The sequence below is a fragment of the Pantoea pleuroti genome (assembly GCF_014156615.1).
Classification (GTDB): Bacteria; Pseudomonadota; Gammaproteobacteria; order Enterobacterales; family Enterobacteriaceae; genus Pantoea; species Pantoea agglomerans.
The window spans coordinates 164,294-217,340 of record NZ_SBFD01000001.1; the positions used below are offsets into that span (position 1 = coordinate 164,294).

The window sequence follows — 53,047 nt, forward strand, 5'->3', positions numbered from 1 at the left end:
GGGCAAGATCCGCGGCAGGATGGTGATCGACTTTACCGGTCAGCCTGCTGAATAATCCGTGCCAATAATCGCACAAGCCCGCGCCGTGCGGTCTTTTTTATGCCTGTAAGGCCAGTTCTCTCCCTCTGAATGAGTAAGAGCACATTCGGTTAAAGCATTAATAAGCGCGGCTTTATGTTTCATGATGTGATTTTCACTTGAACTTTACCGGTAACATTATAGTTTATGGGGTGAAGTCTGATTACACACATCTGAAGGAGGGTTATTTATGGCTAAGCATCACTTACTCAAATCCATTGAAATTGCAGCGATTGTGTTATTTGTCCTGATACTGGCGTATCTGGCTGTTACCGGTCTTCTGTCATCAACTGGCGTGGATCACGCCTGGCCTTATCCCAGTAAGTAACTGAGTGCCGCACCAGGGAAATTATAAATAATATAAATAGATAACCGATCCTGATACAGGACATAAAAAACCCCGCAATTGCGAGGTTAATCAGAGGTTATACCAGGCTCACCGAAAGCAGAATCAGCTCTCCGGTTTCCAGCGACAGGCTTTTCTTGGTTTCGAACATAAAGGCTTCCAGCGCCTCCTCGACATCGTCGCCCTCGATAAAGGCGTGAGTCGTGACATGATTTTCACCTTCAGGCTTAATCACGTAAGAAACAAACCACTTCTTCTTTTGCATGATGCTTATCCTCTTACGAATAGGTAAATGCCGCGCACCGGCAATACTGAGCTTTTCCGCCAGCAGTTCAGCGGAACATGTACGGGTTCTGTCCGACAAAGACTAATCAAGCGGGGCCGGATGCAGCAGGTCGATCACGTCATCAATTTCATTGCTGGCCGCATGGCGATCAAGGGCAACCGCATAGTAGCGTCCCTTGCAGTAGTGCTTTGTTACCGCCACCCGATGGCCGGTATCGCTGTCAGCTTCACCGCCGGTCAGGGTCTGCAGGTGGGGCGGGATAACCAGCTCACTTTCGAGTTGTTCTGCTTCAATGATCACTGCGCCACCGTCACTGGATAGCAGCAGATGCTGAATGCTCATGTTCTCTCCTCTGAGTCAGATTGCTAACCGGGAAAGTGTAGTTCACCTCGGCGGGTGTGCTGACTTCCGCTCAGGAGAAGCCATGTGAAGCGGCAATAAAAAAAGCCCCGTCAGGGGCTTTTAGGAAAGGGATGGCCTGCGTTAAAAACTCAGCTGGTCTGATCGGCCAGCTTCGGCTTCAGCACGCGCTTACCAATCTGAATGCCGGGCTTCTCAACATACTTATAGAGTAAAGAGGCCAGCGCATAGGTCAGCGGGATGGCAGAAACGCAGACGATCAGAAAACGCATCATGTCGCTCTTAAACTCAATGTCGGTGTGATTGAGCAGCAGTGCGATCATCGGGAGCACAATCAGCAGATGCAGCAGGTAGACCGAGAACGACACGTCGCCCAGCCAGGTGCTGAGACGGTTGTTCAGCAGCTTACGTGGCAGAGCAATCAGCGTTGCCATCAGGCTGCCCTGCGGGTATTGCCACAGAATTGCCGTCATACCGACGATCATCAGCGCTTCCATAATCACCTGCAGCTTAATCGCGCCCAGGCCCATCGCCACGCTGGCGACCGGGCCGAGCAGCGCAAAGGCGACGTAAAGCAGGGATTTACGGCGAATCGCCTCGGCCAGCAGCATGCCCGACAGGAACATATTCAGCTTTATCAGGATCATTGAAGGCATCTCAAACGCCTCATAATAATCTGCCAGCACATACCGGCCAGCGCAGCAGAGCGCCATGATGCCAATCAGCGATGCTGCATAACCAAAGCGCAGCGTCACCAGCATGATGAACGGGAACAGCAGATAGAACTGCATCTCCAGCCCGATACTCCAGTCAGGCAGCACGGTATTAAAACCATATTCGGGCAGCAGGCCGAACAGGAAACTGAAGTGGGTCAGGATGTTTGCCAGCGACTGGTCGGTATAACGCGATGATTCAGTGGCGGTGCCGGAATAGAAATGAGCAATGGTGTCACGCATCTCGCCAAACCACGGGCCATAAATCAAAGCGATGATTAACAGCAGATAGTAGAGCGGGGCGATGCGGAAGAAGCGCCGGATCCAGAACTTCTTAATGGTCTCTGTGCTCTGCCACGGCTCTTTCTGCTGACGCTCGACGTAGTTTTTCGCCATCAGATAACCCGATAACAGAATAAACAGATCGACCCCGATGCCAGGGGATGAAATAAGCGTGATATGGCAATGAACCAGTAAGCTGATATGGCCAACTAATACCCAGAGAGAAGCGATGCCGCGTAATCCCTCCAGCTCCGTAGACCAACCTCGTGTTGCAGACATAACTATTCCTCGTTTTTATCCGACCTTCGGCGCTCACTAAGCCTCAAGGCAACAGATATGTAAACGGGCCTTTACAAAAGTAAGAAGATTCCGAGCACAGGCAGGAGGGAAAAATCAACCGAAACAGGGTGGGAAAGCACAGGAAGTTAAGGGCGTGCAGTGGCACACCCTTAATCAATATCACTGATTGAGATGGCCGATCAGGCCAGTTTTAACAGGATCATACCGGCCAGCAGCAGGGTCAGGCCGGCCCAGCCTTTGCGGTTCAGCCGCTGGCCAAACAACACCCATCCGGCCGCGACAGTGGCGATAATCCCAAAACCGCCCCAGACCGCATAGGCGATCGAGAGATCGATACCTTTGACCGCCTGAGCGAGTGCGCTGAACGCGAGCAGGACACAACAAAGTGAAAGCAGACCGTACAGCGGTTTCTTAAACCCATCAGAATATTTAAGGAATATGTTGGCGGCAATCTCCAGCACGATAGCCAGCGCCAGCCAGGACGCATGAACAAGATCAGCGATGAGCATGATTAACCTCCGCTGATGATTGGGTGCCGGTTTTGATCAACACAATTCCGACGATCAGCGTCACCAGCCCACAGATTTTCAGCGCTGACAACGTTTCACCAAACAGTTGCACGCTGAATAACGTAATCAGCATGATGCCGATACCTTCCCACAGGGCATAAGCCACGCCCAGGGCGATACGTTTAATGGCGAAACTCAGCAGAATATAAGAACAGGCAATCATGCCCAGCATCATCAGGTAGCCGGAATGGCTGCCATTGAGGCTGGACCATTTCATAAAAAGGGTACCAATAATCTCAGTAACAATAGCGAGTGATAATAAAACCCAGGCGCGCATGGGTGCTCTCCAGCAACGATAAATGACGACCTGCAACAACGCACAACGTGCGGGCAGACTCAGAACAGTGTCGAAGTGGTGAGGGGACTACAGGGCGTTACGCCAGTGCTGATCGGCGGCATTCCAGCCAGAAAGGCAAATGGGGGAAAACAGGGGGTTTGACATGAACATTCTGCTCATAAAATTTACAACACATCCACATTGTTGCTTCTCATCAGTGGACGGATAGTGCCTCCGGTTAAATAGACGCTGGATTTATAGCATTCTGCACATCGCCAAATCAACAGCAGATGCTGCTTTGTTTGATGTCGGTTAAGGTTTGATGATTTGAAAATGGTGAAGTGTGGAAAAGGATGTGTGGTAAATCGTAATGAAAAAAATAGCCGGGCAATAAAAGTGCCCGACTATTATTAAGTGACGCTGTCACGTATTATTCAGCGCGCTGCGGAACCGTGCGAACGGGTGCATCACCCGCGACATAATAAGCGGCGGTGCTGCGCGGCAATGGATCGCGACCACGAATCTTATCGGCAATCTTCTCGCCAATCATGATAGTGGTGGCGTTCAGGTTACCGGTGATGATCAGCGGCATAATCGACGCATCAACCACGCGTAAGCCTTCCAGTCCATGCACACGACCTTCGCCATCCACGACGGACATCGGGTCGTTACCCATCTTACAGGTGCCGCATGGGTGATAGGCGGTTTCGCCGTGGTTACGCACGAACTCATCCAGTTGCTCATCTGTCTGGCAATCCAGTCCCGGACTGATTTCACGGCCACGGTACTTGTCCAGCGCCGGCTGATTAATGATCTGGCGCGTGATGCGAATCGCATCGCGGAACTCATGCCAGTCCTGCTCATGCGACATGTAGTTAAACAGAATGGCCGGATGACGACGCGGATCGCGTGACTTCAGGCGTACATGACCGCGGCTTGGAGAACGCATCGAGCCGACGTGACACTGGAAGCCGTGGGCATCAACCGCGTTGGAGCCGTTGTAGTTAATCGCCACCGGCAGGAAGTGATACTGAATGTTCGGCCAGCTGAACTCTTCGCGGCTGCGGATAAAGCCACCCGCTTCAAACTGGTTGCTGGCGCCGATACCGGTGCCGTTAAACATCCACTCCGCACCAATTTTCGGCTGATTCCACCACTTCAGAGCCGGATAGATTGAGACCGGTTCTTTACACTCATACTGAAGATACATCTCCAGATGGTCCTGCAGGTTTTCACCCACGCCCGGCAGGTCGTGAACCACCGGGATATCAAACTGCTTCAGCAGCTCAGGAGAACCCACGCCAGAACGCTGCAGGATCTGTGGCGAAGCGATAGCGCCGGCACACAGCAGCACTTCACGACGCGCGGTTACTTTGTTGATAGTGTTGCTGTCGCCCTGCAGATACTCCACACCGACCGCGCGCTTGCCATCGAAGATGATGCGATCGGTGGTGGCGTGCGTGATGATCTTCAGGTTAGCCCGGCCTTTGGCCATATCGAGATAGCCACGCGCGGTGCTGGAACGGCGACCGTTTGGCGTGACGGTACGATCCATCGGACCGAAACCTTCCTGCTGATAGCCATTAAGGTCGTCTGTGCGCGGATAACCCGCCTGCACGCCCGCCTCAATCATCGCTTCAAACAGCACGTTGTTGCCCGCTTTAGGCGTTGCAACACACACCGGGCCGTCGCCGCCGTGGAAATCGTTCGGGCCGATATCGCGGGTTTCCGCTTTACGGTAGTAGGGCAGGCAGTCCAGATAGCTCCAGTTCTCCAGTCCAGGTTCGCTGGCCCAGTTATCGAGATCCATCGCGTTACCGCGGATATAACACATGCCGTTAATCAGTGATGAACCGCCCAGACCTTTGCCGCGACCACACTCCATGCGGCGATTGTTCATGTAAGGCTCTGGCTCGGTTTCATAGGCCCAGTTATAGCGTTTGCCCTGTAACGGGAAGGCGAGGGCCGCGGGCATCTGGGTGCGAAAATCAAAGCGGTAATCCGGGCCGCCCGCTTCCAGCAACAGGACGCTCACGTTGCTCTCTTCGGTCAGACGGGTAGCCAGAACGTTTCCTGCGGATCCGGCTCCAATAATAATGTAATCAAATTCCATTCATCGTTCCTCAGGTTAAGTGATTAAAAGACTGACTGAAAACGCGTCAGCTCAACCTGCACGGACTTCACCTGGGTGTAGCTCTGCAGCGTCATCAGGCCATTCTCACGGCCAATGCCAGAGTGCTTGTAACCCCCCACTGGCATCTCTGCGGCCGATTCGCCCCAGGTATTAATCCAGCAGATACCTGCTTCGATCTGATGAATCACGCGGTGCGCCTTATTGAGATCCTGCGTCACCAGTCCGGCGGCCAGACCAAATTCGGTGTCGTTGGCGCGGCGGATCACTTCTTCTTCACTTTCGTAGCTCAGGATCGACATGACCGGTCCGAAGATCTCTTCACGCACAATCTTCATCTCATCACGGCAGTCGGTGAACACGGTGGGTGCAACCCAGGCACCCTGGTCGAAATCGCCACCGGTCAGACGTTTGCCGCCGCACAGAACGCGTGCGCCTTCAGCGATGCCGGATTCGATATAACGCATCACATTGTCGCGATGGCTGAAGCTGACCAGCGGACCAAAGTTGGTCGCCGGGTCACGCAGATCGCCTGCCTGAATGCGGGCGACGCGTTCGCTGATTTTCGCCTCGAATGCGGCCTGCAGTTTTGCAGGAATAAAGACGCGGGTGCCGTTGGTACAGACCTGACCGGAGCTGTAGAAGTTCGCCATCATGGCGATGTCGGCGGCCAGATCGAGATCGGCATCATCAAAGATGATCAGCGGTGATTTACCGCCCAGTTCCATGGTGACCTCTTTCAGCGTTGAACCTGCTGCATTGGCCATCACTTTTTTGCCGCTGACGACGCCACCGGTGAAGGAGACTTTGTCGATGCCAGGGTGCTCAGTGAGCAACTGACCGGTAACCGAACCGATGCCCGGCAGCACGTTGAACACGCCATCCGGCAAACCCGCTTCGGTGTAAATTTCCGCCAGCTTCAGGGCAGTGAGCGGGGTCATTTCACTCGGTTTGAAAATCATCGCGTTACCCGCCGCCAGCGCGGGCGCGGATTTCCACAGGGCGATCTGAATCGGGTAGTTCCAGGCACCGATACCAGCTACCACGCCCAGCGGTTCGCGGCGGGTGTAAACAAAGGAGGTTTCGCGCAGTGGGATCTGCTGACCTTCCAGCGCCGGAACCAGACCGGCGTAATACTCCAGCACGTCTGCGCCGGTGACGATATCGACCGCTGAGGTTTCGCTGTAAGGCTTACCGGTATCGAGCATTTCCAGCTCAGCCAGCTCATCATTACGCTCACGCAGAATATCGACGGCGCGACGCAGGATACGCGAGCGCGCCATGGCGGTCATCGCGGCCCAGACTTTCTGGCCTTTTCTGGCGGCAGCAACGGCGTGATTGACATCTTCCTGGCCGGCGGCATGAACCTCTGCCAGCACTTCGCCGTTGACCGGGTTAATCGTCTGGAACGTTTCGCCAGACGCTGCGGCAACATAAGCGCCATCGATGTAGAGTTTCTGCTCGGTGAATCGGGACATGTTTTCTCCTTCCGTTATTCGTGCTCGCCAGCCAGTTGCTGACGGATGAATTGGGTGGTCAGTGTGAGGGCGATGACCGGGTTAAATGGTTTACCGCTCAGCGCGGCGCGCAGCCACAGACCATCTATCAGGGCAGCCAGACCGTGTGCGGCCAGCCTTGCCTTCTCCAGCGGCAGTTCACGCCGGAATTCGACCACCAGCGTTGAGTAGAGCCGCCGGCTGCTGACCCGCTCCAGGCGATTAAGCTGGGGCTGATGCATGCTGCTCGACCAGAAGTCGAGCCAGGCTTTCATCACTGCCGTGTGCACCTGGGTATCATCAAAATTACCCTCAACGATGGCACACAACCGCTGTTCTGCAGAGGCACCGGCCAGCGGTTCTAACCGCGACAATACCGCCTCCCGCAGTTGACGCGTCACATCACGCATCGTGGCTTCCAGTAAGCCGTTCTTATCCTTGAAGTAGTGACTGATGATGCCGGTGGATACCCCCGCCCGACGGGCGATCTGGGCGATAGTGGCATCATTAATCCCAACTTCATTAATCGTGCTCAGGGTCGCATCAATCAGTTGCCGACGACGTATCGGCTGCATCCCTACCTTTGGCATAGCTCCAGCTCCACCCTCAAATCGAGCCCCTATTTAAACTTTTTTTGATTGCACGTTCAATATAAAAAGAAACTTTGTTAGGATGCTGTTCTTTAAATGTAGCGAAAGCGAAACGGCAATGAGTGCTAAAATAGGCTGGTTTGCCTGAGTGATTAACAGGAAGTGACAGAACGAAACAGGGCCGCACGGCCGGAAAGCCGTGTACGGCAAGACTTATCCATTGCGTATTTTCAGGACATTAACCAGAGGTAACCGATGAATAATCCACCTGCCGGTGAAAAAGACAGACTCAATCCCGTTGTATTTTATACCTCTGCCGGATTGATTCTGACGTTTTCACTTGTGACGATTCTCTACAGTGAACTGGCCGCGAGCTGGATCCTCAAGGCGGTAAACTGGGTTTCCGCCACCTTCGGCTGGTACTACATGCTGGCTGCCACGCTCTATATTGTTTTTGTGCTCTATATGGCCTGCTCACGCTTTGGTTCGATCAAGCTCGGGCCGGAGCACTCCAAACCCGAGTTCAGCGTGCTCAGTTGGTCCGCCATGCTGTTCGCCGCCGGGATCGGCATCGACCTGATGTTCTTCTCGGTCGCCGAACCGGTGACGCAGTATATGCAGCCGCCGGAGGGGGCAGGGCAGACGATGGAAGCGGCCCGCCAGGCGATGGTCTGGACGCTGTTCCACTACGGACTGACCGGCTGGTCAATGTATGCATTGATGGGCATTGCGCTGGGCTACTTCAGCTATCGCTATAACCTGCCGCTGACCATCCGTTCCGCGCTCTATCCCATCTTTGGTAAACGCATCTATGGCCCGATTGGCCACACCGTAGATATTGCGGCCGTGGTGGGGACCATCTTTGGTATCGCCACCACGCTCGGCATCGGGGTCGTTCAGCTGAACTATGGCCTCAAAGTGCTGTTTGATATCCCGGAAGGCCTGACCGCTCAGGCCGCGCTGATTGTCCTCTCCGTGGTGATCGCCACCATTTCTGTCACGTCGGGCGTCGATAAAGGGATCCGTATTCTCTCTGAGCTGAACGTGGTGATGGCGCTGGGACTGATTCTGTTTGTGCTGTTCTTCGGCAACACCGAGTTCCTGCTGAATGCGCTGGTGCTGAACGTCGGGGATTACATCAACCGCTTCATGGGCATGACGCTCAATACCTTTGCATTTGATCGCCCGACACAGTGGATGAACAGCTGGACGCTCTTCTTCTGGGCGTGGTGGGTGGCCTGGTCGCCATTCGTCGGCCTGTTCCTGGCGCGTATCTCACGTGGTCGTACCATCCGTGAGTTCGTGCTGGGCACGCTGATTATTCCGTTTACCTTTACGCTGTTGTGGCTGTCAGTGTTCGGTAATGCCGCGCTGTATCAGATCATCCACGGCAATACGGAGTTTGCGCAGGAAGTAATGAATCATGCAGAGCGCGGCTTCTATAGCCTGCTGGCGCAGTATCCGGCGTTTAAACTCAGCGCCTCGGTCGCGACGATCACCGGTATGCTGTTCTACGTCACCTCGGCGGATTCCGGCTCGCTGGTGCTGGGTAACTTCACCTCGCGACTGAAAGACATCAACAGTGATGCACCGAACTGGCTGCGTATCTTCTGGTCTGTGGCGATTGGGGTACTGACCATGAGCATGCTGATGACCAACGGTATCACTGCCTTGCAGAACACCACGGTGATCATGGGGCTGCCGTTCAGCTTTGTTATCTTCTTTGTGATGGCGGGGCTGTTTAAATCGCTGAAGATTGAAGATCACCGTCGGGCCAGCGCCACGCGCGACACCGCGCCCTATCTGGCTCATGCGACCGATCGCCTGACCTGGAAGAAGCGTCTTTCGCGCCTGATGAACTACCCTGGCTCGCGTTATACCCAGCAGATGATGGAAAAAACCATCTATCCGGCGATGCAGGAAGTGGCGAAAGAGCTGGAGCTGCGGGATGGCCGGGTCACGCTGGAGAGCGTTGAGCCGGATGAAAGCAACCCGATTGGCTATCTGGATCTGCGCGTTCATCTGGGCGAGGAGCAGGACTTTATCTATCAGGTCTGGCCGCAGCAATATTCGATTCCGGGCTTCACCTATCGCGCCCGCAGCGGTAAGTCGACCTACTACCGGCTGGAAACCTTCCTGATGGAGGGCAGCCAGGGTAACGACTTAATGGATTACAGCAAAGAGCAGGTGATCATCGACATACTGGATCAGTATGAGCGACACCTGAACTTCATCCATCTCAACCGTGAAGCGCCGGGCAGCAACATCAGCTTCCCAAGCGCTTAAGTCAGGGCCCGTCAGTGAGCAATTGCTGGCGGGCTTTTTTTTCGCTACCGTCGTCATCAACAATACCGCTTCACCTGCTGAAATCGACTATCTTTAGGGCTTTGCTGGCCTGATGCCTGAAAAGCGTAGACAGGGAGTCATATGGGAAAAATATTCAGTACGTTTCTGCCGCTCTATACCACTACGCTTCTGATGCTGCTGGGTTCCGGTTTACTGACTACCTACGTCTCGTTGCGGCTGGCCAGTGAGCAGGTTAATGGTGCGCTGATCGGCGCGATTATTGCGGCCAACTATATCGGGCTGGTGATTGGCGGCAAGGTGGGGCACAACCTGATTGCCCGCGTCGGCCATATCCGTGCCTACGTGGCCTGTGCCGGGATCATTACCGCCTCGGTGGTGGGTCACGGGCTGACAGACTTTATTCCGCTGTGGGTTTTTCTGCGTCTGATTATCGGGCTCTGCATGATGTGCCAGTACATGGTGCTGGAGAGCTGGCTCAACGATCAGGCGGAATCTTCCCAGCGCGGCATGATTTTCGGCCTCTATATGGTCGCCACCTACCTTGGACTCAGTGGCGGACAGGTGATCCTGAGCCTGCAATCGGGGTTTGGGGTGAGCACGCTGCTGATTGTGGCGCTCTGTTTCGCGCTCTGTCTGGTGCCGATTGCACTGACCACCCGCACTCATGTCCGGCCCATGACGCCGGCGCCGATGGAGCTGGGCTATTTTATCCGCACTATTCCCAAACTGCTCGGCACCACCCTGGTGACCGGCATGGCGATTGGCGCGTTCTATGGCCTGGCACCGGTTTATGGCAGCAGCAAAGGCTTCACCACCAGCCAGACCGGTTATTTTATGAGTCTCACGATTTTTGCCGGACTGGTGTCGCAGTTTCCGCTGAGCTGGCTCTCTGACCGCTACGACCGCCAGCGGCTGTTATTCATCATTGCCATGCTCTTTGCCGTGGCCTGCGTGCCGCTGGTGGTACTGCCGCATCTCACCTTCCACTGGATGATTGGCATCGCCTTTGCCGCCAGCATGATGCAGTTTGCGCTCTATCCGTTGCAGGTGGCGCTGGCCAACGATCAGGTCGCCGCCGATCGTCGTGTCTCGTTAACTGCCTGTCTGCTGATGGCGTTTGGTATTGGCGCCAGTATCGGCCCGCTGGTGGTCGGTGCGCTGATGCAGCCGCTGGGCAGCAATATGCTCTATCTCTTCTTTATGCTTTGTGCGCTGGTGATTGGCGGACTGAGTTATGTGCGTGCGCCGGGTCCGCTTCCGACGACCGAAGTGCCGTTGCCGCATGTGGTGATGCCTGACAGTCTGGCGACCTCGCCACTGGGTGCCGCGCTGATCCCGACGCTGGAAGAGGAGGTGATTCATGCGTCGATGGGCGGTCAGGAGCCGGAAGAGGAGAGTGCTGAGTTCGATGGCACAGCTGACGAAGAGGATTTGCCCGATGACCTTCCTGAGGATCAGCGGGACAAATAGCAGCGGCAAAGCACCGCTGACTGCACCATTAAAGCAGGATGTCCGGATCTGACACACTCTTGTCCGGTTGCTGGCTCGACATTCGGGTCAGCAACCGCGAAGCTGGCGCATACCGCTTTTTTAAGGAGTCACACCATGCTGGAACTTCGCCCCAATTGTGAACGTTGCGACGTTGATCTGCCGCCATCTTCTCTGGCGGCACGCATCTGCTCGTTTGAATGCACTTTCTGCGCTGACTGTGCTGAGCATCTCACTCATCTTTGCCCCAACTGCGGCGGTGAACTGGTGCGCCGTCCGGTGCGTCCGGCAGAGAAACTGCAGAAATATCCGGCTAAAATGCGTAGCTGATCCCAAATGACTACAGATATGATGGGGGCAGAATAGCCTGGCGCGCCTGATCGCTTTATGATGTATTTCGTCCCTGACAGAGCTACCACCTTAACTGAGTGCCGGAGATAAGCGCCGGGAGGGACGCTCCTTTCACCTCTCTTTAATCGTTTTGTCCGGCCTCCTTGTTCCCTTGCTCCCTTGCTTCCTTGCTCCCTTGTTTCCAGCCTCCTTTGCATTATGCTTTCCAGCTCGTCATGCCAGTACAGGGGCAGCCCTGACTATACTCTGAAGATGTTTTCAGCAGACAAAGGCCGGGTGCAGCGATGTTTTACCAATCCCTGAATGGCGCAGCGTGGCGACGGATCTGGGTGGTCGGCGATCTGCATGGCTGCCGCCGCGAACTGGATGCGCTGTTGCAGCAGCATCAGTTTGACCCGCAGCAGGACTTACTGATTTCGGTGGGTGACATCATCGATCGCGGTCCCGACAGCCTGGGCTGTCTGACACTGCTGGAGGAGCCCTGGTTTCGCTGCGTGCGGGGGAATCATGAGGAGATGGCGCTTTCAGCATTACAGGGGCAGGAAATAGCGCTCTGGCAGATGAACGGTGGAGACTGGTTCTTTCGGCTGCGTGGTGCAGCGTTGATTGCGGCGCGTCACGCGTTGCAGCGTTGCCGTGAGCTGCCGCTGATTCTCCATCTGCAGCTCGATGAGCGAACTGTTGTGATTGCTCATGCTGATTATCCGGCCCGGGAATATGCGTTGAATAAGCCACTCGACTGGCAGCAGGTGGTCTGGAGCCGTCAGCGGCTGGAGGCGATGGAGTCAGGCGAACGGGCGGGCATCCATGGCGCTGACGCCTTTTACTTCGGACACACGCCGCTGAAACAGCCGCTGACGATTGCCAATCTGCACTACATCGATACCGGCGCAGTGTTTGGCAATCATCTGACGATGGTGCAAATAAAGTGACTCAGCGGAACAGGCGTCCGTCGCGCACCAGCTCCCGCGGATAGCTGTTCTTGATACGGCTGCCGACTTTTTTAGCCAGCCCCAGCGGCTGCTGCTGATAAGTGACAATCATCTCATTACGGGTGGGTTCCGTTTCCGGGTAGATATCCCGCCCGCGATACCACTCTTCCGCCTCTGCTGCGGTGAGCTCAAAAGTCTGCGCCGCATCGGGTTTTGCCAGCGCAATCACCGCTTCATGCTGCCAGCGATAGCCTTTAGCAAAGGTTTCTGCCAGCTTCAGGCCGATGCGCGAGAAACGTACTTTGCCCAGCAGCGGGGTGACGGCCTTCGGGAACAGCCAGATCTCTTTGTCACGCTGCCACAGCTCCAGCGACGCATCCCATTTAAGAGAGACCGCGGCGGCGGCCTGGGCTATCTCACTTTCCAGCTTGCGGCTGAGATGGGAGAAGGGCAGTTTACCCACTTTGTAGCCCGGCAGCGGTAAGGGTTCGACCGACGCGGTTTTACGCAGCCGCGCAACGAAAAAGCCTTCGCTGTCGAACATCTGCGGGAAGACATGCAGATAGCCCTCGGGCGTCGCGGCCTGTCGGGCACCCTCAAACAGCCCATCGAGCGCTACAACCTCAACAGCGTCCGGATAGCGCTCCAGCAGCCAGGCAACGACCTGCTGATTCTCAATCTGATTCAGGGTGCAGGTAGAGTAAACCAGCGTGCCGCCGGGTTTGAGGGCGTGGAAGGCACTGTCGAGCAGATCGCACTGGGTCGCGGCGATTTCGTGCGTACTTGCCAGCGACCAGTTTTTCAGCGCATCAGCATCTTTGCGAATCACCCCTTCGCCGGAGCAGGGAGCGTCGAGCAGGATGGCGTCGAACTGTTCCGGCAGGGCTGGCCCGAAGACCCGCGCGTCAAAGTGCGTTAAGGCACTGTTGCTGACGCCACAGCGGCTGATATTGGCGTGCAATACTTTTACCCGGCTGGAGGAGAATTCGTTAGCCAGGATAACCCCCTGATTGCCCATCCGCGCAGCAATCTGGGTCGTTTTAGAACCCGGTGCCGCCGCCATATCCATCACGGCGCTGACCTCTGACTGAGCATCAAACAGCGCGGTCACCGGCAGCATGGAGCTGGCCTCCTGAATGTAGAACAGGCCGCTGAGATGCTCAGCTACGCTTCCCAGCGGCAGGCTCTCATCTTCCCGACTGATCCAGAATCCCTCTTCGCACCACGGCACCGGCGTCAGCTGCCAGTCATAATTAGCGGTCTGACTCAGAAAGTCAGCCACGCTGATCTTCAGGGTATTGATGCGAATACTGCGGCGCAGGGGTTGCTGACTGTACGCAATAAATTGTTCGAGGCTCGCCTCATCGGGCAGGCTCTGGCGCATTAATGAGAGAAAATCGGCGGGGAAAAGCGAAGAAGCATCTGACACGGGCACATTCCAGTTAAGACAAAGGCGGCAGTGTACCATGAGGAAAGGAAACGGGCAGCCAGGCTGCCCGTTTGAGATAGCCTTTAGCGCGGAGACGGGATCGCTGTTCCCCAGTTACGCCAATCTTTCGGCGCTTCATCCTGCAGCAGGAAATGTTTATCCGGGTTGGCCTGCGGCGCCAGCGGCACCGTCGGCGGCGTCGCAAACTGAATGCCACCGCGAATAAACTGCTGGAAGGTCCCGGTTTTCACTACGCCACCCACCAGACCGAAGTCCAGGTTATAGCCGGATGCCAGCCAGAACACCGAGTTATTACGCACCAGATGCTGGTACTTCTTACTGATGCGCAGGGCGATCTGCACACGATCCGCCATATTACCCAGTGAGGTGCCGGTCACGGTACCCACTTCCACACCACGGAACAGCACCGGCGTACCCAGCGACAGTGAACCGGCCTCAGTGGCATCAACATAAATGTTCAGGCCATTAAGGTAGCGGGAATCGGTAATAGTGCTCTCCTGCAGTTCAAACGTGCGCGCGGCGCCACCTTTACCGGGATCCACGTTGACATAAGGCTGCAACAGGGTTTCCAGATGATTCACGCCGGTAGCGGAAATCTCCGGTGAGACCACCGAGAAACGGCTGCCGAGACGGGCGAAATCGTTGACATACTCCGGATAGAGCACCGCTTTCGCCACCACCTGATTGTTATCTTTGCTTAACGACAGTGACTCCACCTGGCCGACATTAATACCCAGGTAACGAATCGGCATTCCGGCAGAGAGCTTGCTGGCGTCATAGGTGTGCAGCGTAATCTGGCTACCCACCGCGCGGGCGGCGGTTTCAGACGGATAGAGGACGCGTTTGGCCCCTTTGGCCGACTGCGCACCACTCATATTGTCGAAACTGATCGCGCCTTTCAGCGCGCGGTTAAGCGGCGATGCCTGCACCGTCAGGCCGCTGCCGTTAAGGCTGACGCGTGCGCCACCCTCAGCCCAGAACACGCTTTCGCTGGTCAGCAGCTTGCGATACTCCGGCTGGATATGTACCGCAATATCAAAGGCGTCAGCGCGCGGCGTGACTTTGACGATCTCACCCACCTGATATTTGCGGTACAGCACGACAGAGCCAGTCTGCACATCAGGCAAACTGGTGGCGGTCAGCATCAGCGTGGTAGAAGGGCCATCGCCGGTGATGCCTTCTTCCGCTTTTTCAGCATCGGCAAACAGCGGATAGGCACTTTTTGGCTCACCCTTTTTGCCCGGATCCAGCCGGATACCGCCATCCACCCATTCACGGGCGCTGGCACCTAATACCTGCATGCCATCAAGGCCGAACTTCACATCAAGCCGACTGTTAACGATAAATTTACTGTCACCATGCACCAGATTGCGATTTTCAGGATTGACTGCCACCACGAAATTCACGCCATTTTCATCCAGCGTACGCGACATCACCTGACCAATCTGCATGCCGTGCAGCATCAACGGCTGGCCCTGATCGATACCATAGCTCTCTGGCGCGCTGAGTTTTACCGTCAGTACATTGGGCTTCTGCAGCAGAGTCTCATTGGACGCCAGCACGGTGTAGTGCTGCTGCGGCTCGCCTTCGCCCGGCACCAGTTCCAGCGTGTTGCCGGTCAGCAGCGCGCTGAGGCTGGTATCCGTCAGGCTGATTTTCGGACTGTGCATCTCAATGCGGGTGCCGCTGCGCATCAGACCGACAACAGAGGGATCGATGGTCAGCTCGCCGGTGACCTTGCCGCCATCCTGCAGGTTCAGTTTGGTCAGCGTGCCGACTTCCAGCCCCTGATACATCAGCGGGGTGCTGCCCGCCTTGAGATTGTTGCCGTTGGGCAGATCCAGCGTGATCTGCACGCCGCGCTGACTATGCGCCAGATCGGGGTAGAGCCGGTAATTCTGCTCGGCTTTGGCCGTTTCCGCACCCTGTGGTGAGTCAAACGCGATCGCACCATTGACCAGCGCCGCCAGACTCTCCAGCTGCACTTTAGCCCCGCTCAGACTGACGTCAGCATTCATGCCTGACACATTCCAGAAACGGCTGTTGGTTTTCACCAGATTGATAAAGCGACGGTCAATCAGCACATCAATCGACACGCCATCGGATTTGCTGTTAATGCTGTAGTCATAGACCCGACCAACCGGAATTTTGCGGTAATAGACCAGCGAGCCGGTGTTGAGCGAGCCGAGATCGGGCGCATGCAGATGGATCATCAATTCGCCGGTATTTACCCGATATTTGGGCTGCGTATCCAGCGCGGTAAACGACTCGCTGGGTTTACCTTTACCTGGCATCATCCCGATGTAGTTACCGCCGACCAGCGCATCCAGCCCCGACACACCCGCCAGCGAGGCTTTAGGCGTCACCAGCCAGAACTGCGTATCTTCACGCAGCGCATCGCGCATATCGCTCTTGATGCTGGCTTTAATCTGAATGCTGCGATAATCATCACTGAGATTAATGCCCTGCACGGTGCCCACTTCCACGCCCTGATAGCGGATCGGGGTGCGACCCGGCACGATACCATCCGCCGTCTGGAAATTGATGGTGATGGTGGTGCCGCGCTCCTGATAATTGGTCCAGAGCAGCCAGCAGGCGATCAGCATCGCAATAATCGGCAGCAGCCAGAAGGGCGAAATTTTGCGCTTATTGCGCAGCGTTGCGTTAGTCGGTGTAGTCGGCGTTTCCTGTTGCATGTGCATCCCAGAGCAGGCGGCTGTCCAGCCACTCAACAGACATAATGGTCAGGATGACGGCCGCGCCAAAAAACAGCGCCGCCGGTCCCATGGTAAAAGCCAGCAGCTGATCACGGTTGACCAGCGACATGGTTAACGAAATGACAAACAGATCGAGCATTGACCAGCGGCCAACCCAGGTGACAAACCGCAGCAAGCGGATGCGGGTTCTCAGCCCCTGTTCACAGCGAAAATGAATGCTGAGCAGCAGAGTCAGCATCACCAGCACCTTGATAAACGGCACCAGAATACTGGCGATAAAAACAATTGCCGCCACCGGGATATTGCCTTCGCCCAGCCCCAGGATGCCGGAGAAGATGGTGTCCTCACGCCGTGAGCCATTAAGGTAGACCACGGAGATCGGCATCAGATTTGCGGGGATCAACAGCACAATCGATGCGATGAGCGCGGCCCAGGATTTCTGCAGGCTGTGGCGGCGTCGGAAGTCGAGCGGCGTATGGCAGCGCGGGCAGCGGCCCCGTTCATCGGGTATGCTGGTGTTGTGACAGTTCAGGCAGACCTGCATATCGTCACGGGCCATATTGCCAGGCGTCTGCGGGTAGAAATGCTCCCACAGCTGCTCCATATTCAGATGGATCAGTGTCAGCACGCTCAGCACCGTCAGGGAGATGTAAGCCGCCAGCCCGTAGCCAATCTCCAGCGAAGCATAGTCCTGCACTTTAATCGACGCCACGGCGATGCCGATCAGATAGATATCGAGCATCACCCACTCTTTCAGCTTCTCCAGCATCAGCAGCACGGGACGCAGGTTCATGCCCAGCCGGTGGCCGATACCGAGATAACAGATACCCGCCACCAGCGTTACCGGCGCGCCGATGGTGCAGAACGCCACCATTGAGGCCGTCAGTACATCACCCTGCTGGGTCATCTGGATGATGCCTTCCAGTACGCTGGCATTGATGCGCATGCCAAGCAGCCGGATATCTACCAGCGGCAGGGAGAAAGCAAAGGGCATTAACACAATCATGGTGGCGGCCATCGCCATAAGACGGGTCATCGGCCAGTCGCGACCACTGAGAATTTCGGCGTTACAGCGTGGGCAATGTGCCGACTGATGAGATTTCACATCCGGTAAGGAAAAAAGGGTATCGCATTGCGGGCAACGCTGATAACGTGCGTGAGGCAATGTCTGGCTGATAGCGTGAATTTTCATAGGGTGATGCAATCTTCGCTCTTCAGAAGTAACAGATATCGGTCATAAAGACATTGTCTGTGTGCCTGTCTCGGGCATCACGCTTCGATCCACAGAATGCTAAGGGTATAGCAACTAACGCTATGATTCACCTTGTGGCTCTGGATATTTAAAACTTATTTTTAACGAACGGTCTCTAATGCCCGTTCAGATGTCATTGGTAACGGTTGAATAATGAACAAAACTGCCTTTTACGCCGATTTGAATCGCGATATGCGCGCCTTACTGGCGGGAGAAACGGCGTTCCTCGCCGCGATGGGAAACTTTAGCGCGCTGCTGTACGAACGTCTCGATGGCGTGAACTGGGCAGGTTTCTACCTGCTGACGGAAGCGGATACGCTGGTGCTGGGCCCGTTCCAGGGCAAAATCGCCTGTGTGCGCATTCCGGTCGGTAAAGGTGTGTGTGGCACGGCGCTGGCAGAAGAAAAAGTGCAACGCGTAGATGATGTGCATGCCTTCCCGGGCCACATCGCCTGTGACGCTGCCAGCAATGCTGAGATTGTGATTCCTCTGAAAGTGAACGGCACTGTGGTTGGGGTGCTGGACATCGACAGCGTGGCGTACAATCGCTTTGACAGCGACGACGAATCGGGGCTGGTCACACTGACTGATGGGCTTTGTGAAGTGCTTGCGAACAGCGACTTAGAAAAATATCTGCAGCTGACGCGCAGCTAATCGACTGGATCACATGGCATTTAGCGATGTTGTCATTATAATGTCGCCTGTTCATGCCTGCGCTGGTCGGCAAACCCGTTGTAATCAGGAAATTTCATGGAAAATCAACCTAAGTTGAATAGCAGTAAAGAAGTCATCACTTTTCTGGCGGAGCGCTTTCCGCACTGCTTTAGCGCTGAAGGTGAAGCGCGTCCGCTCAAAATCGGTATCTTTCAGGATCTGGTCGAGCGTGTTCAGGGCGAAATGGGTCTGAGCAAAACACAGCTGCGTTCCGCGCTGCGTCTCTATACGTCAAGCTGGCGTTATCTGTACGGCATCAAAGCCGGTGCTATCCGTGTCGATCTCGACGGTAACGCCTGTGGCGTGCTGGATGAGCAACACGTTGAGCATGCACGCAAGCAACTGGAAGAAGCGAAAGCACGCGTCCAGGCGCAGCGTGACCAGCAGCGCGCCGCGCGTCGTGAAGCAGGCGAAAGCGAAGAGGGCGCGGCACCGCGTCGTCCACGCAAGCCCGCGGCACGTAAGCCTGCAGAAGGCGAAGCAGCGCGTAAACCGCGTCCGCAGACCACTGCACCGCGTGCGACCGCCTCACAGCATCGCAAGCCAGCCCCACGTCCGGAGCAGGAAGCCCGACCCATCACTGATACCTCAACTTTGCAACCCGGCCAGAGTATTAAAGTTAAAGCAGGCAAAAGTGCGATGGACGCTACCGTTCTTGAAGTATCAAAAGACGGCGTTCGGGTCCAGCTCGCTTCCGGCATGGCAATGATTGTGCGCGCAGAACACTTGCAGTTCTGAAACGGAGGCTAACCCCGGCATGAACACCCTTTTTAAAGTTGGACTTATTGCGGGCCTGCTATTAGCAGGCCCAACCTTCGGCGCGGAGAACATTACACGCGCCGATCAGATTCCCCAGCTTCACGAAGATCCGCAGGATCCGACGGTCAGTGAGCGCGTAACCTCGCGCTTTACCCGTTCCCACTATCGCCAGTTCGACCTGGATCAGAACTTTTCAGCGAAAATTTTTGATCGCTATCTGAACATGCTCGACTACAGCCACAACGTGCTGCTGGCGTCAGATGTGGCGCAGTTTGCCAGCAAAAAAACCACCGTCGGCGATGAGCTGCGCAGTGGCAAGCTGGATCTCTTTTACGATATTTATAATCTGGCGCAGAAACGCCGTTTTGAGCGCTATCAATATGCGCTGACGGTGCTGGCTCGTCCGATGAATTTCAGCGGCAATGACACTATCGACATTGACCGCGCGAAAGCACCCTGGCCGAAAGATCAGTCTGAACTGAATGCGCTGTGGGATGCCAAGGTCAAATACGATCAGCTGAGTCTGAAGCTGGCGGGCAAAGATGATAACGAGATCCGCGACGTTCTGACCAAGCGTTACAACTTTGCTATCCGTCGTCTGGCCCAGAGCAACGGTGAAGATGTTTTCCAGCTGGTGATGAACGCTTTTGCCCGCGAAATCGATCCGCACACCAGCTATCTGTCGCCGCGTAACACCGAGCAGTTCAACACCGAGATGAGCCTCTCCCTGGAAGGCATCGGTGCGGTTCTGCAGATGGATGACGACTATACGGTAATTAACTCGATGGTCGCAGGCGGCCCGGCCGCGAAAAGCAAAGCCATTACCGTTGGCGATCGCATCGTCGGTGTTGGTCAGCCAGGCAAGCCGATGGAAGATGTGATCGGCTGGCGTCTGGATGATGTCGTGGCAAAAATTAAAGGACCAAAGGGCAGCAAAGTGCGCCTGGAAGTTCTGCCAGCCGGTAAGGGCACCAAAACCCGTACCGTGACGCTGACGCGTGAGAAAATCCGTCTGGAAGATCGCGCGGTTAAATTGACCATCAAAAATGTCGGCAAGCAGAAAGTGGGCGTGCTCGATATTCCTGGTTTCTATGTCGGCCTCACCGACGATGTGAAAGTACAGCTGCAGAAACTGCAGAAACAGAACGTCGACAGTGTGGTGATCGATCTGCGTACCAACGGTGGCGGCGCGCTGACCGAAGCTGTCTCGCTTTCCGGTCTGTTTATTCCGAGTGGTCCGGTGGTTCAGGTACGCGACAACAATGGTCGGATTCGTGAAGACAGCGATAATGACGGCGTTGTCTACTACAAAGGACCGCTGGTGGTGCTGGTCGATCGCTTCAGCGCCTCAGCCTCTGAGATCTTTGCTGCCGCGATGCAGGATTACGGTCGCGCGGTGATTGTTGGCGAGCCAACCTTTGGTAAAGGCACCGTTCAGCAGTATCGCTCACTGAACCGCATCTACGATCAGATGCTGCGTCCGGAGTGGCCTGCGTTAGGCTCCGTTTCTTACACTATTCAGAAGTTCTATCGCATTAACGGCGGCAGTACACAGCGTAAAGGCGTCACGCCGGATCTGCTGATGCCAACCGGCGTTGAAGCGGCTGAAACCGGTGAGAAATTTGAAGATAACGCACTGCCGTGGGACAGCATTAAAGCGGCGACCTATGTCAAAACCGGTGATGTGAAACCGCTGGTGGTGCAGCTGACTAAGCAGCATGCTGACCGCATCGCTCAGGATCGCGAGTTCCAGTACATCATGAAGGACATTGCCCGTTACAATGCCCTGAAAGATAAGCGCAACATCGTGTCGCTTAATCTCGCTCAGCGCGAGAAAGAGAACCACGAAGATGATGCGTCTCGTCTGGAGCGGATCAACGCGCGCTATCAGGCCGAAGGCAAAAAACCGCTGAAAAACCTGGATGAGTTACCGAAAGATTATAAAGAGCCGGATCCCTATCTTGATGAGACGGTGAAGATCGCTAACGATCTTGCGCAACTGGAGAAATCCCAGCCAGAGGCGCCAGCGGCTAAATAATCCGCTATTGCCAGAAAAAGCACCGCTCAGCGGTGCTTTTTTTTGTACTCAGAAAAGTTTCCAGTAAGCAATGATTAGCGCTGGTGAAGGAGCCTGAAGGCTGGGCTCCTCATCAGGCGTGTCAGAATGTAAAGTTATGTCTTTTTAGGCACTTAAACGTTAAGGTTGCTTGAAAAGCAGCCCAATGCCCATAGGATATGGATCCGCGTATAGGCGCGTGAACTACTGAGGAAGATTAACAAAAATGATGCGTATTGCTCTTTTCCTGATGACCAACCTGGCTGTGATGTTGGTATTCGGGCTGATTCTCAGCCTGACAGGGATCCAGTCAAGCAGTGTTCAGGGCCTGATGATCATGGCAGGCCTGTTTGGCTTCGGCGGTGCGTTTGTTTCACTGCTTATGTCGAAGTGGATGGCACTGCGATCGGTTGGCGGTGAAGTGATTGAACAGCCACGCAACGAAACCGAGCGCTGGCTGGTGGATACAATTGGCCGTCAGGCACAACAGGCGGGTATTGCGATGCCACAGGTGGCGATCTATCACGCACCTGACATCAACGCCTTTGCGACTGGCGCACGGCGTAACGCCTCACTGGTTGCTGTCTCAACCGGTCTGCTGCAGAACATGAGCCGTGATGAAGCGGAAGCGGTACTGGCACACGAAGTGTCACATATCGCCAACGGCGACATGATCACCATGACGCTGATCCAGGGTGTGGTGAACACCTTTGTGATTTTCGTTTCACGTATTCTGGCGCAGATCGCGGCGGGCTTTATGTCCGGCAACCGTGATGGTGAGGAGAGCAGCAACGGCAACCCGCTGGTCTACTTTGCGGTGTCGATGGTGCTGGAACTGGTGTTTGGTATTCTCGCCAGCATCATCACCATGTGGTTCTCGCGTCACCGTGAGTTTCATGCCGATGCCGGTTCAGCGAAGCTGGTGGGTCGTGAGAAGATGATTGCGGCGTTACAGCGCCTGAAAACCAGCTACGAACCGCAGGAGCCGAGCAGCATGATGGCGTTCTGTATCAACGGTAAAGGCAAATCATTCAGCGAGCTGTTTATGTCGCATCCGCCGTTAGATAAGCGTATTGAAGCACTGCGCAGCGGCCAGTATCTGAAGTAGCGTTCAGCAGAGTAAAAAAGGCGACCCTGGGTCGCCTTTTCTGTTTAGAAACCATAATCAGACTGAATCTGACAGCAATATCTTAGCTCAACATGCAGGGAACCCGGGCAGAATAGGAAAGCGTCCCGCGCCATGGATGGTGCGGGCCGACCGTCATGGATGACAGAAGTCTTTCCGATCTGACCGGGTTCCCTGTGAGGGCTCGGCCTTACAGCGAATCGGGTCACACTCTGCCAGGTGGTCGCCTTTTCTGTTTCTGCCATCAGGCGCGGGTCTGCGTCATCCGCGACACACTGACCAGCGCGGCCACGGCGGCAAAGCTGCCCGCCAGCAGCAGTGAAGCGTGCGTCCCGCGTTCATCAAACAGATTAAACATCAGCGCGACCAGCGCGGCACCCATACTCTGGCCCAGCAGGCGCGCGGTGCCCAGCATACCGCTGGCGCCGCCGCTGCGATGACGCGGAGCGGAAGTGACAATAGTGTGGTTGTTGGGTGACTGAAACAGCCCAAAACCGGCACCGCACAGCATCATGCGCCAGATAATATCGCCATCACCCGGGTTGGCCGGAAGCCAGGCGAGCAGAAACAGCCCCAGGGCGAACATGGCCAGCCCGATGCCGCCCAGCAGCCCGGCATGCACCCGTTCAATCAGCCGACCGGCAATCGGCGCAAACACCATAGTTGCCAGCGGCCAGGGCGTCAGCAGTAAACCGGTTGCCACCTCATCACGCTGCAGGACGTTTTGCAGAAAGAAGGGCAGCGACACCATCGCCAGCATCTGCGCGCAGAACGAACAGACCGACGTTCCCATCGACAGGCTGAACATCGGGATACGCAACAGATCAACCGGCAGCAGCGGCACCGCCATGTTTAACTGACAACGAATAAAGAACCAGCCCACAACCAGCAGAGCAATGACCTCCGACAGCACCAGCAGATGACTCTGTCCCTGTGCAAATCCGCTCAGCGCAGAGATGATCAGACCAAAGAACAGGGCGTTCATGATCGCGCTGGGAACATCAAATTTCTGCGCTGTCGCTTTCTGCGGATTATCAGGCAGCGTACGCAGCGCCAGCCAGAGCGCAATGGCACCCAGCGGGACGTTAATCAGAAACAGCCACTTCCAGCTTGCCACCGAAAGAATCGCTGCGGCGACCGTCGGGCCTGCCGCGGTTGAAACCGCCACGACCAGCGAATTGATCGCCATGCCGCGTCCCAGATGACGCTGCGGATAGATAATGCGTATCAGCGCGGTATTCACACTCATCAGCGCTGCACCCCCTAACCCCTGCAGCACGCGGGCGAAAGTCAGCATGGTCAGCGTGGTCGAGAAGGCGCAGAACAGCGAAGTGGCAATAAACAGCGCCAGGCCCGCCTGATAGACGCGGCGATAACCCAGCATGTCGCCCAGAAAGGAGAGCGACAGCAGCGAGACGATAATCGCAATCTGATAGGCGTTCACTATCCAGATCGACTGCGCCGGGCTGGCATTCAGTTCACGCGAGATAGTGGGCAGGGCAACATTGGCAATCGCGCCATCCAGCACCGCCATGGTCAGGCCCAGCGCGATAGTGACGATTGCCATATAGCGCTGACGCGCGGGTAATCCATCCTGAGGAGGAGAGAGTGTCATAAGTTAATTACTAAAGAGGGTGAATATCATCATGCTAATGAAATTAACGCTGAAATACAGCGATCGGACGGATAAAAACTGTCTTTATATATGACGTCATGGTTAAAGCATTGCTGCCTTCGTGTGCCTCACTCTATACTGACAGTCCGTTCCATTTTTTTTGAAACAGGTTTAACAAGGTGCGCGATGTCCTCTGCTGAAAATGATAAACAGCCAGATTCCGTCTCTTCGGTACTTAAAGTGTTCGGCATTCTGCAGGCGCTGGGTGAAGAGCGCGATCACGGTATTACTGAGCTCGCGCAGCGCGTGATGATGTCAAAAAGCACCGTTTACCGTTTCCTGCAGACCATGAAGTCGCTGGGTTATGTCACGCAGGAAGGTGAGAGCGAGAAGTACTCACTGACACTGAAGCTGTTTGAACTGGGCGCTAAGGCGCTGCAGAACGTCGATTTAATCCGCAGTGCGGATGTGCAGATGCGTGAGCTTTCGCGTCTGACTAAAGAGACCATTCACCTGGGGGCGCTGGAAGAGGACAGTATTGTCTACATCCACAAAATCGACTCCCTCTACAACCTGCGTATGTATTCGCGCATTGGCCGCCGTAATCCGCTGCATACCACCGCGATTGGGAAAGTTCTGCTCGCCTGGCGCGATCGCAGCGAAGTTGAGGAGATCCTGCGGGATGTCGAATTCAAACGGAGCACGGCCAATACGCTGTTAAGCGCGGAGGCGTTGATTACGGCGCTGGATCAGGTAAGAACGCAGGGCTATGGTGAAGATAACGAAGAGCAGGAAGAGGGCTTACGCTGCCTTGCCGTGCCGGTATTTGACCGTTTTGGCGTGGTGATTGCGGGACTGAGTATCTCTTTTCCCACTATTCGCTTTTCAGAAGATGCCCGCCAGGATTATGTGGCCATGCTGCATCGGGCGGCGCGCACGCTCTCCTCAGAGATGGGCTATCACAACTACCCGTTCTGAAAACAGCGGGCCATGCGGCCCGCTGTTTTGTTAATTATCGATCACTTCTCCGCTTTTCTTCAGCAACGGACAATCAGTCACACCCACCACGCCACTGTCAGTATGCAGATACTGCGCACTGATCACACCGCGAGCGGTCAGATAGCTGCACTGCAGGCCAAGGCCGGCTGCATTTTTAGTACTGCCGGTTAATACGCCATAGCCGGTAAACAGCATCGCCAGCCAGATCACTGCCAGCAAGCCTACCGTACGAATAAACAGTTTCATTATGTCTCCTTGTGAAAGATAACTCAGCGCTCCACCTGGTGCCGCCGGTTATGATGATATCAGCATGCCTCGCTTTTCTGGTGGGATCGATCAGAGATAACTGAAACGGCAAATTCTGCATTGATGTTAACCCCATTATCTTTTGCGATGGCTACAGGTAGAATAGGCGGTTGCCATGTTCTGGCGTTTCCACTGAGTTTTACGAGGCAGTTATGAATGAGTTAGCCGCAAATTCGGGCCCACTGGTCAGCTATGGCCTGCTGGTCATTATTTTGATTGTGGCGTTTATCGCCTGGTTCTTTGTTAACCGCGCCAGCGTGCGCGCCGGTGAGCAAATCCGCTTACTGGAATCTTTGCTGGAAGAGCAGAAGAAACAGAATCAGCTGCTGCGCCGTCTGATTGAGATGCAGCCAGGGGCAGAGAGTAAAAAAACCGATGACGATCGCGAGAAACGCGATTTTATCCGGTTGATTCCGGAACGATAATCACAGCAGAGAGGCGGGATGGTCTGGAAAAATCCGTGGTATGACAGCAGCAAAGCGCATCACACGCCAGAGGGATTCTGCAATCCTGAACCGGAACGGCGCAAGCCGGGCGATCTGCAGCGCTGGCGCAGGGAGCGCAAAGCACAGGGGCTGCCGCTGCCACCGCAGCAGGGCTACGGGGCTTTCACCGAACAGTGGTGGCAGCCCGCCGATATCAGCGGCAGTGACGATCGCATCTGGTGGCTGGGACATGCAGCCGTGCTGCTGCGACTGAACCAGCAATATATTCTGATCGATCCCGCACTTTCGTCACGCGCCTCGCCACTCTCTTTTGCCGGGCCGCAGCGAAAAACGCCAGCACCGCTTAGCATCGCTGATCTGCCGCGTCTGGATGTCGTGCTGATTTCACATAACCATTACGATCATCTTGATCGGCCGACGGTTAAAGCGATCGTCCGGCGTTTTCCGCAGGCGACCTTTATCGTGCCGCTGGGCCTGGCTAAATGGTGCAGGGCGCAGGGCGTGAAACAGGTCCATCAGCTCGACTGGTGGCAACCGTTTACTGTCGGCGACCTCTGTTTTGATGCGGTGCCGGCACGTCACTGGAGTATGCGAACGCCGCGCGATCGAAACCGTTCGCTCTGGTGCGGCTGGGTCGTGCGTTCTGCCTCCGTGCGTTTCTGGTTCTCGGGCGACAGCGGCTACAGCGATAGCCTGCCGGAGATTGCGGCCCGACTTGGCCCGTTCAGCCTGGCGGCTTTGCCGATTGGCGCTTATGCACCTGAATGGTTCATGGCGGGACAGCATATGAATCCCGATCAGGCGGTGGCGCTGTGGCAGGCAGCAGGCAGGCCGCTGACGCTGCCCATCCACTGGGGCGTGTTCGAACTGGCCGATGAGTCGCTGGATGCGCCACCCAAAGAACTGGCGGATGCGCTGCTGCGGGCAAACGAGCAAAAGGGCGGTTTCGCACCGTGGCGAATAGGCGAAAGCCGCGGGCTGAATAAGGATATCCAGGAATTATCCTAAAACCTCAAAGATAAACAAAAGCCCGATTTTTATTATCTGATATCAATTTTTCAAATCAAAAGTTAAATTCTTAATAAGTAAAATCGGGCTCAATGCTTTTATTTGGAGCAGGACGACTGTCTGGCTCCTGCTTTTGGTGCAAGAAAAGTGTTATCTGTACGAAATAAAAGGCGCTGTACAGGATTGAAGCCGGATTATTGATATTTTCAACTTTTCGCGCTTCGCTTATTCATTCTGTTATTGCCATATTTGTGAAATATTAATTTCTTATGGTATCCATTGGGTTAGACCCGGCAACAGAGGCCGGAGAGGGGGATAGCCAGAGAGCGTGCTTAATTTGCATCGGCATTTGTAAACGCCACAGAACAGGCAATGTGAGCCTTCTGGCAATTATGTGCGCAGGCTGGCTGAGGCCCTTAAAAATGGCTTGCCATTATTTTTAGGATATGTGATAACAAATCCTGAGTTAAACGAGGTACAGTTCTGTTTATGCATGGCATCTTCTGTAAAGAAGGACGAGTAAAGACGTTGACGTTGAATACCGCTTCCTTGCCGAACCTTAATTAGTGCCTCATGCAGTAATGTCTCTGGTTTTTCTGTACGACAGCCTTCGGGCTAAATAAACATCTAAAGGAATTTGCAAAATGGCAAAGATTAAAGGTCAGGTTAAGTGGTTCAACGAGTCTAAAGGTTTTGGTTTTATCACCCCTGCTGACGGTAGCAAAGATGTGTTCGTACACTTCTCAGCTATTCAGGGCAATGGTTTCAAAACCCTGGCTGAAGGCCAGAGCGTTGAGTTCGAAATTCAGGACGGCCAGAAAGGCCCGGCAGCCGTTAACGTTACGGCTATCTGATTCAACTCCGCCTCGGTGCATTGCACCCTGACATGAAATCTCAAAGCCCTGGCTTCTCAGCCGGGGCTTTCTTTATGCTTCCGATGCGTAAACGTTAAGGTTACACTGCGCCGCGTTATCTGATGCCGGAGCACCCTATGTCCCTGATTTGCCCTCTTTGTCACTCTCCTCTCGCCTTTACTGCGCGCAGCTGGTGCTGCGAGAATCGCCATCAGTTTGACCAGGCGAAAGAAGGGTATGTCAATCTGCTGCCCGTTCAGCATAAACGGTCGCGTGAGCCGGGTGACAGTGCAGAGATGATGCAGGCACGACGCGAATTTCTTGAGGCAGGCTACTACCAGCCGCTGCGTGATCGGGTCGTCAGCCTGCTTGCGCCCGCGCTGAGCCAGCCAGAGTGTAAAATCCTGGATATCGGCTGTGGAGAAGGTTACTACACCGCCGCACTGGCTGACGCAGCAGGCGAGGCCGGGCAGGTCTATGGACTGGATGTCGCCAGAATGGCGATCCGGCTGGCAGCAAAGCGCTATCCGGCCGTGCGCTTCTGCGTCGCCTCCAGCCAGCGCTTACCCTTTGCCGATCACGCCCTGGATGCGGTTGTCCGAATTTACGCGCCCTGCAATGAAGCGGAACTGGCCCGCGTGCTGAAGCCGGGTGGCCTGGTACTGACCGTGACACCGGGCCCGCATCATCTGCAGCAGTTCAAGGCGCTGATTTACCGCGAAGTGCAGTTGCATGTGCCGGAGCAGAAAGCGTATCCCGGATTCCGGCAGGTGGCGCAGCATGCGCTGCGTTACCCGATGGCATTAACCGGCGCAGCCGCGACGACCCTGCTTCAGATGACGCCGTTCGCCTGGCGGGCGCGTGAAGAGGTCTGGCAGACCCTGCAGCAGAGCGAGCAGTTCAGCTGCGACGCCGACTTTACCCTGACTGTGTGGCAGCGCGACTAGCGCGCCTCGACCAGGGTGTTATAGATGCGCTCCAGATCGTCGAGTTGCTGCACCGCGATCAGCAGCCGACGCTGTTCCAGCTGAATCACCAGAATGCCATCCTCAGAGAGATTCATGCCCTGAATTCGCCGGTAATCGATCCAGACACCGGCGTAAAACAACCCCTCACTTTTCATCAGCAGCGTTGGCTTTCGCAGCCAGAATAGCCAGAACGCCAGAAAACTCAGCACCATCAGCAGTGAGGTGGTGAGCTGCGGGCCGTGATGGCTGACGTTATTCCACAGCAGGATCAGCAGCAGGCCGATGAAAATCAGGCTATCCAGCTTATGCTGCCTGCGCAGCGCAACCCGTAAGCGGGTCGGGCCGTGGCGACGCGGCAGAATCGCCTCATGATAAATGGCAAACCCCATCAGGGCGGCAATACAACACGCAATCAGCGCGTCGGTTAATGACATCACATCTACCTCAAACAGGGTGAGCTCAGCCGGTTGTGGCTCAGCTCACCACGCTTAAAAGCCGGGAGCACAGGCTCCCGGCCGGGTGAAATTACAGACCGAGCAAGCCGATCCAGTAACCAAAGATACCGATAGCAAAGAAGCCAACGATAATCCACAGCGCGTTCACTTTACGGCGTAACAGCCACATACAGCCAAAGGTCAGCAGCAGCGGCACCACGCCCGGCATCAGCTGATCGAGGATCGACTGTACGGTGGTGACGGTGGTTTTACCGGTCGAGTCGGTAATACGTGACACCACCAGCGGGATGTTAACGTGTGTCCACTTGTTGACCAGCGCCCCCATGACAAACAGGCCGAGAATCGACGCGCCCTCCGTGAGTTTCTGCAGAAAACCGCCGCCCATATCACTGACGATATCGATCCCTTTGCGATAGCCATAGGCCACGCCGTAGTAGCGGGTCAGCAGGCGTGCCAGGTTAAACAGCACAAAGAAGAGCAGCGGACCCAGCAGACTGCCACTCATGGCGATACCGGCTCCCAGCGCGGCAAACACCGGGCGCACCGTACCCCAGAAGATCGGGTCGCCGACACCGGCCAGCGGTCCCATCAGGCCGACTTTAAGGCCGTTAATCGCGCCATCGTCGATCGGTGCGCCGTTAGCACGCTGCTCTTCCATCGCCATAGTCACGCCAAGAACCGGCGCGGCCACATAAGGATGGGTATTAAAGAACTCCAGATGACGCTTGATCGCCTGCTTACGCTCATCATTGTTCTCAGGATAGAGACGGCGGATCACCGGCACCATTGAGAAGCAGAAGCCCAGCGCCTGCATGCGTTCAAAGTTCCATGAACCCTGGAACAGATTAGAGCGCAGAAAGACGGCGCGAACATCACCGGGTGTCAGTTTCTTTTCGACTTTCGTAATATCAACCATGTGCTCACCTGTTCCTTAATCGAGTTCGTTATCAAGATCGTTTGCGGTCGCAGCACCTGTTGGTGCTCCCGCCACACGGTTGTATTTCGGGCTGAGCTGAATGTAGAGCACCGCCATGACCACGCCAATGACGCCCAGCGCCACCAGGTTAAAGTTGGTAAAGGCCGCGGTGACGAAGCCCAGGTAAAAGAACGGCATCAGGTAGCCTGCGCGCATCATGTTGATGACCATCGCATAACCGACCACCACAATCATGCCACCGGCGATATTCAGGCCGTTGGTAACCACGTCCGGAATAGAGCTGAGCAAGGCGTGGACCGCACTGGTACCGACCGAAATCGCCACAATCAGCGCCGGGATGGCGATACGCATCGCCTGTAACAGCAGGGCAGAGACGTGGATCCAGGAGATGGCCGTGAGGTTACCTTTCTCTGCGGCTTTGTCAGCCGCATGCTGGAAGGCGACGGTCAGCGTACGCACGATAATGGTCAGTACCTGTCCGGCGGCGGCCAGCGGAATCGCCAGCGCAATACCGGCACCCACACTTTGGCCGCCAGCGATAACCAGGATGGTCGAGATAATGGAGGCGAGGGCGGCATCAGGAGCAACGGCGGCACCGATGTTCATCCAGCCCAGCGCAATCATCTCCAGCGTACCGCCGATAATAATGCCGGTTTTCATGTCACCCAGCACCATACCAATCAGGGTACAGGCCACCAGCGGGCGGTGAAACTGGAACTCATCCAGAATCGACCCCATACCGGCAATACAGGCGACAATAAAAATCAAAATAATTTGTAGCGAGGTTATTTCCATCATACTTCTTGTCCTCAGCAGGATAACCAGGAGCCCGGAAACACAGGCGCATAAGTGCTTCTGTTACGCGTTAACTTTCGCGATCAGATCCATCATTTTCAGTTTCTGGTCACTGGAAACTTTACGCACTTCCAGTTCAATATTGCGTTCATGGAGTTTGCGGAATGCGGCAATATCTTTTTCATCGACCGAGACCGCATTATTGACCTGGGTTTTCCCCTGGCGGAACGCCATACCGCCGATGTTGACGGTTTTAATATCAACACCCTGTTCCACCACGCGCAGTACATCGGTGGGGTTGGTAAACAGCAGCATCACGCGATCCTGACCATACTTCGGGTTGTTCCACACCCGCACCATCTTATCGACATCCACCACATGAGCCGTGACGCCGGGCGGAGCGACCTGTGTCAGCAGGGTTTTGCGCACATGATCGTTGGCCACTTCATCGCTGACGACGATAATGCGCTGAACGTTGGTCTCTTTTGTCCAGCGCGTCGCCACCTGCCCATGAATCAGACGGTCATCAATGCGTGTCAGCCCGATTTTCATGTGGTCACCGGGCGCCATCGGCTTAGCCGGTTGCGCCGCAGCGGCCGGTTTTGCCGCGGCTGGCGCCGGCGCTTCTTCTTTGGCTTTCAGGGCTTTGACCCCTTCACGGCCGGTCTCCACCGCCACGGCGACCAGCTCGTCAAAACCGGGATTGTCATCGCGCGCCATCAGCGTTTCGACCAGCATCGGGATATTGACCCCGGCGATGACCTCATACTGCGGTTTGTCGACCACGATGCGACTGGCCGCATTAAACGGACTGCCACCCCAGGTATCAACTAAAAACAGGACTCCCTGCGTCGTATCAAGTTCTGCCAGTCGTGCCTGATATTTTTCAATCAGCGTTTCTGCATTTTCACCGGGGACAAAATCTATCCAGCCGACATTGTCCTGCTCGCCCAACAGCATTTCTGCTGTTTTCAGCAGTTGTTCCGCTGCCCAGCCGTGTGTACCAATTACTATCGCAATGGTCACGTGCTACCTCCGTTCGCTAGAGATGCTCATCTGAGTCAATGAACTGTATTGAATTGCTTTGATGATCTGTTTAACCGGATGATTCGAATTATTGGTATAGCCTCGAAAAAACATGGGTTAACTACGTCAAGGCGGTAAAGTCGCGATTTATTTTAGTGATCGAAAAAATAAATTATGTGATGTCTGTCAGCTATTCATCCTGTGAAGTGGCCAGTAACCCTTTTTATGCGCCTGATCATCCGTCAGGCAGATTGTAAAAATAAGAAAATTTTTTGACGCAATTCGCCGACCTGATACATTAACGTTCTGTTTATTACTCAGGAGTAACGGGCTTCAGCCCACCTTTATGGATCGTCACCGACGTCGCTTAATCTGTTCTTTGCGCCTGCTGGCGCGTCACCCTTCGCCTCACGGCGTTTCCACCGCTTTCCCGACTACCTGCATGTCACGCTTTGCTGCGCTGATAAGCAGCACCGCGATCTGTTCCCTGTTCTGGAGTCATAAATAATGGAATTTTTATTCGACCCCTCAATCTGGGCGGGTTTACTGACGCTCGTGGTGCTGGAAATCGTACTCGGCATTGATAACCTGGTGTTTATTGCCATTCTGGCCGACAAACTGCCGCCGAAGCAGCGTGATAAAGCTCGCCTGATTGGCCTGTCACTGGCGCTGGTCATGCGTCTGGGTCTGCTGTCGCTGATCTCCTGGATGGTGACGCTGACGACGCCTCTCTTTAGCGTAGGCGGTTTCAGCTTTGCCGGTCGTGATTTAATTCTGCTGGCGGGTGGTCTGTTCCTGTTGTTTAAGGCGACCATGGAGCTGCACGAGCGGCTGGAGAACCGGCAGCTCGACGGATCCGGTAATCGGGGATATGCCAGTTTCTGGGCTGTCGTGACGCAGATCGTGGTACTGGACGCGGTCTTCTCGCTGGATGCTGTGATTACCGCCGTGGGTATGGTGAACCACCTGCCGGTGATGATGACCGCCGTGGTGATTGCGATGGGTGTGATGCTGCTGGCATCTAAGCCGTTAACCAACTTTGTTAATGCGCATCCGACTGTAGTGGTGCTCTGCCTGAGTTTCCTGCTGATGATCGGTCTGTCGCTGGTGGCAGAAGGCTTTGGTTTCCATATTCCTAAAGGCTACCTCTATGCGGCGATTGGCTTCTCGATTCTGATTGAGCTGTTCAACCAGGTTGCACGTCGTAACTTTATCCGCCATCAGTCAAATCGCCCGATGCGTGAACGCACCGCCGAAGCGATTTTACGCCTGATGGGGGGCCGCAACCGTGCCCAGAGCGCCAGCAATGGCAACACCAGCAGCAGCGAAGAGGCTGCGCTGGCGGAAGCGATGCCGCAGGAAGCGTTTAAAGATGAAGAGCGCTATATGATTAATGGTGTGCTGACGCTGGCTTCCCGCTCGATTCGCAGCATCATGACGCCGCGCGGTGAAATCTCCTGGGTCGATGCGAATCGGCCGGTTGATGAGATTCGCGGTCAGCTGCTTGATACGCCACACAGCCTGTTCCCGGTCTGTCGGGGTGAACTGGATGAAATTGTCGGCGTAGTGCGAGCCAAAGAGCTGCTGGTGGCGCTGGAACATGGTGTGGATGTGGCGACCTTTGCGGCCAATACACCGACTATCGTGGTGCCGGAGACGCTGGATCCGATCAACCTGCTTGGCGTGCTGCGTCGTGCCAAGGGCAGCTTCGTGATTGTCACCAATGAGTTTGGTGTGGTTCAGGGTCTGATTACGCCGCTGGACGTGCTGGAAGCGATTGCAGGTGAATTCCCGGATGAAGATGAAACGCCTGATATTATTGCAGATGGTGATGGCTGGTTAGTGAAAGGGGGGACCGATCTGCACTCGCTGCAGCAGTTGCTCGACTTCCATGAGCTGGTCGACCCGACAGAAGACCACGCCTCGCTGGCGGGCCTGCTGATTGAGCAGAAAGGGCAGTTACCGCTTCCTGGCGATGTGATTGATATTACTCCGCTGCACTTCCAGATTATCGAAGCGACCGACTACCGTATCGATCTGGTGCGTGTCACTAAAGATAAACCGCATGACGAGGATGAAGAGGGCTAATCGTTCTCGTTGATGCAGAGGCGCTGCCGGGCTTACCGGCCACGCTGAATTCTCCGACAGCCGCTGGCTCATTGCCGCGGCTGTTTTTTTGTCTGTGGCGTAAGGTCATCATGCAGGGCGAAACGGGGCTCAGGCTATTGTCACCTGCGGGCATCAGCCTGATGCTGCGCCAGCCACGCCGGGAAGTCCTGTAGCGGCATCGGGCGGGCAAAATAGTAGCCCTGCAGATGATCCACACCGCGTTCGCGCAGATAGGCCGCCTGCTCAGCCGTCTCCACGCCTTCGGCCACCAGACTGATATTCAGGCGCTGGGCCAGCGAAATCACCATATCCGTCACCGTGGCATTAATCGCGTCAGTGCCGATGGCTGCGGTGAAAATCTTGTCGATTTTCAGCACATCTGGCTGCAGATCTTTCAGGTAGGAGAGTGAGCTGTGACCGGTGCCAAAATCATCAATCGCCAGCCGGACACCGATGTCGTGCAGTTGCGCAATCACCGACTGGTCCACGACCGGCAGGGCATCGCGCTCTGTGAGCTCCACCACCAGTTTCTGCACCGGATTGGCAGGCCACCACAGGTTGTGCAGATCTTCCAGAATGGCGTGGTCGCGGAAGTGGCTGGCGGCAACATTAATGGCGATATGGAACGCGGGATCGTCGGGCAACTGCGGTAACTGTCTCACCACCTCATTCAGTACAAAGCGCGTCAGCGGTTTGATCAGGTTCTGTCGTTCGGCCAGGGGAATAAAGACATCCGGTGCAATCCAGCCCTGACGGGGATTATGCCAGCGCAGCAGTAACTCAATACCGTCGCACTCACCGCTTTTGGTGTTGATTAGCGGCTGGCAATAAACCATAAACTCACGGGCCGTAATGCCATAACTGATTTGCCAGCTCAGGCTCATGCGATTTGCGGTCGCCAGCCAGACGATGTAACCCATAAGCAGGCTCAGCAGCAGCGCCAGCGGGAGCTGTGAGGGAAGCGTCGCCAGCGCCAGGCGGGTCGGAGAGGGGCCATAGAGGGTAAGCGTAAACGGATAGCGCAGCGAGCCCTGCTCATAGCTCACTTCGTCTTCTGACGGCACCGTGGGCTCGATCAGCGGATTGCCATACTCCAGGCTCTCCCCGTTGACGTTAAAGACGGCGCGCTCAACCCAGGGCAACTGCGGCTCCAGCAGATAATTGCTCATCATTTCGATGTTGATCACCTGCAAAATCCCGGAGCGGTTATCCAGGCTCTTTGGGGTCCACAGCAGTAAAATGGGCGAGCCTTTCAGCAGATAATCATCGGTTGCCAGCGTCATGCGCTGACTGTTAAAGGCTAAGTCAGGGTAAGTCTGGCTAAAGGGGATGGTGCGCGGCCCATAAATACTGGAGCAGTAGAGCACGTCGTTATCCACCAGCAGAATCGCCCGGACCGTCTGCAGGGAAGAAATTTTTTCGATGAGTGGAAAGCGAACATCCGGACAGGGAACGCCGACCAGACCCAGCGTATTATTGGCTGAAACCTCCAGCGGTGAAAACATCCGGTCAAACCGCATAATCGCTTTATCGGCGAAATCCATCGCCTGCTGCTCGATTCGTGACTTCTCTTCGATATAGCGAAAGGCCAGGGTTAATATCAGCACCACGGTGGCGATCGACAGCGTTATCAGCACACGCTTGCGTCTGAATTGTCCAACATTTTGCTGGGCCATAAACATCTGTATCCACCTTCCCAAAAAGCCAGTAAAAAGCAAAACACAACGGGGTGAGTATCGGCACGGTCAGATCAACATTGAGGCCGGAATGCAGAAAAGCGGGTCTGGAAAGTTGCGTATGCCGGACGGCTGCGCGGAAATCACTCTACCGGTTAAACCTGCGCTGAGATAGCGCAGGATGCGGATTTTATTACGTTTGCACGTTTTTTATTCAGTTAATCGTTTCGCTTAATCACACTGAACTTTAATCGCCAGACCGCCACGTGAAGTTTCACGGTATTTGGCGTTCATATCTTTGCCGGTTTCATACATTGTCTCGATAACCTTATCCAGCGAGACGCGGGGCTCGCTGGTGCGCCGAAGTGCCATGCGCGCCGCGTTAATTGCTTTAACCGAGGCGATAGCATTGCGCTCAATGCAGGGCACCTGAACCTGACCGGCTACCGGGTCACAGGTCAGTCCAAGGTTATGTTCCATACCGATTTCAGCCGCCACGCAGACCTGCTCCGGACTGCCGCCCAGCAGTTCAGCCAGACCGGCCGCGGCCATAGAACAGGCGACACCCACTTCACCCTGGCAGCCCACTTCCGCGCCTGAAATAGAGGCGTTCATTTTATACAGCACGCCTATAGCGCCAGAGGCGAGGAAATAGCGCAGGAAAATGTCGGGTGTCACCGGCTCAATGAAGTGATCGTAGTAAGCCAGCACCGCAGGCACGATACCGCAGGCACCGTTAGTGGGCGCGGTCACCACGCGGCCTCCCGCGGCGTTCTCTTCGTTGACGGCCAGCGCATACATATTGATCCAGTCGATAACTATCATTGGATCGCTGGAGTGCTTGTCAGAGGAGGTCAGCAGGCGACGCAGGGAGGCAGCACGGCGCGGCACGCGCAGTGGCCCTGGCAACACGCCTTCGGTATTGAGACCGCGGTCGATACAGGCCTGCATCGTCTGCCAGATGTTTGTGAAATAGGCATGGATCTCATCGCGGCTGTGCAGCGCCAGCTCATTTTTCATCACCAGACCTGAGAGTGACAGGCCGGTTTCACGACAGTGAGCCAGCAGATCTTTGGCGGAGTGGAACGGCCAGGGCACAGAGACTTCATCCAGTGCCGACTGCCCGAAGTGCTCTTCATCAACAATGAAGCCGCCGCCAACGGAGTAATAGGTTTTTGACAGGATCAGCAGGTCGCCCGCAAACGCGAGCAGGCGCAGGCCATTTTCATGCAGCGAGAGGTTCTCACTGCGAAATACCATGCCGCCTTCGCGCGGGAAATCCACTTCGTGTGCGCCTTTCGCCAGCAGCAGTCGCTCACGCTGCTCAACATCTTTAATAAAGGCGGGGATCGCATCGATATCCACCGTATCCGGCGATTCGCCCGCCAGACCCATAATAATGGCGATATCAGTGTGATGGCCTTTGCCGGTCAGAGAGAGAGAACCGTAAACATCCACGGCGATCCGGGTGATCTCCTGCAGCTTTTCCTGTTCGCACAGCAAATCCACAAACTGTTTACCTGCTTTCATCGGGCCGACAGTATGCGAACTTGAGGGGCCGATGCCCACTTTGAACATGTCGAAAACACTAATCACAGGTGACACTCCTCACAATTATTCTCAGTCTGCCGGGGCAGTTTATGGCGCCCATAGTAATGGTCATGCACCAGGAAAGAGCAGCTTTTCGCATGAAATAAACTTATCAAAACGGATAGAAAAAATTATAGCGCAGCGCGCCAGTAACCTGACGGGCCGGAGAGAGGAAAAAATGAGATAGGTCTCAGAATGCGATCTGAGCACTCAGTGATCGGATAATTCCCGCGGTCATGCCCCACACCAGATAATCCTGATAGCGCGACAGCCAGACCGGATGGCGAACGCCAGCCCGATGCACTTCCAGCGCACTGTAGCGGCTGAGCTGCAAAGCCTCGGCCAGCGGCATCTCAAAGGCGCTGCTCACCTCATCCGGATTAATCGTTAACCGCAGATCGGCAGGAATGATCCCCAGTACCGGCGTCACCTGAAAGCCGGTGCTGCTTGTCACGGCGGGCAGTGCGCCTAATACCTCGACCTGATGCGGCTCAATGCCAACCTCTTCCTGTGCTTCACGCAGTGCTGTGGCGATGAGCGATGCGTCAGTGTCATCCTGCATCCCGCCGGGAAAGGCGACCTGTCCGGCATGTTTGCGCAGGGCATGTGAGCGCTGCGTCAGCAACAGACCGGGTTCAGGCCGTGCCACAATCGGCACCAGCACCGCCGCATGGCGCCCGGATAGCAATTGTGTGCTGCGGGCAGGCTGCTGCAACAGAAAACGGCTGCGGAAATCATCAAGCGTCAGGGCCAACTGAACCTCCGGTTTGTTCCAGTGCCGGTAAGATCCGGCTGACTTTGTCGAGTGTTTCCTGATACTCCGCTTCGGGATCGCTGTCTGCGACAAGCCCGCCGCCCGCCGCACAGTAGAGCTGCTGACCTTCAGCGATCAGCGTGCGAATGGTGATGCTGGTATCCATCCGGCCACACAGGCTGAGATAACCGATGCTGCCGCACCAGGCATTGCGCCGCTGCGGCTCCAGTTCATCAATAATCTCCATCGCCCGAATCTTGGGTGCACCGGTAATCGAGCCGCCCGGAAAACAGGCGCGCAGCAGATCGGTGGCCTGCAGGGTATCAGGCAGCTGCGCCCGCACCGTGCTCACCAGGTGGTGCACGGCGGGGAAGGGTTCAACCACAAACAGTTGCGGCACCGTGACCGAGCCGGGTACCGCCACGCGGCCAATATCGTTGCGCAGCAAATCGACAATCATCAGGTTTTCGGCCCGATCTTTTTCCGCATGGCGCAGCGACTCAGCCTGTTGCGCATCAGCAATCGGATCGTCACAGCGTGGCCGGGTACCTTTGATCGGTCGGGTTTCGATCTGTTTATTATTCAGCGACAGAAAGCGCTCCGGTGACAGGCTGAGGATTGCGCTTTCCGGCAGACGCAGAAAAGCGCTGAACGGCGCGCGGTTAGCTGTGTTGAGTATACTGAACGCCTGCCACTCATCACCCTGGTAACCGGCCTGAAAGCGCTGCGCCAGATTAACCTGATAACAGTCACCCGCCTGAATATAGGCCTGAACCGCCGCAAAACGCGCAGCGTAATCTGCATAGCTCAGGTTGGAGCGCCAGCGGCTGGTCAGTGAAAAGGGCACGGCCTCGCGCGCAGGCCATTGCGCCAGCCAGGCGGCGCGTTCTTCCGCGCTCTTTAACGCCACCAGCGTCAGGGTCTGCTGATGATGATCGGCAATCAATGCCCAGTCATAGATACCCACCGCCATGTCAGGCGTGGTGAGATCGGCTGCGGCCTGCTGAGGCAGCGACTCAAACCGGCGGCCCAGATCATAACCAAACAGGCCCAGCGCACCGCCCTGAAACGGCAGGGCATCACAGGCAGCCGGCGTCACGCCCAGCGCATCACACTGCTGCTGCACCAGCAGCAGGGGATCGGCGGTTGATTCGGTCGTGCCGGTCGGGTCGCTGAGCGTAGTCATCGTACCGCGGGTCACCAGGGTGGCGCGGGGATCGGCGGTCAGAATATCAAAGCGGTTATCGCTGTGGTTCGCCTGCGCGGAGGAGAGCAGCATCGCCCAGGGCAGATGGGCAATCGGGGCAAAACGCTGAGTCAGCGCATCCGGGGTATAATCAAGACTGAGGGTTTCAACAATCATCGGGCAGAGAAATCAGAGAGCAAAGAGGCGGTCAGACTGCCATATTTTTTCCTGACTGGCACCTGTTAGTTCCGCGTGGGATACTGTCTGCCCCAACGCAGGAGTGAAACATGTTTATAGGAATACCGGCTCTCTCTCATGAGCAGCAGCAGCAGGCCGTCGAACGTATTCAGGAATTGATGGCGGGAGGTTTGTCGAGCGGTGAAGCGATAACCCAGGTGGCGCAGGAGATCCGACAAAATTTCAAGGGCGAACGGATTCGGGCGCTATTCGAAGACGAAGATGAAGAAAACGAAGACGAATAACGCCCGGCGTTTTTAACGTGCAGCGATAATTTTAATTTCGATTTTGTACTTCGGATTCAACAGCCCGGCCTGTACCGTGCAGCGCACCGGCGCATTACCTGGAGAGACCCATGCGTCCCATGCGCGGTTCATCGCAGGGAAATCGGCCTTATCCACCAGAAACAGAGTCACATCAAGGATTTTGCTTTTATCGCTACCGAGCCGTGTCAGAATCGCATCAATTACTGCCAGCGCATTGGCTGTCTGCGCTTCTGCGTCGGCATCCAGATTCTCAGGCACACTGGTGTAATAGATCGTGTCGTTGTGGATCACGGCTTCGGACATACGGTGTTCCGGGTCAATGCGGGTAATACTCATCGGTTTCTCCCTGGTTAATTGCGCATTAGCCTGGCACACTCCCGACATCGCTGTCACCCCTTACGCCTTACAGGCAGCGCTCAACAATCGCCTGTCTGTCCGCCATCACCTGAGGCGCCATCCGGAAAGTCGTGAAATATTTCACATCAGACCCTTTTCGGCGGGGCGACACATCCGCAAAAATCGAATCTTCCCAGGTGAAAACGCTGATCTCGCTGCCGTCAGGCTGGGTGTGAGTGGTGTTATCTCTGGCAATGACGCTGGTGGTGGACCAGCCGCGATAAATACAGTCGCTGAGCTGAGGGACGGTGCGGGTGCTTTGACCCTGAAAAACAGGCTGCTGCTGACGAGCCTGATCAGGCGTGGGTGCCTGGCAGCCGCAGAGCAGCAGCACGCCAGCCAGAGAGCCGATGCGGAAATAGTTCATATATTCCTCCGCCTGAGTCAGGCAGTCGGGTTAGGGCCATCTGTTTAACATCGCCTGAACGGCAATGTTTAACCAGTCTCAGCACGTCAGCCTACGGGTGCCACATCCCAACGGTAAGCTGATTTAATCATTATAATCCGCGCGTTTATTTCCTGGCTGCGTTCCTCTGCATTTGCAGACTGCATCACACTGTTACGCTTGCAGCTTCTGGAGTGGAGTGAGTGTTATTGATCGTGCCTGCAATTGACGTTAACGGCCTGGCACCAGAACGAATCAGGGCGCGCAACCGGCTTAAAAATGTTATAAATCAGCCGTGAAATCGCGCCACAGGATGAGGATTAGAGAATGGCGAATACGCAGTATCTGTTTTGGGTTATGGCTGGCGCGCTGACGCTGCTGTTTATTGTTATCGGGGCCTTTGTGGGTTTATCCAAAGGCACTAAGCAGGGAGTGATCACCTTTGCGGTGCTGTTCATCATCATGCTGGCAGGCGCACTTTACATACACCATTAGCACCGGGCGGTGAGGTCATTTTCAGTCTCTTACAGCAATTTTACGTTTGGCTCACACTTCAGGCGAAAAATATGCGACCGGTATGACGGTTAACTATGCTCAGTTGAAATAGCAGAATTGCTATTTATCACCGGAGGTAATTATGTCTGAACGTCCTGATTACGATGAACCGCTGCCAGATGATGCTGAGATCTATCCGGAAGACGAAGAAGAGGATGAGGAAGACGATCTGTCAGAAAAGGATGTTTAGCCGTCTGACAAGGTTGTCTGACGACGTTCTGGTCTTCTGAATGCTGGCTTATACCGCAAAACCGCGAGTGCAGTTTTGCGGTTTCTCAGGTTCTTCGTGTCGCCTCTCTCCGTGCTGTTTCAGGCTTACGCCTGCTAATAAATCCCTTGCTAAAATTGCGACATGGTAAATTCCCGCAGAAAGTTTGGTTTATTCAGATAATCCTGGAAAATAATCCGCTTAGATAAAGTAATTTAATCAACGATGTTAATTAAATTAACATCGATAAAAATTATAAACTCTTTATTCGTTCTGATTTTGATTTAACGCATTTAGTCACCTTGCTGACTCCGCAGTGAGCGGAATAGTATCCCTGCCGCAAATAAGCCTATTAAGCAGGGATAAAAATGAAATTACCAAAAATGTTAAGTCTGGTTGTGGCGCTTTCTACCCTTAACGTAGCCGGTGCGGCGGAACCGCACTGGACGTACGAAGGCAAAGCTGGCCCGGAACACTGGAGCGAACTGACCAGTGACTTCCACATCTGTCACGAAGGTAAGTCCCAGTCGCCAATCAATATTAAAGATCCGATTGAGGGACATTTACAGGCACTCGATCTGGCCTACCATACGTCGGCTGAGAAGGTGATCAACAATGGCCACACGATTCAGGTGACCGTTGATGAAGAAGATGATTTTGTACTGGATAGTGAAAAGTTCACGCTGCGTCAGTATCACTTCCATACGCCGAGTGAGAACCAGATCAATGGGCACACCTTTCCCCTTGAAGCCCACTTTGTACACAGCAAAGAAGATGGCGATCTGGCCGTGGTCGCGGTGATGTTTGAGGTCGGTAAAGAGAACCCGGCGCTGGCACCCTTGATCGACGCTATGCCGAAAAAGGAAAACCAGCAGGTAACCATTAATCGCCAGGTAAATTTACGCGATCTCTTCCCGGAAGATCTGCACTATTATCGTTTCAGCGGCTCCCTGACGACGCCGCCCTGCAGCGAAGGGATCCGCTGGCTGGTGATGAAACAGCCGGTTACGCTCTCTCAGGCGCAGCTCGACGCCTTTAAACAGGCGTTGAAAACCACCAACAATCGTCCGTTGCAGCATCTCAATGGGCGCATGATTGTAGAGTAGTTACAGCGATTTCTGCTGCCTCTCGCGGTGCGACTCTCCATCAGGCATCCCGGTGCGGCGAGCGCTTCTCTTCAGGCGGCCCCGTGCCGCCTTTTTCTCATCTTTCAGACGCGATCCTGAGCCACTGGTTGCCACACTTCCAACGGCAAAAAATAGACAAGCCATTGATAATTATCAATTTTGCTTTGTTGATCCAATACTGACATAATTACAGTGTTTTTGCCGTTCTTAGTGAGGGTATGTGGCAGACGATTTTGCAGTGGATGGCGCGCTGGCGCTGGCGATCGCAGGCTTTAAGCCGCGTGAAGCACAGCGTGAGATGGCGCAGGCGGTATCTGAAGCCGTAAAACAGCAGGGTGAACTGGTGGTTGAGGCCGGTACCGGCACCGGAAAAACCTATGCCTACCTGGCTCCCGCTCTGCGGGCCGGTAAAAAAGTGATTGTCTCCACCGGATCCAAGGCGCTGCAGGATCAGCTCTATGGTCGCGATCTGCCCACGATGATCAAGGCGCTGGATTTCAAAGGTAAAACGGCCTTACTGAAAGGGCGCTCCAACTACCTTTGCCTGGAACGCATGGAACAGCAATCGATGGCGGGCGGCGATCTCACCGCGCAGGGGCTGACCGATCTGGTGACGCTGCGCAGCTGGTCATCGCAGACGGAAGATGGCGACATCAGCAGCTGTGCGGGCGTGACCGAAGACAGCCCGGTCTGGCCGCTGGTCACCAGCACCAACGATAACTGCCTCGGCACTGACTGCCCGCGCTATAAAGAGTGTTTTGTGGTCAGGGCGCGTAAACGCGCTATGGACGCCGATGTGGTGGTCGTGAACCACCATCTCTTTCTTGCCGACCTGGTGGTGAAAGAGGGCGGCTTTGGTGAACTTATTCCCGAAGCTGATGTGATGATCTTCGATGAAGCCCATCAGCTGCCCGATATCGCCAGTCAGTATTTTGGTCAGCAGCTCTCCAGCCGCCAGTTACTCGATCTCGCCAAAGATATTATTACCGCCTACCGCACCGAAGTGCGTGATGCCCAGCAGTTGCAGAAATCCGCTGACCGCCTGGCGCAGTGCGCGCAGGATTTTCGCCTGTCATTAGGCGATCCCGGCTATCGCGGTAACCTGCGTGTACTGCTGAGCGATAACAACATCCTGCGGATGTTTACGCTGCTGGATGATGCGCTTGAACTCTGTTACGACGTTATCAAACTCTCACTGGGCCGTTCAGCCCTGCTGGATGCTGCCTTCGAGCGGGCCGCGCTCTACCGTGGCCGGTTAAAACGGCTGCGGGCGATTAACGAACCGGGCTACAGCTACTGGTATGAATGTACCTCACGTCACTTTATCCTGGCGCTGACGCCGCTCTCGGTGGCAGAACGCTTCCGTGAAGTAATGGACAATCGTAAGGCTGCCTGGATCTTCACCTCAGCCACCCTGGCGGTGGATGAGAAAATGGCACACTTCGCCGAACGGCTGGGTGTGAATGCAGCGAAAAGCCTGATTCTGAACAGCCCGTTCGACTTTGCGAAGCAGGCTCTGCTCTGCGTACCGCGCAATCTGCCTGAGCCTAACCGTCCGGGAGGTGCACGCCAGCTGGCCGCCATGATGAAGCCGCTGATTGATGCTAATAAAGGCCGCTGCTTCTTTCTGTGCACATCGCACCTGATGATGCGTGAGCTGGCCGCGGAATTTCGCGCCTCTATGACGCTACCCGTGCTGGTGCAGGGTGAAACCAGCAAGGGTCAGTTGCTGAAACAGTTCATCGACAAGGGCAATGCCCTGCTGGTGGCGACCAGCAGTTTCTGGGAAGGCGTGGATGTGCGGGGTGATGCGCTGTCGCTGGTGATCATCGATAAACTGCCGTTTACCTCACCGGAAGATCCGCTGTTGAAAGCCAGAATGGAAGATTGCCGGATTCGTGGCGGCGATCCCTTTACGGATGTGCAGCTGCCGGATGCGGTGATCACCCTGAAGCAGGGCGTGGGACGTTTAATCCGCGATACCGACGATCGTGGCGTACTGGTCATTTGCGATCAGCGTCTGGTTTCACGTCCTTATGGCGCGCTGTTTCTCAATAGCCTGCCGCCGACGCCGCGCACCCGGGACATTGCCCGCGCCATCGCCTTTATCCGCCAGCAACCCGAACCAGACGCGTAATTTTATGCTAAGATGCGCGCCGTTTTCTTTCTTCTGAGGTAGTCATGTCAGCCCGAATTTTAGCGCTGGATACGGCGACAGAAGCCTGTTCAGCCGCCTTGCTGAATCAGCAACAGATTGATGCCCGATTCGAAATTGCCCCGCGCGATCATACCCAGCGTATTTTACCGCTGATCGAAGAGCTACTGCTGGCACAGCAGCTGGAACTGACCGATCTGGACGCGCTCGCCTTTGGTCGCGGCCCTGGCAGTTTCACCGGCGTGCGGATTGGCATTGGCATTGCGCAGGGCCTGGCACTGGGCGCTTCACTGCCAATGATCGCAGTTTCCACGCTGGCAACGCTGGCGGAAGGCGCATGGCGTCTGCACGGTGCTACCCGCGTATTAACCGCTATTGATGCGCGGATGGGCGAGGTCTACTGGGCCGAATATCAACGTGATGAACAGGGTGCCTGGCAGGGTGAGGCCAGCGAAAGCGTGCTGTCGCCCGAAGCGGCACTGGCACGGATGCAGGCGCTCTCCGGCGAATGGATGATCGCAGGCACCGGCTGGCAGGCTTATCCTGACCTGCAGCAGGGACACGAGCTAACCCTGAATGCCAGTGAGGTTACGCTGCCCGCCGCAGAAGATATGCTGCCGCTGGCGACCCTTGCGCTGGCGCAGGGGAAGACGCTACTGCCGGAAACGGCGGAGCCCACTTATCTGCGTAATGAAGTCGCCTGGAAAAAATTACCTGGCCGGTAAAATGCACGCAACTTATTGTTATGCGTCCAGTCTAACTCTTTACCTAACGGGAGAACGTCTATGTCGTCAATGTGTGGTAAAGGGCTTTCAGGTCTGTTGCTGACCTGTGTGCTGGCGTTAACCGGTTGTGTCTCAATTCCTGACACGCTGCAGGGCAGCTCACCTCAGCCGCAGCAGGATCTGTTGCGGGTCATGAGCGATCCTTCGCTCTTTGTCGGGCAGGAATCGCGCTTTGGCGGCAAGGTAGTGAATGTCACTAACCTGAACGGCAAAACCCGGCTTGAGATTGCTGCACAGCCGCTGGATGATAGCGCCAGACCGCGTCTGGGTGCGGCCTCGGTTGGCCGGATTTATGCCGATATCCGCGGGTTTGTTGATCCGGTGGATGTCAGAAATCAGTATGTGACGGTGCTGGGTACCCTGAAGGGGACGGAGCAGGGCAAAATTGGCGAAGCGGATTACAAATTTGCGGTCATCGATGTGCGCGGTTATCAGCGCTGGCGACTTACCCAGCAGGTGACAGCACCACCCCAGCCGATGGATCCCTGGATCTGGTATGGTCCGACCCGCCATCGCGGCGGATACTGGGGCCCGAATCCCTACTGGGGAATGATGAACAGTGGGCCGGCAGAGGTGCAGACCATTCTGACCGAGTAAGTGAAAAAACATTTAATTATCAGCCCGGTCGCGGTGCTCGCTGCCGGGCTTTTTATTTGCCTGTTTTATCAGCACGAAATTTAGTGATGCACTTCGCAACCTCAACATGCCAAAACAGGCAAACTGGTACAATCAGTTAAAATATTGTTAACAAACCAGATTGGCTGAGGCAGCGATGGAAATACAACATAATTATCGGGGTGGATCCTTGAATAAGGTTTGGCTGAAACGCTACCCGGCAGATGTGCCTGCCGAAATAAGTGCAGATCGTTACACCTCGCTGGTGGATCTGTTTGAGCAGGCCGCAAAACGCTATGCCGATCAACCCGCGTTCCTGAACATGGGTCAGAAGATGAGTTATCGTCAGCTGGAAGAGAAGAGCCGCGCTTTTGCCGCCTATCTTCAGCAACAGCTGGGCCTGAAAGCGGGTGACCGGGTGGCGCTGATGATGCCTAATTTGCTGCAGTATCCGGTGGCCCTGTTTGGTGTGCTGCGTGCGGGTATGGTGGTGGTCAATGTCAATCCGCTCTATACGCCGCGCGAGCTGCAGCATCAGCTCAATGACAGTGGGGCCAGTGCGATTGTCATTGTCTCGAATTTTGCGCACACGCTGGAAAAAGTGGTGGCGAAAACCGCTGTGCGGCACGTTATCCTGACCCGGATGGGCGATCAGCTGGCGCCGATAAAAGCGACGCTGGTTAACTTTGTCGTTAAGTATGTGAAGAAGCTGGTGCCCAAATACCATCTGCCGGGGGCTATCTCATTTCGCCACGTACTGGAAGTCGGCGAAACGCTCAATTATCAACGCCCGACGGTCTCCAATGACGATCTCGCCTTCCTGCAATATACCGGTGGCACCACTGGCGTAGCCAAAGGGGCGATGCTGACCCATCGCAACATGCAGGCGAATCTTGAACAGACCCGCGCGACCTACGGCAAAGTGCTGCGCGACGGTAAAGAGTGTGTCGTTACCGCGCTGCCGCTTTATCACATTTTCGCCTTAACGGTGAATGGCCTGCTGTTCCTGGAGCTGGGCGGTCAGAATCTGTTGATCACCAATCCGCGCGATATCCCCGGCTTTGTTAAAGAGCTGGGGAAATTTCCGTTTACCGCCATTACCGGCGTGAACACGCTGTTTAACGCGCTACTCAACGATGAGCAGTTCAATAAACTCGATTTTTCAACGCTGCGTCTTTCCGCCGGTGGCGGAATGGCGGTGCAGAAAGTGGTGGCCGAGCGCTGGGAAAAACTGACCGGACACTATCTGCTGGAAGGCTATGGCCTGACAGAGTGTTCTCCGCTGGTGTCAGTCAATCCCTATGACATCAGCTGCCATACCGGCAGTATCGGTCTGCCGGTGCCCTCGACAGATGTGCTTATTCTGGATGACGACGGCAATGAAGTCGCTCCGGGTGAACCGGGCGAACTTTGCATCAGCGGCCCGCAGGTGATGCTGGGCTACTGGCAGCATCCGGAAGCGACAGCGGAAGTGCTGAAAAATGGCTGGCTCCACAGCGGTGATATTGTTACCGTTGACCAGGAAGGCTTTATTCGCATCGTTGACCGTAAAAAAGATATGATTCTGGTATCAGGTTTTAATGTCTATCCGAATGAAATCGAAGACGTGCTGATGCAGCATCCTAAAGTGCGTGAAGCCGCGGCTATCGGTGTCCCCAGCGATCTTTCTGGCGAAGCGGTAAAAGTCTGCATCGTGAAAAAAGATGCGTCGCTGACCAAAGAAGAGGTGCTCGATCACTGTCGCCGTCAGCTGACCGGTTACAAGGTGCCGAAAATCATTGAGTTTCGTGATGAGTTGCCTAAAACCAATGTCGGCAAGATCCTGCGGCGTGAGCTGCGCGACGAGGCGAAACCCGGCGCGAGCTGAATCCGGGCAGAAATTGAGGTTGAACGCCGGCATGTCCGGCGTTTTTATTGTTTTTAACATGGAGCGCCGCGCGTTGTTGGCTGCGGTGGAAATCAGACGTGAACTATTCCCTTATCGACCAGGATGATCAACTGGCAGACGTGTGTCAGAAAGCGCGCCAGCACGCGGCGGTGGCCCTGGATACCGAATTTGTCCGCACCCGCACTTACTACCCTCAGCTTGGTCTGATCCAGCTGTTCGACGATCAGCAACTGGTGCTGATTGACCCGCTGAATATCCGTGACTGGTCACCCTTTATTGCCTTGCTGACCGACACCAGCGTCACCAAATTCCTGCATGCCGGTGGTGAAGATCTGGAAGTCTTCCTGCACCGTTTCGGCGTGCTGCCGACGCCCATGATCGATACCCAGATTCTGGCGGCATTCTCTGGCCAGCCGCTCTCCTGGGGTTTTGCCTCAATGGTGGCACATTTCACTCAGGTCGAACTCGATAAAAGTGAATCACGCACGGACTGGCTGGCGCGCCCTCTGACCCAGCGTCAGTGCGAGTATGCGGCGGCGGACGTTCACTATCTGCTGCCGATTGCCCGTCAGCTGATGATCAATACGGAAGAGGCCGGCAATATGGCGGCGGCCCTCAGTGAGTGCGATAACCTGTGTCAGCGTCGTCTGGATAGCCTGTCGCCGGATGAAGCCTGGCGGGATATTACCAATGCCTGGCAGTTGCGTCCGCGTCAGCTGGCGGCGTTGCAGCGACTGGCAGCGTGGCGTCTGAAGCTGGCGCGTGAAAAAGATATGGCCGTTAACTTTGTGGTGCGCGAAGAGCACCTGTGGAAAGTAGCGCGCTTTATGCCAGGCTCACTGGGCGAGCTGGATCATCTGGGGCTGTCAGGCCACGAGATTCGTTTCCACGGCAAAGCGCTGGTGGCGCTGGTGGCAGAAGCTGAGGCGCTGGATGAGAGCGAACTGCCGGCTCCGCTGGGCAATCTGATTGACCATCCGCACTACAAGCCAGTGTTTAAAGCGATGAAAGCGCTGGTGCAGCAGGTGAGCGAGCAGAGTGGATTCAGTCAGGAGCTACTGGCGTCACGACGTCAGATTAATCAGGTATTAAGTCAGCACTGGGGCCTGAAGCCGCAGGGACGTCAGCCGGAGTTACTTACCGGATGGCGGGGCGAACTGCTGAAACCCGGCATTGAGGAAATTCTGGCGGGTTGTTAACCGGTTAAATTTCCCCTGCCAGAGCGCAGGGGAAATTCAGCAAACGGTCAGCGTCATTTAGTCACTTCATCCGTTTCCGGCAGCGTCACGTTCAGCTCCAGAATCGAGATATCATCACCTTTCTGGTCGAGCTGAACCGTTACCATTTCTGGATCGATCTTCACATATCTGCAAATCACTTCCAGAATGTCGCGCTTAAGTTGCGGAAGATAGTGGGGCTCACTGTCGCCCCTTCTCCGTTCTGCCACGATAATCTGCAGCCTTTCCTTGGCTATGTTGGCAGTGTTCTTCTTCCGGGATAAAAAGAAATCAAGTAATGCCATGGTTTATCCCCCGAACAGGCGTTTCAGGAAACCCTTCTTCTCTTCTTCGATAAAGCGGAAGGGGCGTACTTCACCGAGCAACCGTTCAACGGTATCGGCATAGGCTTTGCCAGCATCAGATTCGCCGTCAAGAATCACCGGTTCGCCCTGGTTAGAGGCACGTAACACCGATTGATCTTCAGGGATCACGCCGACCAGAGGAATGCGCAGGATCTCCAGCACATCTTCCATGCTCAGCATATCGCCACGGTTCACCCGGCCAGGGTTATAGCGGGTCAGCAGCAGATGCTCCTTCACCGGGTCCTGACTGTTTTCAGCGCGACGGGATTTGGATGAGATGATGCCGAGGATGCGGTCGGAGTCGCGGACAGAAGAGACTTCCGGGTTGGTAGTAATAATGGCTTCATCGGCAAAGTAGAGCGCCATCAGTGCGCCCGTTTCAATCCCTGCCGGTGAGTCACAGACGATGAAATCGAACTCCATCTTAGCCAAATCGTTCAGAACTTTTTCAACACCCTCACGGGTCAGCGCATCTTTATCACGGGTCTGTGACGCAGGCAGAATGTAGAGCTGCTCCGTGCGTTTGTCGCGAATCAGCGCCTGGTTCAGTGTGGCATCGCCCTGGATCACGTTAACGAAGTCGTAGACCACACGGCGCTCACAGCCCATGATCAAATCCAGGTTACGCAGACCGATATCAAAATCGATCACAACTGTCTTTTTGCCTTTCTGCGCTAAACCGGTGGCGATGGCCGCGCTTGACGTGGTCTTACCAACGCCCCCTTTACCGGATGTAACTACAATAATGCGTGCCATAAATGTTGATTTCCTTAACAAAAGAAAAGGGGCCTAATTAAGTGTCTGGATAGTCAGCGCGCCATCCTGCAGGCACAGACGCGCAGCTTTACCAAAAAATTCTTGCGGGATCTGATCCATGATCCAGTACTCTCCGGCAATCGAGACCAGCTCGGCAGCCAGGTTGGTACAGAAAATCTGGCAGTTGCGGTCACCGCTGGCACCCGCCAGGGCGCGACCGCGCATCATGCCGTAAATGTGAATATTGCCATCGGCGACCAGTTCGGCGCCGGCGCTGACGCTGCTGGTGATGATCAAATCGGCGTCACGCGCATAAATCTGCTGGCCCGAGCGCACCGGGGTGTTCACGATGCGGGTTTTCGTTGCTACCGTTTCGGTTACAGCCGGCAGCGGTTCTGGTATCGGCTGCGGCGCGGCGGCTTGCGGTCTGGCCTCTTTACCTTCTGCCAGCACGGGCAGGCCGGCACGGGCGATCATACGTTTCAGCGCTTCATCTTTGCAGCCGCTTACGCCGACAATGCGTAAACCGGTGGCGAGAACCGCCTGTTGCAACTGTTTCCAGTTTACATCGGCACTTAATGTCGAGACGTTAAGTACCACCGGCGCGTTTTTCAGGAAATCTGGAGCCTGGTCAATCTTGTCCTGGAGTGCCTTGCGAATCACCGCAGGGTCATGGTGATGCAAATGGACGACAGACAGGGTGAAACTGCTACCTTTGAATTCGATTGGCGTTTGCGACATCTGTCCCGACTCAGTCCTGTTTTCACTACCGAAAGCCTGGCGATGATAAAATCATCGTTGAAGCGCTAACGGTGAATATTCGAAGTTCTGCAAGCATGTTATAGTTACAGCTATATTCAGACAAGCCTCAACGCCGGTTAATTCGAGTAAAAAATATGTTTTGTGTGATCTACAGAAGCCCGTTACGTGACCAGACTTATCTCTATGTTGAAAAAAAGGACGATTTCTCGCGCGTTCCGGAAGAATTGCTGAAAGGCTTTGGCAAGCCGCAGCTGGCGATGGTGCTTAAGCTGGCGGGGCGGGACAGGCTGGCTAATGCGGATATCAATAAAGTTAAGCAGGGATTGAGCGAGCAGGGCTATTATTTACAGCTCCCTCCGCCGATTGAAAGTCTCCTCAACATTCATTTACAGGCCGATAAAAAACTTTAACTCGGATTCTTCTGTAAATATAAATCCTGTCGGTGCGATCCAGGCAGGATAATATTGCTCTGATGCTGCGCAAAATTAACGGCGCAGCTTATCTGTTTGACCCCTTTTTAAATTCCCTGCTCAATTTTTTCTCCTGATTTGTACGATTATTCAGCACTTCAACGCCTGCATTTACGCTTTCTGACAAATTACGCACCCCGGACCGTTAAAAGGATCTTATTATCACGCTATGAGGTTGGCATTTCGATCAACGCATGAGCAAACATCAACCCGCCAGCAGCGCTGGCATCACACCTAACCTGAACAGGGGATGAGCATGTATCAGCATCGTAACTGGCAAGGCGCTCTGTTAGATTTTCCGGTCAGCAAAGTGGTTTGCGTCGGGAGTAATTATGCAAAGCACATTAAAGAGATGGGCAGCGCAACCCCAACCGAACCGGTGATCTTTATCAAGCCGGAAACGGCGCTGTGTGATTTAAGTCAGCCGCTCTCTATTCCCGACGCGTTCGGCGAGGTCCATCATGAAGTTGAACTGGCGGTGCTGATCGGCGCGACACTGAAGCAGGCGACCGATGCGCATGTGGCTAAGGCAATTGCAGGTTATGGTGTGGCGCTGGATCTGACACTGCGTGACCTGCAGGCCGGGCTGAAAAAAGCGGGCCAGCCGTGGGAAAAATCCAAAAGCTTTGATAACGCCTGTCCTGTCTCCGGTTTTATCCCGGTGACGGAATTCAGTGGCGATCCGCAAAACGTCGAGCTTAAATTGCTGGTGAACGGTGAGGTACGTCAGCAGGGCAACACCGCGGATATGATTCATAAAATCCTGCCGCTGATTGCCCATATGAGCCACTACTTTACGCTGCGGGCAGGCGATGTGATTCTGACCGGTACGCCAGAAGGGGTAGGCCCGATGCGCTCGGGTGACCAGCTGGAAGTTTCACTGGCGGGTCATGGCATCAGCACGCGCGTACTCTAAAAACTTGCATCACCGCCGCATAGGCTTTATAAGGTGCGGTTTAGGCACAATCCGGACAAATCATCATGACTGACACCCCTTTCTGGCAACAAAAACGCCTGGCACAAATGAGCGATGAGGAATGGGAATCATTGTGTGATGGTTGTGGACAGTGTTGCCTGAACAAATTGCAGGACGCCGACACCGATGAGATCTACTTCACCAATGTCGCCTGTGATCAGCTCAATATTAAAACCTGCCAGTGCCGTAACTATGAGCGCCGCTTCGAGCTTGAAGAGGATTGCATCAAGTTAACGCGCGAAAATCTGACGACCTTCAACTGGCTGCCGCGCACCTGCGCTTACCGGCTGCTGGGTGAGGGCAAAGATTTACCCGTATGGCATCCGCTGCGGGCCGGTTCGAAAACAGCGATGCATGCGCAGCGTATTTCGGTGCGGTATATTGCGGTGCGTGAGAGTGAAGTGCGGGACTGGGAAGATCACATCATTGATCGCCCCGATCGCAACGGCTAAGTGCCGCGCTATCAATCTGAATTGAAAAAAGGCTGCCAGTGGCATAATGCCAGTCAGTTAAGATGAGATTTGTAAAGGCTGTCACGGTCAAACGTGGCAGCTTTTTTTATGGGCGAGCGAGCCGCAGT

General features: G+C 55.1%; 53 protein-coding genes and 1 pseudogene (1 of these 54 only partly in view). 28 read left to right on the forward strand and 26 right to left on the reverse strand.

The window, feature by feature from the left end:
- On the forward strand, positions 1–55 hold the 3' portion of the coding sequence (gene adhP, locus EPG66_RS00890) for an alcohol dehydrogenase AdhP (protein WP_182685736.1). 968 nt of this gene lie to the left of the window's left edge; 55 of the gene's 1,023 nt are visible here — the last part of the coding sequence; its start codon lies off the left edge, out of view; it ends in the stop codon at positions 53–55.
- A gap of 213 nt (positions 56–268) precedes the next feature.
- The gene (locus tag EPG66_RS00895) at positions 269–406 is read left to right on the forward strand and encodes a hypothetical protein (RefSeq protein WP_010258717.1); all 138 of its coding nucleotides are present in this window, start codon (positions 269–271) and stop codon (positions 404–406) included.
- A gap of 97 nt (positions 407–503) precedes the next feature.
- Here EPG66_RS00895 and EPG66_RS00900 read toward each other — a convergent pair whose 3' ends face one another.
- The 8 genes from EPG66_RS00900 to betI form a co-directional block, all read right to left on the reverse strand.
- Positions 504–689 (reverse strand): hypothetical protein, encoded by a 186-nt coding sequence (locus EPG66_RS00900; protein ID WP_031591405.1) that lies wholly within the window; start codon positions 687–689, stop codon positions 504–506.
- Positions 690–791: 102 nt separating this feature from the next.
- Positions 792–1,052, reverse strand: a complete 261-nt coding sequence (locus tag EPG66_RS00905; RefSeq protein ID WP_031591403.1) for a hypothetical protein — start codon at positions 1,050–1,052, stop codon at positions 792–794.
- 149 nt (positions 1,053–1,201) lie between these two features.
- Positions 1,202–2,344, reverse strand: a complete 1,143-nt coding sequence (locus EPG66_RS00910) for an acyltransferase family protein (RefSeq protein ID WP_115764194.1) — start codon at positions 2,342–2,344, stop codon at positions 1,202–1,204.
- 200 nt (positions 2,345–2,544) lie between these two features.
- On the reverse strand, positions 2,545–2,874 hold the full coding sequence (gene mdtI, locus EPG66_RS00915; protein ID WP_010258739.1) for a multidrug/spermidine efflux SMR transporter subunit MdtI: 330 nt from the start codon (positions 2,872–2,874) through the stop codon (positions 2,545–2,547).
- Positions 2,861–3,211 carry a multidrug/spermidine efflux SMR transporter subunit MdtJ gene (mdtJ, locus tag EPG66_RS00920; protein WP_010258741.1) on the reverse strand — a complete coding sequence of 117 codons (351 nt, stop codon included), beginning with the start codon at positions 3,209–3,211 and terminating at the stop codon, positions 2,861–2,863. Before mdtJ ends, mdtI begins: the two co-directional genes overlap by 14 nt.
- A 430-nt stretch (positions 3,212–3,641) precedes the next feature.
- Complete coding sequence (betA, locus tag EPG66_RS00925) at positions 3,642–5,324, reverse strand: choline dehydrogenase (RefSeq protein WP_033779020.1); 1,683 nt, start codon at positions 5,322–5,324, stop codon at positions 3,642–3,644.
- Positions 5,325–5,347: 23 nt separating this feature from the next.
- Complete coding sequence (gene betB, locus EPG66_RS00930) at positions 5,348–6,820, reverse strand: betaine-aldehyde dehydrogenase (protein WP_182685737.1); 1,473 nt, start codon at positions 6,818–6,820, stop codon at positions 5,348–5,350.
- Positions 6,821–6,834: 14 nt separating this feature from the next.
- Entirely contained in the window at positions 6,835–7,428 is a 594-nt protein-coding gene (betI, locus tag EPG66_RS00935; RefSeq protein ID WP_010258750.1) for a transcriptional regulator BetI, read from the reverse strand.
- A 255-nt stretch (positions 7,429–7,683) separates the two neighbouring features.
- On the opposite strand from betI, the gene EPG66_RS00940 reads away from it, so the two are divergent.
- The 4 genes from EPG66_RS00940 (at position 7,684) to EPG66_RS00955 (ending at position 12,506) form a co-directional block, all read left to right on the forward strand.
- Positions 7,684–9,714, forward strand: coding sequence for a choline transporter (locus tag EPG66_RS00940; protein ID WP_031591398.1), 2,031 nt, complete (start codon positions 7,684–7,686; stop codon positions 9,712–9,714).
- A 141-nt stretch (positions 9,715–9,855) separates the two neighbouring features.
- Positions 9,856–11,205 (forward strand): MFS transporter, encoded by a 1,350-nt coding sequence (locus EPG66_RS00945; protein ID WP_182685739.1) that lies wholly within the window; start codon positions 9,856–9,858, stop codon positions 11,203–11,205.
- A 135-nt stretch (positions 11,206–11,340) separates the two neighbouring features.
- A complete protein-coding gene (locus tag EPG66_RS00950; RefSeq protein WP_010258758.1) occupies positions 11,341–11,553 on the forward strand; it encodes a DUF1272 domain-containing protein in 213 nt (70 codons plus the stop codon).
- 305 nt (positions 11,554–11,858) lie between these two features.
- Positions 11,859–12,506, forward strand: coding sequence for a metallophosphoesterase (locus EPG66_RS00955; protein WP_182685741.1), 648 nt, complete (start codon positions 11,859–11,861; stop codon positions 12,504–12,506).
- A gap of 1 nt (position 12,507) precedes the next feature.
- Here EPG66_RS00955 and rsmF read toward each other — a convergent pair whose 3' ends face one another.
- The 3 genes from rsmF to yebS all read right to left on the reverse strand — a co-directional run bounded on the left by rsmF (position 12,508) and on the right by yebS (position 17,865).
- On the reverse strand, positions 12,508–13,935 hold the full coding sequence (rsmF, locus tag EPG66_RS00960) for a 16S rRNA (cytosine(1407)-C(5))-methyltransferase RsmF (protein WP_343055038.1): 1,428 nt from the start codon (positions 13,933–13,935) through the stop codon (positions 12,508–12,510).
- Between the two features lie 83 nt (positions 13,936–14,018).
- Positions 14,019–16,652, reverse strand: coding sequence for a PqiB family protein (locus EPG66_RS00965; RefSeq protein WP_031591393.1), 2,634 nt, complete (start codon positions 16,650–16,652; stop codon positions 14,019–14,021).
- Positions 16,621–17,865 (reverse strand): membrane integrity lipid transport subunit YebS, encoded by a 1,245-nt coding sequence (gene yebS, locus EPG66_RS00970; protein WP_031591392.1) that lies wholly within the window; start codon positions 17,863–17,865, stop codon positions 16,621–16,623. Before yebS ends, EPG66_RS00965 begins: the two co-directional genes overlap by 32 nt.
- A gap of 213 nt (positions 17,866–18,078) precedes the next feature.
- Here yebS and EPG66_RS00975 point away from each other — a divergent pair, with 213 nt between their 5' ends.
- From EPG66_RS00975 to htpX, 4 genes are all read left to right on the forward strand, one after another.
- The gene (locus EPG66_RS00975) at positions 18,079–18,579 is read left to right on the forward strand and encodes a GAF domain-containing protein (RefSeq protein ID WP_010258773.1); all 501 of its coding nucleotides are present in this window, start codon (positions 18,079–18,081) and stop codon (positions 18,577–18,579) included.
- Positions 18,580–18,675: 96 nt separating this feature from the next.
- Complete coding sequence (gene proQ, locus EPG66_RS00980; protein ID WP_010258776.1) at positions 18,676–19,377, forward strand: RNA chaperone ProQ; 702 nt, start codon at positions 18,676–18,678, stop codon at positions 19,375–19,377.
- A 19-nt stretch (positions 19,378–19,396) separates the two neighbouring features.
- On the forward strand, positions 19,397–21,436 hold the full coding sequence (gene prc / locus EPG66_RS00985; RefSeq protein WP_031591391.1) for a carboxy terminal-processing peptidase: 2,040 nt from the start codon (positions 19,397–19,399) through the stop codon (positions 21,434–21,436).
- 244 nt (positions 21,437–21,680) lie between these two features.
- Entirely contained in the window at positions 21,681–22,562 is an 882-nt protein-coding gene (htpX, locus tag EPG66_RS00990) for a protease HtpX (RefSeq protein WP_003852678.1), read from the forward strand.
- Positions 22,563–22,824: 262 nt separating this feature from the next.
- On the opposite strand, the gene EPG66_RS00995 is transcribed toward htpX, so the two are convergent.
- Complete coding sequence (locus EPG66_RS00995) at positions 22,825–24,195, reverse strand: MFS transporter (RefSeq protein WP_182685745.1); 1,371 nt, start codon at positions 24,193–24,195, stop codon at positions 22,825–22,827.
- A gap of 186 nt (positions 24,196–24,381) precedes the next feature.
- Between EPG66_RS00995 and kdgR the strand changes: the two genes are divergently transcribed.
- The gene (gene kdgR / locus EPG66_RS01000) at positions 24,382–25,173 is read left to right on the forward strand and encodes a DNA-binding transcriptional regulator KdgR (RefSeq protein WP_182685747.1); all 792 of its coding nucleotides are present in this window, start codon (positions 24,382–24,384) and stop codon (positions 25,171–25,173) included.
- 30 nt (positions 25,174–25,203) lie between these two features.
- Here the strand turns inward: kdgR and EPG66_RS01005 are convergent, their stop codons facing one another.
- Complete coding sequence (locus EPG66_RS01005; protein WP_010258788.1) at positions 25,204–25,440, reverse strand: YobH family protein; 237 nt, start codon at positions 25,438–25,440, stop codon at positions 25,204–25,206.
- Between the two features lie 212 nt (positions 25,441–25,652).
- Between EPG66_RS01005 and EPG66_RS01010 the strand changes: the two genes are divergently transcribed.
- From EPG66_RS01010 to rlmA, 5 genes and pseudogenes are all read left to right on the forward strand, one after another.
- Entirely contained in the window at positions 25,653–25,925 is a 273-nt protein-coding gene (locus EPG66_RS01010; RefSeq protein ID WP_010258793.1) for a YebO family protein, read from the forward strand.
- Positions 25,926–25,943: 18 nt separating this feature from the next.
- On the forward strand, positions 25,944–26,954 hold the full coding sequence (locus EPG66_RS01015; RefSeq protein WP_083067888.1) for an MBL fold metallo-hydrolase: 1,011 nt from the start codon (positions 25,944–25,946) through the stop codon (positions 26,952–26,954).
- A gap of 518 nt (positions 26,955–27,472) precedes the next feature.
- A pseudogene (locus EPG66_RS23220) lies at positions 27,473–27,517 on the forward strand (DUF2627 domain-containing protein); the annotation flags it as partial.
- Positions 27,518–27,598: 81 nt separating this feature from the next.
- Positions 27,599–27,808: a transcription antiterminator/RNA stability regulator CspE gene (gene cspE / locus EPG66_RS01025; protein WP_003852684.1), complete on the forward strand. Its 210-nt coding sequence runs from the start codon at positions 27,599–27,601 to the stop codon at positions 27,806–27,808.
- A 137-nt stretch (positions 27,809–27,945) separates the two neighbouring features.
- A complete protein-coding gene (gene rlmA / locus EPG66_RS01030) occupies positions 27,946–28,755 on the forward strand; it encodes a 23S rRNA (guanine(745)-N(1))-methyltransferase (protein ID WP_031591383.1) in 810 nt (269 codons plus the stop codon).
- Here the strand turns inward: rlmA and EPG66_RS01035 are convergent.
- From EPG66_RS01035 to manX, 4 genes are all read right to left on the reverse strand, one after another.
- Positions 28,752–29,210: a DUF986 family protein gene (locus tag EPG66_RS01035; RefSeq protein WP_022625541.1), complete on the reverse strand. Its 459-nt coding sequence runs from the start codon at positions 29,208–29,210 to the stop codon at positions 28,752–28,754. The two genes, rlmA and EPG66_RS01035, sit on opposite strands and share 4 nt — an antisense overlap.
- A gap of 91 nt (positions 29,211–29,301) precedes the next feature.
- Positions 29,302–30,147, reverse strand: a complete 846-nt coding sequence (locus EPG66_RS01040) for a PTS mannose transporter subunit IID (protein ID WP_031591381.1) — start codon at positions 30,145–30,147, stop codon at positions 29,302–29,304.
- A gap of 15 nt (positions 30,148–30,162) precedes the next feature.
- The gene (locus EPG66_RS01045; RefSeq protein WP_010670765.1) at positions 30,163–30,963 is read right to left on the reverse strand and encodes a PTS mannose/fructose/sorbose transporter subunit IIC; all 801 of its coding nucleotides are present in this window, start codon (positions 30,961–30,963) and stop codon (positions 30,163–30,165) included.
- A 63-nt stretch (positions 30,964–31,026) separates the two neighbouring features.
- A complete protein-coding gene (gene manX, locus EPG66_RS01050) occupies positions 31,027–31,989 on the reverse strand; it encodes a PTS mannose transporter subunit IIAB (protein ID WP_039391002.1) in 963 nt (320 codons plus the stop codon).
- Between the two features lie 507 nt (positions 31,990–32,496).
- On the opposite strand from manX, the gene EPG66_RS01055 reads away from it, so the two are divergent.
- Complete coding sequence (locus EPG66_RS01055; RefSeq protein WP_031591377.1) at positions 32,497–34,077, forward strand: TerC family protein; 1,581 nt, start codon at positions 32,497–32,499, stop codon at positions 34,075–34,077.
- A gap of 140 nt (positions 34,078–34,217) precedes the next feature.
- Here EPG66_RS01055 and EPG66_RS01060 read toward each other — a convergent pair whose 3' ends face one another.
- The 4 genes from EPG66_RS01060 to pabB all read right to left on the reverse strand — a co-directional run bounded on the left by EPG66_RS01060 (position 34,218) and on the right by pabB (position 39,481).
- Positions 34,218–35,780 (reverse strand): EAL domain-containing protein, encoded by a 1,563-nt coding sequence (locus EPG66_RS01060; RefSeq protein ID WP_115758833.1) that lies wholly within the window; start codon positions 35,778–35,780, stop codon positions 34,218–34,220.
- A 225-nt stretch (positions 35,781–36,005) separates the two neighbouring features.
- Positions 36,006–37,370: an L-serine ammonia-lyase gene (locus tag EPG66_RS01065; protein ID WP_182685749.1), complete on the reverse strand. Its 1,365-nt coding sequence runs from the start codon at positions 37,368–37,370 to the stop codon at positions 36,006–36,008.
- A 184-nt stretch (positions 37,371–37,554) separates the two neighbouring features.
- Complete coding sequence (locus EPG66_RS01070) at positions 37,555–38,118, reverse strand: CoA pyrophosphatase (protein ID WP_022625545.1); 564 nt, start codon at positions 38,116–38,118, stop codon at positions 37,555–37,557.
- Positions 38,102–39,481 carry an aminodeoxychorismate synthase component 1 gene (gene pabB / locus EPG66_RS01075; protein ID WP_083067897.1) on the reverse strand — a complete coding sequence of 460 codons (1,380 nt, stop codon included), beginning with the start codon at positions 39,479–39,481 and terminating at the stop codon, positions 38,102–38,104. Before pabB ends, EPG66_RS01070 begins: the two co-directional genes overlap by 17 nt.
- A gap of 110 nt (positions 39,482–39,591) precedes the next feature.
- On the opposite strand from pabB, the gene EPG66_RS01080 reads away from it, so the two are divergent.
- Positions 39,592–39,786: a YoaH family protein gene (locus EPG66_RS01080; protein WP_182685751.1), complete on the forward strand. Its 195-nt coding sequence runs from the start codon at positions 39,592–39,594 to the stop codon at positions 39,784–39,786.
- Between the two features lie 12 nt (positions 39,787–39,798).
- On the opposite strand, the gene EPG66_RS01085 is transcribed toward EPG66_RS01080, so the two are convergent.
- A complete protein-coding gene (locus EPG66_RS01085; RefSeq protein WP_182685754.1) occupies positions 39,799–40,143 on the reverse strand; it encodes a RidA family protein in 345 nt (114 codons plus the stop codon).
- A 67-nt stretch (positions 40,144–40,210) separates the two neighbouring features.
- Positions 40,211–40,570, reverse strand: coding sequence for a hypothetical protein (locus EPG66_RS01090; RefSeq protein WP_182685756.1), 360 nt, complete (start codon positions 40,568–40,570; stop codon positions 40,211–40,213).
- A gap of 345 nt (positions 40,571–40,915) precedes the next feature.
- Between EPG66_RS01090 and EPG66_RS01095 the strand changes: the two genes are divergently transcribed.
- The 7 genes from EPG66_RS01095 to rnd all read left to right on the forward strand — a co-directional run bounded on the left by EPG66_RS01095 (position 40,916) and on the right by rnd (position 49,120).
- On the forward strand, positions 40,916–41,083 hold the full coding sequence (locus EPG66_RS01095) for a hypothetical protein (protein ID WP_167620267.1): 168 nt from the start codon (positions 40,916–40,918) through the stop codon (positions 41,081–41,083).
- Between the two features lie 636 nt (positions 41,084–41,719).
- Complete coding sequence (locus EPG66_RS01100; RefSeq protein ID WP_069026362.1) at positions 41,720–42,457, forward strand: carbonic anhydrase; 738 nt, start codon at positions 41,720–41,722, stop codon at positions 42,455–42,457.
- Between the two features lie 241 nt (positions 42,458–42,698).
- Positions 42,699–44,615 (forward strand): DNA repair helicase YoaA, encoded by a 1,917-nt coding sequence (gene yoaA / locus EPG66_RS01105; protein ID WP_182685758.1) that lies wholly within the window; start codon positions 42,699–42,701, stop codon positions 44,613–44,615.
- 44 nt (positions 44,616–44,659) lie between these two features.
- Positions 44,660–45,358 carry a tRNA (adenosine(37)-N6)-threonylcarbamoyltransferase complex dimerization subunit type 1 TsaB gene (gene tsaB / locus EPG66_RS01110; RefSeq protein WP_182685760.1) on the forward strand — a complete coding sequence of 233 codons (699 nt, stop codon included), beginning with the start codon at positions 44,660–44,662 and terminating at the stop codon, positions 45,356–45,358.
- Positions 45,359–45,418: 60 nt separating this feature from the next.
- A complete protein-coding gene (locus EPG66_RS01115) occupies positions 45,419–46,015 on the forward strand; it encodes a Slp family lipoprotein (protein ID WP_031592781.1) in 597 nt (198 codons plus the stop codon).
- Positions 46,016–46,223: 208 nt separating this feature from the next.
- Positions 46,224–47,900, forward strand: a complete 1,677-nt coding sequence (fadD, locus tag EPG66_RS01120; protein ID WP_124890019.1) for a long-chain-fatty-acid--CoA ligase FadD — start codon at positions 46,224–46,226, stop codon at positions 47,898–47,900.
- A 98-nt stretch (positions 47,901–47,998) separates the two neighbouring features.
- Positions 47,999–49,120, forward strand: coding sequence for a ribonuclease D (rnd, locus tag EPG66_RS01125; RefSeq protein WP_010670757.1), 1,122 nt, complete (start codon positions 47,999–48,001; stop codon positions 49,118–49,120).
- Between the two features lie 53 nt (positions 49,121–49,173).
- Here rnd and minE read toward each other — a convergent pair whose 3' ends face one another.
- Genes minE through minC form a run of 3 tightly spaced genes read right to left on the reverse strand, consistent with a single transcriptional unit; the run spans position 49,174 to position 51,000 of the window.
- Positions 49,174–49,443, reverse strand: coding sequence for a cell division topological specificity factor MinE (gene minE / locus EPG66_RS01130; RefSeq protein ID WP_008925314.1), 270 nt, complete (start codon positions 49,441–49,443; stop codon positions 49,174–49,176).
- A gap of 3 nt (positions 49,444–49,446) precedes the next feature.
- Entirely contained in the window at positions 49,447–50,259 is an 813-nt protein-coding gene (minD, locus tag EPG66_RS01135; RefSeq protein WP_010260569.1) for a septum site-determining protein MinD, read from the reverse strand.
- 33 nt (positions 50,260–50,292) lie between these two features.
- The gene (gene minC, locus EPG66_RS01140; protein WP_031592776.1) at positions 50,293–51,000 is read right to left on the reverse strand and encodes a septum site-determining protein MinC; all 708 of its coding nucleotides are present in this window, start codon (positions 50,998–51,000) and stop codon (positions 50,293–50,295) included.
- A gap of 155 nt (positions 51,001–51,155) precedes the next feature.
- Here minC and EPG66_RS01145 point away from each other — a divergent pair, with 155 nt between their 5' ends.
- From EPG66_RS01145 to EPG66_RS01155, 3 genes are all read left to right on the forward strand, one after another.
- Positions 51,156–51,431, forward strand: a complete 276-nt coding sequence (locus tag EPG66_RS01145; RefSeq protein ID WP_010260572.1) for a YcgL domain-containing protein — start codon at positions 51,156–51,158, stop codon at positions 51,429–51,431.
- 316 nt (positions 51,432–51,747) lie between these two features.
- Positions 51,748–52,407, forward strand: a complete 660-nt coding sequence (locus EPG66_RS01150) for a fumarylacetoacetate hydrolase family protein (protein ID WP_069026359.1) — start codon at positions 51,748–51,750, stop codon at positions 52,405–52,407.
- A 65-nt stretch (positions 52,408–52,472) separates the two neighbouring features.
- Positions 52,473–52,919, forward strand: coding sequence for a YcgN family cysteine cluster protein (locus tag EPG66_RS01155; RefSeq protein ID WP_010260578.1), 447 nt, complete (start codon positions 52,473–52,475; stop codon positions 52,917–52,919).
- The last annotated feature ends 128 nt before the right edge of the window (positions 52,920–53,047 follow it).

Coding starts and splice junctions, on each gene's coding strand:
- EPG66_RS00895 (WP_010258717.1), top strand. CDS start 269: ATGGCTAAGCATCACTTACTCAAATCCATTGAAATTGCAGCGATTGTG.
- EPG66_RS00900 (WP_031591405.1), bottom strand. CDS start 689: ATGCAAAAGAAGAAGTGGTTTGTTTCTTACGTGATTAAGCCTGAAGGT.
- EPG66_RS00905 (WP_031591403.1), bottom strand. CDS start 1,052: ATGAGCATTCAGCATCTGCTGCTATCCAGTGACGGTGGCGCAGTGATC.
- EPG66_RS00910 (WP_115764194.1), bottom strand. CDS start 2,344: ATGTCTGCAACACGAGGTTGGTCTACGGAGCTGGAGGGATTACGCGGC.
- mdtI (WP_010258739.1), bottom strand. CDS start 2,874: ATGCTCATCGCTGATCTTGTTCATGCGTCCTGGCTGGCGCTGGCTATC.
- mdtJ (WP_010258741.1), bottom strand. CDS start 3,211: ATGCGCGCCTGGGTTTTATTATCACTCGCTATTGTTACTGAGATTATT.
- betA (WP_033779020.1), bottom strand. CDS start 5,324: ATGGAATTTGATTACATTATTATTGGAGCCGGATCCGCAGGAAACGTT.
- betB (WP_182685737.1), bottom strand. CDS start 6,820: ATGTCCCGATTCACCGAGCAGAAACTCTACATCGATGGCGCTTATGTT.
- betI (WP_010258750.1), bottom strand. CDS start 7,428: ATGCCAAAGGTAGGGATGCAGCCGATACGTCGTCGGCAACTGATTGAT.
- EPG66_RS00940 (WP_031591398.1), top strand. CDS start 7,684: ATGAATAATCCACCTGCCGGTGAAAAAGACAGACTCAATCCCGTTGTA.
- EPG66_RS00945 (WP_182685739.1), top strand. CDS start 9,856: ATGGGAAAAATATTCAGTACGTTTCTGCCGCTCTATACCACTACGCTT.
- EPG66_RS00950 (WP_010258758.1), top strand. CDS start 11,341: ATGCTGGAACTTCGCCCCAATTGTGAACGTTGCGACGTTGATCTGCCG.
- EPG66_RS00955 (WP_182685741.1), top strand. CDS start 11,859: ATGTTTTACCAATCCCTGAATGGCGCAGCGTGGCGACGGATCTGGGTG.
- EPG66_RS00965 (WP_031591393.1), bottom strand. CDS start 16,652: ATGCAACAGGAAACGCCGACTACACCGACTAACGCAACGCTGCGCAAT.
- yebS (WP_031591392.1), bottom strand. CDS start 17,865: ATGAAAATTCACGCTATCAGCCAGACATTGCCTCACGCACGTTATCAG.
- EPG66_RS00975 (WP_010258773.1), top strand. CDS start 18,079: ATGAACAAAACTGCCTTTTACGCCGATTTGAATCGCGATATGCGCGCC.
- proQ (WP_010258776.1), top strand. CDS start 18,676: ATGGAAAATCAACCTAAGTTGAATAGCAGTAAAGAAGTCATCACTTTT.
- prc (WP_031591391.1), top strand. CDS start 19,397: ATGAACACCCTTTTTAAAGTTGGACTTATTGCGGGCCTGCTATTAGCA.
- htpX (WP_003852678.1), top strand. CDS start 21,681: ATGATGCGTATTGCTCTTTTCCTGATGACCAACCTGGCTGTGATGTTG.
- EPG66_RS00995 (WP_182685745.1), bottom strand. CDS start 24,195: ATGACACTCTCTCCTCCTCAGGATGGATTACCCGCGCGTCAGCGCTAT.
- kdgR (WP_182685747.1), top strand. CDS start 24,382: ATGTCCTCTGCTGAAAATGATAAACAGCCAGATTCCGTCTCTTCGGTA.
- EPG66_RS01005 (WP_010258788.1), bottom strand. CDS start 25,440: ATGAAACTGTTTATTCGTACGGTAGGCTTGCTGGCAGTGATCTGGCTG.
- EPG66_RS01010 (WP_010258793.1), top strand. CDS start 25,653: ATGAATGAGTTAGCCGCAAATTCGGGCCCACTGGTCAGCTATGGCCTG.
- EPG66_RS01015 (WP_083067888.1), top strand. CDS start 25,944: ATGGTCTGGAAAAATCCGTGGTATGACAGCAGCAAAGCGCATCACACG.
- cspE (WP_003852684.1), top strand. CDS start 27,599: ATGGCAAAGATTAAAGGTCAGGTTAAGTGGTTCAACGAGTCTAAAGGT.
- rlmA (WP_031591383.1), top strand. CDS start 27,946: ATGTCCCTGATTTGCCCTCTTTGTCACTCTCCTCTCGCCTTTACTGCG.
- EPG66_RS01035 (WP_022625541.1), bottom strand. CDS start 29,210: ATGTCATTAACCGACGCGCTGATTGCGTGTTGTATTGCCGCCCTGATG.
- EPG66_RS01040 (WP_031591381.1), bottom strand. CDS start 30,147: ATGGTTGATATTACGAAAGTCGAAAAGAAACTGACACCCGGTGATGTT.
- EPG66_RS01045 (WP_010670765.1), bottom strand. CDS start 30,963: ATGGAAATAACCTCGCTACAAATTATTTTGATTTTTATTGTCGCCTGT.
- EPG66_RS01055 (WP_031591377.1), top strand. CDS start 32,497: ATGGAATTTTTATTCGACCCCTCAATCTGGGCGGGTTTACTGACGCTC.
- EPG66_RS01060 (WP_115758833.1), bottom strand. CDS start 35,780: ATGTTTATGGCCCAGCAAAATGTTGGACAATTCAGACGCAAGCGTGTG.
- pabB (WP_083067897.1), bottom strand. CDS start 39,481: ATGATTGTTGAAACCCTCAGTCTTGATTATACCCCGGATGCGCTGACT.
- EPG66_RS01080 (WP_182685751.1), top strand. CDS start 39,592: ATGTTTATAGGAATACCGGCTCTCTCTCATGAGCAGCAGCAGCAGGCC.
- EPG66_RS01085 (WP_182685754.1), bottom strand. CDS start 40,143: ATGAGTATTACCCGCATTGACCCGGAACACCGTATGTCCGAAGCCGTG.
- EPG66_RS01090 (WP_182685756.1), bottom strand. CDS start 40,570: ATGAACTATTTCCGCATCGGCTCTCTGGCTGGCGTGCTGCTGCTCTGC.
- EPG66_RS01095 (WP_167620267.1), top strand. CDS start 40,916: ATGGCGAATACGCAGTATCTGTTTTGGGTTATGGCTGGCGCGCTGACG.
- EPG66_RS01100 (WP_069026362.1), top strand. CDS start 41,720: ATGAAATTACCAAAAATGTTAAGTCTGGTTGTGGCGCTTTCTACCCTT.
- tsaB (WP_182685760.1), top strand. CDS start 44,660: ATGTCAGCCCGAATTTTAGCGCTGGATACGGCGACAGAAGCCTGTTCA.
- EPG66_RS01115 (WP_031592781.1), top strand. CDS start 45,419: ATGTCGTCAATGTGTGGTAAAGGGCTTTCAGGTCTGTTGCTGACCTGT.
- minE (WP_008925314.1), bottom strand. CDS start 49,443: ATGGCATTACTTGATTTCTTTTTATCCCGGAAGAAGAACACTGCCAAC.
- minD (WP_010260569.1), bottom strand. CDS start 50,259: ATGGCACGCATTATTGTAGTTACATCCGGTAAAGGGGGCGTTGGTAAG.
- minC (WP_031592776.1), bottom strand. CDS start 51,000: ATGTCGCAAACGCCAATCGAATTCAAAGGTAGCAGTTTCACCCTGTCT.
- EPG66_RS01145 (WP_010260572.1), top strand. CDS start 51,156: ATGTTTTGTGTGATCTACAGAAGCCCGTTACGTGACCAGACTTATCTC.
- EPG66_RS01150 (WP_069026359.1), top strand. CDS start 51,748: ATGTATCAGCATCGTAACTGGCAAGGCGCTCTGTTAGATTTTCCGGTC.
- EPG66_RS01155 (WP_010260578.1), top strand. CDS start 52,473: ATGACTGACACCCCTTTCTGGCAACAAAAACGCCTGGCACAAATGAGC.